Origin of the sequence: Pseudomonas parafulva, from assembly GCF_002021815.1 — a bacterium.
GTDB lineage: Bacteria > Pseudomonadota > Gammaproteobacteria > Pseudomonadales > Pseudomonadaceae > Aquipseudomonas > Aquipseudomonas parafulva_B.
This window is the reverse complement of record NZ_CP019952.1, coordinates 3,882,877-3,937,619: the sequence shown is the minus strand read 5'-3', so window position 1 is coordinate 3,937,619 and position 54,743 is coordinate 3,882,877. Positions and strand designations below refer to the sequence as shown.

Annotated in this window: 56 protein-coding genes, 2 tRNA genes and 1 pseudogene (2 of these 59 only partly in view); 30 read left to right on the top strand and 29 right to left on the bottom strand. The window is 62.2% G+C overall.

Annotation, left to right across the window (positions count from 1 at the left end; genetic code table 11):
• The 3 genes from B2J77_RS17690 to B2J77_RS17680 all read right to left on the bottom strand — a co-directional run.
• Positions 1 to 14 carry the start of a hypothetical protein gene (locus B2J77_RS17690; RefSeq protein WP_078479115.1) on the bottom strand. It extends 337 nt beyond the left edge of the window, so 14 of the gene's 351 nt are visible here — the first part of the coding sequence; it begins with the start codon at positions 12 to 14; the stop codon falls past the left edge of the window.
• 143 nt (positions 15 to 157) lie between these two features.
• The gene (locus tag B2J77_RS17685; protein ID WP_058638613.1) at positions 158 to 2,011 is read right to left on the bottom strand and encodes a DUF4105 domain-containing protein; all 1,854 of its coding nucleotides are present in this window, start codon (positions 2,009 to 2,011) and stop codon (positions 158 to 160) included.
• A gap of 72 nt (positions 2,012 to 2,083) precedes the next feature.
• Positions 2,084 to 2,572, bottom strand: a complete 489-nt coding sequence (locus tag B2J77_RS17680; protein WP_023533283.1) for a DUF3015 domain-containing protein — start codon at positions 2,570 to 2,572, stop codon at positions 2,084 to 2,086.
• Between the two features lie 253 nt (positions 2,573 to 2,825).
• On the opposite strand from B2J77_RS17680, the gene B2J77_RS17675 reads away from it, so the two are divergent.
• The 4 genes from B2J77_RS17675 (at position 2,826) to B2J77_RS17660 (ending at position 7,079) form a co-directional block, all read left to right on the top strand.
• Positions 2,826 to 5,264 (top strand): Lon protease family protein, encoded by a 2,439-nt coding sequence (locus B2J77_RS17675; protein WP_058603100.1) that lies wholly within the window; start codon positions 2,826 to 2,828, stop codon positions 5,262 to 5,264.
• Between the two features lie 156 nt (positions 5,265 to 5,420).
• On the top strand, positions 5,421 to 5,759 hold the full coding sequence (locus tag B2J77_RS17670; RefSeq protein ID WP_027915475.1) for a hypothetical protein: 339 nt from the start codon (positions 5,421 to 5,423) through the stop codon (positions 5,757 to 5,759).
• Positions 5,760 to 5,851: 92 nt separating this feature from the next.
• Entirely contained in the window at positions 5,852 to 6,340 is a 489-nt protein-coding gene (locus B2J77_RS17665) for a TIGR00645 family protein (RefSeq protein WP_003247486.1), read from the top strand.
• A gap of 121 nt (positions 6,341 to 6,461) precedes the next feature.
• Positions 6,462 to 7,079 carry an FKBP-type peptidyl-prolyl cis-trans isomerase gene (locus B2J77_RS17660; protein WP_058603099.1) on the top strand — a complete coding sequence of 206 codons (618 nt, stop codon included), beginning with the start codon at positions 6,462 to 6,464 and terminating at the stop codon, positions 7,077 to 7,079.
• A 46-nt stretch (positions 7,080 to 7,125) separates the two neighbouring features.
• Here the strand turns inward: B2J77_RS17660 and B2J77_RS17655 are convergent, their stop codons facing one another.
• From B2J77_RS17655 to B2J77_RS17645, 3 genes are all read right to left on the bottom strand, one after another.
• A complete protein-coding gene (locus B2J77_RS17655; protein WP_023533238.1) occupies positions 7,126 to 7,371 on the bottom strand; it encodes a hypothetical protein in 246 nt (81 codons plus the stop codon).
• An 83-nt stretch (positions 7,372 to 7,454) separates the two neighbouring features.
• Positions 7,455 to 7,796, bottom strand: a complete 342-nt coding sequence (locus tag B2J77_RS17650; protein ID WP_058603098.1) for a zinc ribbon domain-containing protein YjdM — start codon at positions 7,794 to 7,796, stop codon at positions 7,455 to 7,457.
• Positions 7,797 to 7,922: 126 nt separating this feature from the next.
• A complete protein-coding gene (locus B2J77_RS17645) occupies positions 7,923 to 8,891 on the bottom strand; it encodes a polyprenyl synthetase family protein (RefSeq protein WP_058638612.1) in 969 nt (322 codons plus the stop codon).
• Between the two features lie 244 nt (positions 8,892 to 9,135).
• On the opposite strand from B2J77_RS17645, the gene rplU reads away from it, so the two are divergent.
• The 5 genes from rplU (at position 9,136) to B2J77_RS17620 (ending at position 12,824) form a co-directional block, all read left to right on the top strand.
• Positions 9,136 to 9,450: a 50S ribosomal protein L21 gene (gene rplU, locus B2J77_RS17640; RefSeq protein ID WP_023533254.1), complete on the top strand. Its 315-nt coding sequence runs from the start codon at positions 9,136 to 9,138 to the stop codon at positions 9,448 to 9,450.
• Positions 9,451 to 9,488: 38 nt separating this feature from the next.
• Positions 9,489 to 9,746: a 50S ribosomal protein L27 gene (rpmA, locus tag B2J77_RS17635; protein WP_023533198.1), complete on the top strand. Its 258-nt coding sequence runs from the start codon at positions 9,489 to 9,491 to the stop codon at positions 9,744 to 9,746.
• Between the two features lie 189 nt (positions 9,747 to 9,935).
• Complete coding sequence (cgtA, locus tag B2J77_RS17630) at positions 9,936 to 11,162, top strand: Obg family GTPase CgtA (protein ID WP_058638611.1); 1,227 nt, start codon at positions 9,936 to 9,938, stop codon at positions 11,160 to 11,162.
• A gap of 85 nt (positions 11,163 to 11,247) precedes the next feature.
• On the top strand, positions 11,248 to 12,366 hold the full coding sequence (gene proB, locus B2J77_RS17625) for a glutamate 5-kinase (protein WP_058603097.1): 1,119 nt from the start codon (positions 11,248 to 11,250) through the stop codon (positions 12,364 to 12,366).
• A 2-nt stretch (positions 12,367 to 12,368) separates the two neighbouring features.
• Positions 12,369 to 12,824 carry a CreA family protein gene (locus tag B2J77_RS17620; protein ID WP_371259680.1) on the top strand — a complete coding sequence of 152 codons (456 nt, stop codon included), beginning with the start codon at positions 12,369 to 12,371 and terminating at the stop codon, positions 12,822 to 12,824.
• A gap of 134 nt (positions 12,825 to 12,958) precedes the next feature.
• Here B2J77_RS17620 and mksF read toward each other — a convergent pair whose 3' ends face one another.
• Genes mksF through mksB form a run of 3 tightly spaced genes read right to left on the bottom strand, consistent with a single transcriptional unit; the run spans position 12,959 to position 17,773 of the window.
• Positions 12,959 to 15,790, bottom strand: coding sequence for an Mks condensin complex protein MksF (gene mksF, locus B2J77_RS17615; protein ID WP_058603096.1), 2,832 nt, complete (start codon positions 15,788 to 15,790; stop codon positions 12,959 to 12,961).
• Positions 15,787 to 16,494 (bottom strand): Mks condensin complex protein MksE, encoded by a 708-nt coding sequence (mksE, locus tag B2J77_RS17610; RefSeq protein ID WP_058638610.1) that lies wholly within the window; start codon positions 16,492 to 16,494, stop codon positions 15,787 to 15,789. Before mksE ends, mksF begins: the two co-directional genes overlap by 4 nt.
• Positions 16,484 to 17,773 carry an Mks condensin complex protein MksB gene (gene mksB, locus B2J77_RS17605; protein WP_058638609.1) on the bottom strand — a complete coding sequence of 430 codons (1,290 nt, stop codon included), beginning with the start codon at positions 17,771 to 17,773 and terminating at the stop codon, positions 16,484 to 16,486. The genes mksE and mksB overlap by 11 nt, the downstream gene beginning before the upstream one ends.
• A 222-nt stretch (positions 17,774 to 17,995) precedes the next feature.
• On the opposite strand from mksB, the gene B2J77_RS17600 reads away from it, so the two are divergent.
• The 3 genes from B2J77_RS17600 to B2J77_RS17590 are packed head-to-tail and all read left to right on the top strand — an operon-like array spanning position 17,996 to position 19,865.
• Positions 17,996 to 18,781 carry an energy transducer TonB gene (locus B2J77_RS17600; RefSeq protein WP_078479453.1) on the top strand — a complete coding sequence of 262 codons (786 nt, stop codon included), beginning with the start codon at positions 17,996 to 17,998 and terminating at the stop codon, positions 18,779 to 18,781.
• Positions 18,778 to 19,230 (top strand): ribosomal protein S18-alanine N-acetyltransferase, encoded by a 453-nt coding sequence (gene rimI, locus B2J77_RS17595; protein ID WP_023533216.1) that lies wholly within the window; start codon positions 18,778 to 18,780, stop codon positions 19,228 to 19,230. Before B2J77_RS17600 ends, rimI begins: the two co-directional genes overlap by 4 nt.
• A 41-nt stretch (positions 19,231 to 19,271) precedes the next feature.
• On the top strand, positions 19,272 to 19,865 hold the full coding sequence (locus B2J77_RS17590; RefSeq protein WP_194286087.1) for a D-Ala-D-Ala carboxypeptidase family metallohydrolase: 594 nt from the start codon (positions 19,272 to 19,274) through the stop codon (positions 19,863 to 19,865).
• Between the two features lie 193 nt (positions 19,866 to 20,058).
• Here the strand turns inward: B2J77_RS17590 and B2J77_RS17585 are convergent.
• Positions 20,059 to 20,135, bottom strand: a tRNA-Met gene (locus B2J77_RS17585).
• Between the two features lie 315 nt (positions 20,136 to 20,450).
• On the opposite strand from B2J77_RS17585, the gene B2J77_RS17580 reads away from it, so the two are divergent.
• The 3 genes from B2J77_RS17580 to B2J77_RS17575 all read left to right on the top strand — a co-directional run bounded on the left by B2J77_RS17580 (position 20,451) and on the right by B2J77_RS17575 (position 23,159).
• A complete protein-coding gene (locus tag B2J77_RS17580; protein ID WP_078479114.1) occupies positions 20,451 to 21,665 on the top strand; it encodes an MFS transporter in 1,215 nt (404 codons plus the stop codon).
• Between the two features lie 119 nt (positions 21,666 to 21,784).
• Positions 21,785 to 21,922, top strand: a complete 138-nt coding sequence (locus tag B2J77_RS21545; RefSeq protein ID WP_167338938.1) for a hypothetical protein — start codon at positions 21,785 to 21,787, stop codon at positions 21,920 to 21,922.
• Positions 21,923 to 21,998: 76 nt separating this feature from the next.
• Complete coding sequence (locus B2J77_RS17575; RefSeq protein WP_058603093.1) at positions 21,999 to 23,159, top strand: MFS transporter; 1,161 nt, start codon at positions 21,999 to 22,001, stop codon at positions 23,157 to 23,159.
• 67 nt (positions 23,160 to 23,226) lie between these two features.
• Here B2J77_RS17575 and B2J77_RS17570 read toward each other — a convergent pair whose 3' ends face one another.
• Both B2J77_RS17570 and B2J77_RS17565 read right to left on the bottom strand, forming a co-directional pair.
• Positions 23,227 to 24,180 (bottom strand): FecR domain-containing protein, encoded by a 954-nt coding sequence (locus B2J77_RS17570; RefSeq protein WP_078479113.1) that lies wholly within the window; start codon positions 24,178 to 24,180, stop codon positions 23,227 to 23,229.
• A complete protein-coding gene (locus B2J77_RS17565) occupies positions 24,167 to 24,682 on the bottom strand; it encodes a sigma-70 family RNA polymerase sigma factor (protein WP_027915459.1) in 516 nt (171 codons plus the stop codon). The genes B2J77_RS17570 and B2J77_RS17565 overlap by 14 nt, the downstream gene beginning before the upstream one ends.
• Before the next feature lie 171 nt (positions 24,683 to 24,853).
• On the opposite strand from B2J77_RS17565, the gene B2J77_RS17560 reads away from it, so the two are divergent.
• Genes B2J77_RS17560 through B2J77_RS17550 form a run of 3 tightly spaced genes read left to right on the top strand, consistent with a single transcriptional unit; the run spans position 24,854 to position 29,043 of the window.
• Positions 24,854 to 25,477, top strand: a complete 624-nt coding sequence (locus B2J77_RS17560) for a DNA-3-methyladenine glycosylase family protein (RefSeq protein WP_078479112.1) — start codon at positions 24,854 to 24,856, stop codon at positions 25,475 to 25,477.
• Between the two features lie 36 nt (positions 25,478 to 25,513).
• Positions 25,514 to 26,569 (top strand): bifunctional DNA-binding transcriptional regulator/O6-methylguanine-DNA methyltransferase Ada, encoded by a 1,056-nt coding sequence (gene ada, locus B2J77_RS17555; protein ID WP_078479111.1) that lies wholly within the window; start codon positions 25,514 to 25,516, stop codon positions 26,567 to 26,569.
• A 56-nt stretch (positions 26,570 to 26,625) separates the two neighbouring features.
• Positions 26,626 to 29,043 (top strand): DUF3772 domain-containing protein, encoded by a 2,418-nt coding sequence (locus tag B2J77_RS17550; RefSeq protein WP_078479110.1) that lies wholly within the window; start codon positions 26,626 to 26,628, stop codon positions 29,041 to 29,043.
• A 1-nt stretch (position 29,044) separates the two neighbouring features.
• On the opposite strand, the gene B2J77_RS17545 is transcribed toward B2J77_RS17550, so the two are convergent.
• Positions 29,045 to 29,500: an XRE family transcriptional regulator gene (locus B2J77_RS17545; protein WP_194286086.1), complete on the bottom strand. Its 456-nt coding sequence runs from the start codon at positions 29,498 to 29,500 to the stop codon at positions 29,045 to 29,047.
• Between B2J77_RS17545 and B2J77_RS17540 the strand changes: the two genes are divergently transcribed.
• Positions 29,483 to 30,520 carry an MFS transporter gene (locus B2J77_RS17540; protein ID WP_228385146.1) on the top strand — a complete coding sequence of 346 codons (1,038 nt, stop codon included), beginning with the start codon at positions 29,483 to 29,485 and terminating at the stop codon, positions 30,518 to 30,520. The two genes, B2J77_RS17545 and B2J77_RS17540, sit on opposite strands and share 18 nt — an antisense overlap.
• Positions 30,521 to 30,701: 181 nt before the next feature.
• Here the strand turns inward: B2J77_RS17540 and ychF are convergent, their stop codons facing one another.
• The 8 genes from ychF to B2J77_RS17500 all read right to left on the bottom strand — a co-directional run bounded on the left by ychF (position 30,702) and on the right by B2J77_RS17500 (position 37,500).
• Entirely contained in the window at positions 30,702 to 31,802 is a 1,101-nt protein-coding gene (gene ychF, locus B2J77_RS17535) for a redox-regulated ATPase YchF (protein ID WP_058603088.1), read from the bottom strand.
• A 24-nt stretch (positions 31,803 to 31,826) separates the two neighbouring features.
• Positions 31,827 to 32,411, bottom strand: coding sequence for an aminoacyl-tRNA hydrolase (pth, locus tag B2J77_RS17530; RefSeq protein WP_016501511.1), 585 nt, complete (start codon positions 32,409 to 32,411; stop codon positions 31,827 to 31,829).
• Between the two features lie 79 nt (positions 32,412 to 32,490).
• Positions 32,491 to 33,090, bottom strand: a complete 600-nt coding sequence (locus B2J77_RS17525) for a 50S ribosomal protein L25/general stress protein Ctc (RefSeq protein ID WP_023533244.1) — start codon at positions 33,088 to 33,090, stop codon at positions 32,491 to 32,493.
• A 120-nt stretch (positions 33,091 to 33,210) separates the two neighbouring features.
• Positions 33,211 to 34,152 (bottom strand): ribose-phosphate pyrophosphokinase, encoded by a 942-nt coding sequence (locus tag B2J77_RS17520; protein ID WP_003247410.1) that lies wholly within the window; start codon positions 34,150 to 34,152, stop codon positions 33,211 to 33,213.
• Between the two features lie 48 nt (positions 34,153 to 34,200).
• Positions 34,201 to 34,275: transfer RNA gene (locus B2J77_RS17515), tRNA-Gln, on the bottom strand.
• 19 nt (positions 34,276 to 34,294) lie between these two features.
• The gene (ispE, locus tag B2J77_RS17510) at positions 34,295 to 35,155 is read right to left on the bottom strand and encodes a 4-(cytidine 5'-diphospho)-2-C-methyl-D-erythritol kinase (protein WP_078479109.1); all 861 of its coding nucleotides are present in this window, start codon (positions 35,153 to 35,155) and stop codon (positions 34,295 to 34,297) included.
• A 4-nt stretch (positions 35,156 to 35,159) separates the two neighbouring features.
• On the bottom strand, positions 35,160 to 35,777 hold the full coding sequence (gene lolB / locus B2J77_RS17505) for a lipoprotein insertase outer membrane protein LolB (RefSeq protein WP_078479108.1): 618 nt from the start codon (positions 35,775 to 35,777) through the stop codon (positions 35,160 to 35,162).
• Between the two features lie 4 nt (positions 35,778 to 35,781).
• Positions 35,782 to 37,500, bottom strand: a complete 1,719-nt coding sequence (locus B2J77_RS17500; RefSeq protein ID WP_078479107.1) for a tetratricopeptide repeat protein — start codon at positions 37,498 to 37,500, stop codon at positions 35,782 to 35,784.
• 846 nt (positions 37,501 to 38,346) lie between these two features.
• Between B2J77_RS17500 and B2J77_RS21410 the strand changes: the two genes are divergently transcribed.
• The 6 genes from B2J77_RS21410 (at position 38,347) to murI (ending at position 43,605) form a co-directional block, all read left to right on the top strand.
• Positions 38,347 to 38,538 (top strand): hypothetical protein, encoded by a 192-nt coding sequence (locus B2J77_RS21410; RefSeq protein ID WP_153302517.1) that lies wholly within the window; start codon positions 38,347 to 38,349, stop codon positions 38,536 to 38,538.
• A gap of 341 nt (positions 38,539 to 38,879) precedes the next feature.
• Positions 38,880 to 40,154: a glutamyl-tRNA reductase gene (gene hemA / locus B2J77_RS17485; RefSeq protein ID WP_058639472.1), complete on the top strand. Its 1,275-nt coding sequence runs from the start codon at positions 38,880 to 38,882 to the stop codon at positions 40,152 to 40,154.
• Complete coding sequence (gene prfA / locus B2J77_RS17480) at positions 40,154 to 41,236, top strand: peptide chain release factor 1 (RefSeq protein WP_058605370.1); 1,083 nt, start codon at positions 40,154 to 40,156, stop codon at positions 41,234 to 41,236. Before hemA ends, prfA begins: the two co-directional genes overlap by 1 nt.
• Positions 41,236 to 42,066 carry a peptide chain release factor N(5)-glutamine methyltransferase gene (prmC, locus tag B2J77_RS17475; protein WP_058605369.1) on the top strand — a complete coding sequence of 277 codons (831 nt, stop codon included), beginning with the start codon at positions 41,236 to 41,238 and terminating at the stop codon, positions 42,064 to 42,066. The genes prfA and prmC overlap by 1 nt, the downstream gene beginning before the upstream one ends.
• A complete protein-coding gene (locus B2J77_RS17470) occupies positions 42,060 to 42,815 on the top strand; it encodes a molybdopterin-synthase adenylyltransferase MoeB (protein ID WP_058639470.1) in 756 nt (251 codons plus the stop codon). Before prmC ends, B2J77_RS17470 begins: the two co-directional genes overlap by 7 nt.
• The gene (gene murI / locus B2J77_RS17465; protein ID WP_078479106.1) at positions 42,808 to 43,605 is read left to right on the top strand and encodes a glutamate racemase; all 798 of its coding nucleotides are present in this window, start codon (positions 42,808 to 42,810) and stop codon (positions 43,603 to 43,605) included. The genes B2J77_RS17470 and murI overlap by 8 nt, the downstream gene beginning before the upstream one ends.
• Before the next feature lie 43 nt (positions 43,606 to 43,648).
• Here the strand turns inward: murI and B2J77_RS17460 are convergent, their stop codons facing one another.
• The 5 genes and pseudogenes from B2J77_RS17460 to B2J77_RS17440 form a co-directional block, all read right to left on the bottom strand.
• Complete coding sequence (locus tag B2J77_RS17460; protein ID WP_078479105.1) at positions 43,649 to 44,350, bottom strand: SDR family oxidoreductase; 702 nt, start codon at positions 44,348 to 44,350, stop codon at positions 43,649 to 43,651.
• A gap of 21 nt (positions 44,351 to 44,371) precedes the next feature.
• A complete protein-coding gene (phrB, locus tag B2J77_RS17455; RefSeq protein WP_058639467.1) occupies positions 44,372 to 45,790 on the bottom strand; it encodes a deoxyribodipyrimidine photo-lyase in 1,419 nt (472 codons plus the stop codon).
• A pseudogene (locus tag B2J77_RS17450) lies at positions 45,781 to 46,681 on the bottom strand (MerR family transcriptional regulator). The gene phrB and the pseudogene B2J77_RS17450 overlap by 10 nt, the downstream one beginning before the upstream one ends.
• Positions 46,671 to 47,639, bottom strand: a complete 969-nt coding sequence (locus tag B2J77_RS17445; RefSeq protein WP_058639465.1) for a YbgA family protein — start codon at positions 47,637 to 47,639, stop codon at positions 46,671 to 46,673. Before B2J77_RS17445 ends, B2J77_RS17450 begins: the two are co-directional and overlap by 11 nt.
• A 97-nt stretch (positions 47,640 to 47,736) precedes the next feature.
• Positions 47,737 to 48,723 carry an NAD(P)/FAD-dependent oxidoreductase gene (locus tag B2J77_RS17440; protein ID WP_078479104.1) on the bottom strand — a complete coding sequence of 329 codons (987 nt, stop codon included), beginning with the start codon at positions 48,721 to 48,723 and terminating at the stop codon, positions 47,737 to 47,739.
• A gap of 187 nt (positions 48,724 to 48,910) precedes the next feature.
• On the opposite strand from B2J77_RS17440, the gene B2J77_RS17435 reads away from it, so the two are divergent.
• Positions 48,911 to 49,816 (top strand): TIGR01777 family oxidoreductase, encoded by a 906-nt coding sequence (locus tag B2J77_RS17435; RefSeq protein ID WP_078479103.1) that lies wholly within the window; start codon positions 48,911 to 48,913, stop codon positions 49,814 to 49,816.
• 13 nt (positions 49,817 to 49,829) lie between these two features.
• A complete protein-coding gene (hemH, locus tag B2J77_RS17430) occupies positions 49,830 to 50,846 on the top strand; it encodes a ferrochelatase (RefSeq protein WP_058605726.1) in 1,017 nt (338 codons plus the stop codon).
• A gap of 55 nt (positions 50,847 to 50,901) precedes the next feature.
• Here the strand turns inward: hemH and B2J77_RS17425 are convergent, their stop codons facing one another.
• Together B2J77_RS17425 and upp are read right to left on the bottom strand one after the other, a co-directional pair.
• Positions 50,902 to 52,176, bottom strand: a complete 1,275-nt coding sequence (locus B2J77_RS17425; protein ID WP_058639461.1) for a uracil-xanthine permease family protein — start codon at positions 52,174 to 52,176, stop codon at positions 50,902 to 50,904.
• 2 nt (positions 52,177 to 52,178) lie between these two features.
• Positions 52,179 to 52,817, bottom strand: a complete 639-nt coding sequence (gene upp, locus B2J77_RS17420; protein ID WP_027916614.1) for a uracil phosphoribosyltransferase — start codon at positions 52,815 to 52,817, stop codon at positions 52,179 to 52,181.
• 163 nt (positions 52,818 to 52,980) lie between these two features.
• On the opposite strand from upp, the gene B2J77_RS17415 reads away from it, so the two are divergent.
• The 3 genes from B2J77_RS17415 (at position 52,981) to B2J77_RS17405 (ending at position 54,437) form a co-directional block, all read left to right on the top strand.
• On the top strand, positions 52,981 to 53,538 hold the full coding sequence (locus tag B2J77_RS17415) for a hypoxanthine-guanine phosphoribosyltransferase (protein WP_027916613.1): 558 nt from the start codon (positions 52,981 to 52,983) through the stop codon (positions 53,536 to 53,538).
• Positions 53,539 to 53,602: 64 nt separating this feature from the next.
• Positions 53,603 to 54,073 (top strand): hypothetical protein, encoded by a 471-nt coding sequence (locus tag B2J77_RS17410; protein ID WP_058605728.1) that lies wholly within the window; start codon positions 53,603 to 53,605, stop codon positions 54,071 to 54,073.
• Positions 54,074 to 54,140: 67 nt separating this feature from the next.
• Complete coding sequence (locus B2J77_RS17405; protein ID WP_058639460.1) at positions 54,141 to 54,437, top strand: PA4642 family protein; 297 nt, start codon at positions 54,141 to 54,143, stop codon at positions 54,435 to 54,437.
• Between the two features lie 39 nt (positions 54,438 to 54,476).
• On the opposite strand, the gene mqo is transcribed toward B2J77_RS17405, so the two are convergent.
• Positions 54,477 to 54,743, bottom strand: the 3' end of a protein-coding gene (mqo, locus tag B2J77_RS17400; RefSeq protein WP_058639459.1) for a malate dehydrogenase (quinone). The gene runs 1,242 nt beyond the window's last position; 267 of the gene's 1,509 nt are visible here — the last part of the coding sequence; its start codon lies beyond the right edge, outside the window — the gene reads right to left on this strand; it ends in the stop codon at positions 54,477 to 54,479.

Below are 54,743 nucleotides of genomic sequence, written 5' to 3'. Positions count from 1 at the left end.
CAGAACCGCCCCATAGACCTTGCCCTCATGCCATCGAGGTAAAGTCTAGAAGGCCAGTTGTGGGCGTGCTGTCAAAACCGTGTCAAAGACTGGTCGAGGCGGGCCACTGGCCGCAGTTCCGCTGTAAACATGAACACTTTCGCAACAAACCAGCCCATCAATAGTGATACCACTTCACTTCCAGCATCACCTCGTTCTGCGCTGTGGACAGGTGGCTGAACTGGCGCGAGGCACTCAGGCGCAGCCCCAGGTTCTGGCTGATTTCCCACTGCTGGTTCAGGCTGACGCTTCGGCGCACCTCGCCATTGGTGAAGTAATCGCCCTTGGCCTCCAGCGTCATGTTGCCAAGCCCATTGCGCCACAGCAGCCCGCCATTGAAACCTGCGGCAGGCGCGATGAATTGCGCGAAGTCGTTGTGGTGTTCTACACGGACCGTGCCCAGTGCAAAGCCCAGCAGGTCATCACCCAACTGCCAGGTGCCACCGGCGCCACCATTGACGTGGCTCACCAGCACCTCGTCATCGTGTTTGCCCGGCACTCGCTCAAGGCCGCCGGCCACTTGCCACGACCAAGGCTTGAGCAGTTCGTTGCGCGGTGTCAGCGAACGGATGGTTGCCAGGTCCAGGCGTTGCACTTGCCAGTCATTGCCTTCGTACTGACGCACTTTCAGTTGCAGGATCTCGATCTGCGCCCCCAATGGGAAGCCGTAGGCGTTGTCGTTGAGATCATGGTAGGCCATGCGCAGGCCATACTCGGCATAGGCGCGGTCTTGGCGAGTGCCCACACCCAATTGCCAGGTCCGCGAATCATGGCCGTCCTCGGGCAAGCCCGGGCGCTCGATGGCCAACGGCGGCGGCGGGTTGGTGTTGATCGCGCGTAGCAATTCGAAGCTGCGCTTGGCTTGGCCGGGGTCACGTTCCTGGCCATTGGCTCGGTAGCGCTCAAGGCGGTAGGCGGCGTCTTGTACCAAGGCCTGCCGCTCACGGGGCAGTGCCTTGAATGCGGGGCTTTGCAATTGCGCCGTGTCGGCGCTTACAGCCAGCACCTGGCGTTTCTCGTCATGGTCCAGTGGCTCAGCACGCGCCAGCAGTTCGCGTTCGCGTGATGGCCGGTAGATTTCACTGGCGACCAAGCCCGATTGCTTCACCGCCTTCACGGTGTCGGTCGGTATGGCGGTCAGCGGGAACTGCGAGGTCAGGTCCAGGCCTGGCCGAGCCACCTGCAGCAACTCCAGCAGGCGATAGGAGCAGTTCTCGTCGAAGAAGAAGTAGTCGAACTGAATCTGTTTCAGTTCCCAGACGTGCTCGACCATGCGGCCAGTTTCTTCTGGCGTGAGGTCCAGCTGGTATTCCCACAGGTCGCGGTTTTCCAGGCTGCGGTATTCCGACAGTTTCTCCTGGTAGGGCATCAGCGCGAACAGCCCGGGATAGCCACCGGCCAACCCTTTCCAGGCATACAGAATGCTGTTGTCGCTGCCTTCGATGTACGCGCCGAAGTTGATCGCATAGCTGAGCAGCGTGGTGTCGTCACTGCGGGTAGTGGACTGGTCGATGCGCAGCAGCGTGTGCCCGAACATCGACGAGGGGCTGTTCAGGTAGGCAGCCGGGAAGATCAACGCGGCGCTGTGCGGGTCGATCGACTGGTACCAGGTCTTGAATTCCTGGCACTGGGGTTGCGGCAAATCCTGTAGGCCAAGTTGCTCTTTGAGCCAGCGTGTACGGGCCGGGAATACACATTGGGCGTGCTTGTCGCCCAGGCTTGCCGGGGCATACAGCGCCTGTACAGTCGCTTTCAGCTCTCGGTCCGGATGGTGTGCGCCATCCTGGGCAAGGAAGAAGGCGTCATCATCCACGTAGCTGCGCCAGCCACCGAGCTTGCCGGTTTCGTAATGGCCCAAAGCAATCCAGTAGGGGGTACTGGCCAACTGCTGGAGACGGCTTTGATCCAGCATCGGCGCAGCATGAACAGGGGCGCAGAGCAACAGCGCCAGAGAGGCAAGGCGTTTGAGCATATCGGGCAACTACTTCCAGACGATGCCGAAGAAAGAGAGACCCGCCCCGGAACCGGGGCGGGAAACGCGCGTTTAGGCTTCGGTAGCGTACTTGGCCAGGCGTGGGTCGTTCTTCAGAACGGCCAGGGTGTTGCTGTGCACGGTTTCAGCATTGACGTCGGCGCTGCTGAAGATCTGGTTGAAGTGGTCGTGGGTAACCGATGCGAAGTGCGCACGGTCCTCCGGCGCCACGCCCAGTACCACGGCGTAGGTGGTCAGTGCTTCACCCTGACCCATGGCCATGTCTTCGGAAAGCTCGTTCATCATGCCGTTCATGGCAAACCACGATTTGCCGCCGTAGGTCAGTGCAGACTTGGTGGAGCAGCCGTTGGTGCCGGAGGTCATGCCGAAAGTGGCGTTACCGGAAGTGCCGTTGGTGGTGGAAGCCAGGAAGTGTGCCGGAGTGCCGCGCTGGCCTTCGAACAGCATGTTGCCCCAGCCGCAGTTCGGGCCGCCTGGCGCGTCGGCCATGGCGTTGAGCGAAGCGACGGTGAACAGAGTACCCAGAAGAATCCGTTTCATAGCATTTATTCTCTATTTGACTTAAACCAAGGGTCAGGTTTCTGGCAACTCGGGTGCCAGGTCGGGAAAGCATTTCACCCACCCGCGCAAGTTGGAGTTTAGGCATGTTCCAAAGGTTGCGTTACTGATTGCGAAAAATTTGCTTGTACAAGACACCGTCGCACCTGCGACATAAATCCCCAGGAGCCTTGCAACCCGCGCGCAGGCAGCGCCAGAATGCTGCGTATCTGCCCCGCCGAAGTAAGGAAACCCAATGCCCGATCCTGTCGCTGCGCGCCTGCGTCTTGCGCCTGAAGCCCTCACCCGGCGTTTCTCTCCCGAGCAGTTTGCTTTCACCAACACGGACGATCTGGAGCCGTTCCGCGGCGTACTGGGCCAGGAGCGTGCTGTCGAGGCCCTGCAATTCGGCGTGGCCATGCCGCGCCCCGGCTATAACGTATACGTCATGGGCGAGCCCGGTACCGGCCGCTTCTCGTTCGTCAAACGCTACCTCAAGGCCGAGGGCAAGCGTCAGCAGACCCCATCCGATTGGCTGTACGTCAATCACTTCGACGACACCCGCGAGCCGCGAGCCCTGGAATTGCCATCGGGCAGTGCCGGGGACTTCATCGCCGACATGAACGGGTTGATCGACAACTTGCTGGCGACGTTCCCGGCCGTGTTCGAGCACCCCTCGTATCAGCAGAAAAAAGGCGCCATCGACCGCGCCTTCAACCAGCGCTACGACCGCGCCCTGGATGTGATCGAGCGCGCTTCGCTGGAAAAGGACGTGGCCCTGTACCGCGATGCCAGCAACGTGGCCTTCACGCCGATGGCAGACGGCAAGGCTCTGGATGAGGCTGAGTTTGCCCAGTTGCCTGAGCACGTGCGCGAACAGTTTCACGAAGACATCGCCCTGCTCGAGGAGCGTTTGAACGAAGAGCTGGCCAGCCTCCCGCAATGGAAGCGTGAATCGAACAACCAGTTGCGTCAGCTCAACGAAGAAACCATCACCTTGGCGCTTGAGCCTTTGCTGGCACCGTTGTCGGAAAAGTACGCCGAAAACGCTGCCGTATGTGCCTACCTGCAATCGGTGCAACTGAACCTGTTGCGCACGGTGGTCGAGCAACTGGTCGAAGACAGCAAGACTGACGCCGTGGCGCGCAAGATGCTCGAAGAGCAGTACGCACCCAGCCTGGTCGTGGGCCATCATCATGACGGCGGGGCGCCGGTGGTGTTCGAGCCGCATCCGACCTACGACAACCTGTTCGGTCGCATCGAGTACAGCACCGACCAGGGCGCGCTCTACACCTCCTACCGGCAGTTGCGTCCAGGGGCCTTGCACCGGGCCAACGGTGGCTTCCTGATCCTGGAAGCCGAGAAGATGCTGGGCGAGCCCTTTGTCTGGGATGCGCTCAAACGCGCGTTGCAATCGCGCAAGCTCAAGATGGAGTCACCCCTGGGCGAACTGGGCCGGGTGGCAACCGTCAGCCTCACCCCGCAGGTAATTGCGCTCAACGTGAAGCTGGTGATCATCGGCTCGCGTCAGCTGTATTACGCGCTGCAGGACCACGACCCGGACTTCCAGGAGATGTTCAGGGTGCTGGTGGACTTCGACGAAGACATGCCCATGGTCGACGAGAATCTGGAGCAGTTCGCCCAACTGCTGCGCACCCGTACCAACGAGGAGGGCATGGCGCCCTTGACCAGCGACGCGGTAGCCCGACTGGCCACCTACAGCGCTCGACTGGCTGAAAACCAGGCACGGCTCTCGGCCCGGATCGGCGATCTGTTCCAGCTGGTCAGCGAGGCCGACTTCATCCGTCAGCTGGCCAACGACGAAATGACCGATGCTGGCCATATCGAACGTGCACTCAAGGCCAAGGCGACGCGCACCGGGCGGGTCTCGCAGCGGGTGCTGGACGATATGCTGGCCGGCATCATTCTGATCGATACCCAGGGCGCGGCCATCGGCAAATGCAATGGCCTGACCGTGCTGGAGGTGGGCGACTCGGCATTCGGCATGCCCGCGCGTATCTCGGCCACCGTGTACCCGGGCGGCAGCGGTATCGTCGACATCGAGCGCGAGGTCAACCTGGGCCAGCCCATCCACTCCAAGGGGGTAATGATCCTGACCGGCTACCTGGGCAGTCGCTATGCCCAGGAATTCCCGCTGGCGATCTCGGCCAGCATCGCTCTGGAGCAATCCTACGGTTACGTGGACGGCGACAGCGCCTCGCTGGGTGAGGCCTGCACGTTGATCTCGGCCCTCTCGCGCACCCCGCTCAAGCAGTGCTTTGCGATCACCGGTTCCATCAACCAGTTCGGAGAAGTGCAGGCGGTCGGTGGTGTGAACGAGAAGATCGAAGGTTTCTTCAGGCTCTGCGAAGCCCGTGGTCTGACCGGTGAGCAGGGGGTGATCATTCCACGTGCCAACGTGGCCACGCTCATGCTCGACGAACGGGTGCTGCAGGCGGTTGAGAGCGGCACTTTCCACGTGTATGCGGTCAGCCAGGCAGATGAGGCACTGAGCCTGCTGGTAGGTGAGGAGGCGGGTGTGCCTGACGAGAAAGGACAGTTTACCGAAGGCAGCGTCAATGCGCGCGTGGTCGAACGGCTGCGCGAGATTGCCGAGATGATCAGCGAGGAAGATATCGAAAAGGCGGAGAAGGAACGTCTTGAAGAGGTAATTGCGCAAGCTAAACCTGCTTGAGTCAATAAACCGGCGCTGGCGGCCAATGGCTACCGTTCGGCGCCGGTTTTCCATCTTTTGCTGGCGCTCTTCTATGCTGAACCAAGGACGCTATCAGTGTTCAGGATGAAGACAGCCCATTCGCAGGGCTGAACAGAGCTTTCAGAGGACGCGGCCATGCGCAACCTCAGCCTTACACGTCAGTGCCTGGGCCTTGTGACCCGCATCGAATGCAGCATTCGGCCCCTGGCTGGCGATACCGGTATGTGGACATTGTTGTTCGCCGCCGGCATGGCCGGTGAGCAACCCTCGGCAGTAAAGGCCCAGGGGCCGTTTCATGGGCCGCAAGTGGCCGAGTCCGTGCTCAATGCCATTGTCGACAGCCTGACTCTGCACGGGTATCAGCTCAACGAAGACCCGCCCATCTGGTGCCTGCACCTGCAGGCGCAGTTGCGGCGCATGAACGGCGAGCGCACCAAAAACCTCGGCGATTACCAGTTCCATCCTGAGACCTGAACAAGCCGGGGCAGTCATCCAGCTTTTGCTGCATGAGGCGGCTGGCTATACTCGCGGTCGTTTTTCCAGCCACCTACGAGTCCCCATCCTCCATGGAACGTATTCTCGAAAATGCGATGTATGCCTCCCGCTGGCTGCTCGCCCCCATCTACTTCGGCCTGTCCCTGGGCCTATTGGCCCTTGCGCTGAAATTTTTCCAGGAAGTGGTCCATGTTCTGCCCAACGTCTTCGCCTTGAGCGAAGCCGACCTGATCCTGGTGATCCTGTCGCTGATCGACATGTCGCTGGTCGGCGGCCTGTTGGTCATGGTGATGATTTCCGGCTATGAGAACTTCGTCTCGCAGCTGGATATCGACGAGAGCAAGGAAAAGCTCAACTGGCTCGGCAAGATGGACTCCTCCTCGCTGAAGATGAAGGTGGCTGCGTCGATCGTGGCCATTTCGTCCATCCACTTGTTGCGGGTGTTCATGGATGCACAGAACATCTCCACCGATTACCTGATGTGGTACGTCATCATCCACATGACCTTCGTCGTCTCGGCGTTCTGCATGGGTTACCTGGACAAGCTCACCAAGCACTAACCACAACTTCAGCTGCACGCGGTGGTCTGTCGCGTGCAGCGAGGTGCCTCTCGATATGCTAGGCTGCTCGCCCTTTTCATCAAGGGCGTGGCTGCGCTGCGCCCTGCAGTGGAGCATGACAATGTCCGAGATCAACCTGTCTACCGACGAAACCCGCGTCAGCTACGGCATCGGCCGTCAGCTGGGTGGCCAGCTGCGTGACAACCCGCCGCCAGGTGTGAGCCTGGACGCGATCGTGGCCGGCCTGACCGACGCTTTCAACGGTGCAGACAGCCGCGTCAGCGAGGCCGAACTGTCGGCCAGCTTCCAAGTTATCCGTGAAGTGATGCAGGCCCAGGCGGCCGCCAAGGCCGAGGCTGCAGCGGCAGCCGGCAAGCAGTTCCTGGCCGACAACGCCAAGCGCGACGGTATCGTCACCCTGGATTCGGGCCTGCAGTACGAAGCGCTGAGCACAGGTGAAGGCGCCAAGCCATCGCGCGAAGACCAGGTGCGTGTGCACTACCACGGCACCCTGATCGACGGCACCGTGTTCGACAGCTCCTATGATCGTGGTCAGCCAGCCGAATTCCCGGTCGGTGGTGTGATCGCAGGCTGGACCGAAGCCCTGCAATTGATGAGCGCCGGCAGCAAGTGGCGCCTGTATGTGCCAAGCGAACTGGCCTACGGTGCCCAGGGCGTCGGCAGCATCCCGCCGCACAGCGTGCTGGTGTTCGACGTCGAACTGCTCGACGTTCTGTAATACCGCTGGGGCCGCGTTGCGGCCCTTTCCCGGCTCGCTAGAACTGTCAGTTCCAGTCTGTTCCCACCGGGCGCAATGCCCGTGCATAGCAGAACAGAAACAAGTTGCGCACCAGCTCCTTCAGCACCCCCGGCTCATTCGAATTCAGCCCGCGCAGGTCCAGATCGCCCTGGTCGCGCAGTTCGTCCAGCGCCTCTGCTTCGAGCACCGCGCACACTTCACCGGTCTCCCGATGGAGAATGCGCAGATACGGATGAGGGCGGTCCAGCCAGGCATCGATCAGATAAGTCATGACTACTCTCCTTGGATAACTTTCCAATGAGAATAATTCTTATTATCAAAATAGCAAGAACCAATTGGCGGATCTGGGTAAAATCAGACCTTGCGCACGAATTCCGATTTCAGTTTCATCGCGCCAATGCCGTCGATCTTGCAGTCGATATCGTGGTCACCGTCGCACAGGCGGATGTTCTTGACCTTGGTGCCGACCTTGACCACCAGGGACGAGCCCTTGACCTTCAAGTCCTTGATCACGGTCACGGTGTCGCCGTCTTGTAGCACGTTGCCGACTGAATCTTTTTTCACCACATCGTCATTGGCCGGTTCGGCTTCGCCGTTGGCCGACCATTCGTGGGCACATTCAGGGCAGATCAGCTGCGTGCCATCCTCGTAGGTGTATTCGGAGTTGCATTTGGGGCAGGGTGGCAACGTACTCACTTCGGTTCCTCGAACAGACAGGCGGAAAAGCCGCCATTGTAGAAGGTCTGGTTTCAGAAGTGATTATGTCCGGACAAAAGTCCGTAGCGGTTCGGGGACGAACCGCGTGTGGGGAAGGGCGTGCCGTCAGTGGGTGCGTGCGACCGCGAACTGGCTGAGCTCGACCAACGCATCCCGGTATTCGCTGGCAGGGAGTACTTCCAGGCACTCGATAGCGCGCTTGACGTAATCCTGCGCCAGGGCTGCGGTGTACTTGAGTGCACCCGATGCCTCTACGGCGGCACGGATCTGCTCCAGGTCTTCGAGGCCGCCTTTCTGAATGGCCTGACGCACCAGCGCTGCCTGCTCGGCAGTGCCCTCGCGCATGGTGTAGATCAAAGGCAGGGTGGGCTTGCCCTCGGCCAGGTCGTCGCCCACGTTCTTGCCCAGTGCTTCGGCATCGCCTTCATAGTCAAGCAGGTCGTCGACCAGCTGGAAGGCCACGCCCAGGTGGTCACCGAACATGCGCAAGGCCTCGCGCTGGGCATCGGAGGCCTGGGCCAGCGCCGCAGCACTGTGGGTAGAGGCTTCGAACAGCATGGCAGTCTTGCCGCGGATGACGTCCATGTAGACCTCCTCGGTGGTGCTGGCATCGCGTACCCGCGACAGCTGCAGCACTTCGCCTTCGGCGATGACCCGGGTAGCCCTGGACAGAATCTGCATGACCGGCATCGACCCCAGTTCGACCATCATCTCGAACGAACGGGAATAGAGGAAATCACCGACCAGCACGCTTGGGGCATTGCCCCACAGGGCGTTGGCCGTGGAGCGGCCGCGGCGCATGCCCGACATGTCGACCACGTCATCGTGCAGCAGGGTAGCGGTGTGCAGGAACTCGATGGTGGCCGCCAGCAGCCGCAGGTCGTCGCCCCGGTGGCCCAGAGCCTTGCCGCACAGCAACACCAGCAATGGACGCAGGCGCTTGCCGCCGGCCGACGTGATATAGTCGCCGATCTTCGATACCAGCGGCACGCGCGAGGTCAGCTGCTTCTTGATGATCTCGTCGACGGCGCTGAAATCGTCAGCCACCGCACGGTAGAAGGTTTGGGGTTGCATCGGCTGCTCCAGTGAGGTTGCGCGGCATGCTAGGTTGCGGGTCCCGGTGTGTCAAGGCACGGTGCCGGTCGGTCGGGCGCTGCACTTGCAAGCAAAACCTGTGTTGCGTACAATCGCGCACCCTAACTTCCTGGGCAGCACCTGCCTTACGCAATTGCGCCGGGCCGTTCCAGCCCTGTGCAGCCATGCCAGCCAATACTCATCATATAAAGCGCTGGGTGAGCAGGATTATCGGAGAAATACCATGTCTTACGCAGTAATCGTTACCGGCGGCAAGCAGTACAAAGTCGCTGAAGGTGAATTCCTCAAGGTCGAGAAACTGGAAGTCGCCACTGGCGAGTCCGTGACTTTCGATCGCGTTCTGCTGGTCGCCAACGGTGAAGAAGTCACCATCGGTGCTCCAGTTGTTGCTGGCGCTAAAGTAGTGGCCGAAGTCGTTTCGCAAGGCCGCCACGACAAGGTTCGCATCATCAAGTTCCGTCGTCGTAAGCACCACATGAAGCGCATGGGCCACCGCCAGTGGTTCACCGAGATCAAAATCACCGGCATCCAGGCTTAATCCCCTAGATCCCCTGAATTTATTTGGAGAATTGAACCATGGCTCACAAGAAGGCTGGTGGTAGTACTCGTAACGGTCGCGACTCAGAATCGAAACGCCTTGGCGTGAAGATGTATGGCGGCCAGGTTATCAAGCCAGGCAACATCATCGTCCGCCAGCGCGGCACCGAATTCCACCCAGGCTACGGCGTGGGCATCGGTAAAGATCACACCCTGTTCGCCAAGATCGAAGGCGTGATCAAGTTCGAAAAGAAAGGCGAGTTCAACCGCCGTTACGTGAGCATCGTCGCAGCCTAATCGCGACGTCGCTCCAAAAGCCCCGTCATGCGACGGGGCTTTTTCGTTTGTGGTGAGCCTCTTGCAAAGCTGTTTGTATGGGTTGCCGGCGTGGGTTTCTACGGTCGTACGGGGCCGCCGCGCTCATTTTTGCAAGAGCCTCATGTTTATCAGTGTTCAACTCGTCGGAAGGCGAGAGGCGGTTTTTGAATGAAGTTTGTTGACGAAGTATCCATTCGGGTCAAGGCCGGTGACGGCGGTAACGGTTGCATGAGCTTCCGCCGCGAGAAGTTCATCGAGAACGGTGGCCCCAACGGCGGCGATGGCGGTGACGGTGGCTCGGTGTTCATGGTGGCAGACGAGAACCTCAACACCCTGGTCGACTATCGCTACACCCGTCACCACGAAGCCCAGCGCGGCGCCAATGGCGGCAGCACCGACTGCACGGGCAAGAAGGGCGAAGACCTGTTCCTGCGTGTGCCAGTGGGCACTACGGTGATCGATGCCTCCACGCAGGAAGTGATCGGTGACCTGGTCAAGCCGGGGCAGAAGCTGATGGTCGCCCAGGGCGGCTGGCACGGCCTGGGCAATACCCGTTTCAAATCCAGTACCAACCGTGCACCGCGCCAGACCACCCCTGGCAAGCCGGGTGAGCAGCGCGACTTGAAGATGGAAATGAAAGTGCTGGCCGATGTGGGCCTGCTGGGCCTGCCGAATGCGGGCAAGAGCACTTTTATCCGCTCGGTATCGGCCGCCAAGCCGAAAGTGGCCGACTACCCGTTCACTACTCTGGTGCCGAACCTGGGCGTGGTCAGTGTCGACCGCTGGAAAAGCTTCGTCATCGCCGACATTCCTGGGCTGATCGAAGGTGCCTCCGACGGTGCTGGCCTGGGTATCCGCTTCCTCAAGCACCTGGCGCGTACCCGTGTTCTGCTGCACCTGGTGGACATGGCGCCGCTGGACGAGAGCAGCCCGGCCGATGCCGCCGAAGTCATCGTCAACGAGCTGACCCGCTTCAGCCCGTCACTGGCTGAGCGTGAGCGCTGGTTGGTGCTGAACAAGGCCGACATGGTCATGGATGACGAGCGCGACGAGCGGGTCAAGGAAGTGGTCGAGCGCCTGCAGTGGGAGGGCCCTGTGTACGTGATCTCGGCCATCTCCAAGCAAGGTACCGAAAAGCTCAGCCACGACCTAATGCGCTACCTCGAAGACCGTGCCGACCGCCTGGCCAACGACCCGGCCTATGCCGAGGAACTGGCCGACCTCGACCAGCGCATCGAGGACGAGGCGCGGGCCCAGTTGCAGGCCCTGGACGATGCTCGCACCTTGCGCCGTACCGGTGTCAAGAGCGTGCACGACATCGGCGATGACGATGGCTGGGATGATGACTTCGAGGACGACGAAGACGGCCCGGAAATCATTTACGTGCGCGACTGATCGGTTGCAGTACACTAAACGCCGCTCGCTTGAGCGGCGTTTTTGTATCCACGGTATCTACAGATTCGACATAGGTTGGAAGACGATGCGAAGCAAGGTGACGGGCGCCAGGCGCTGGGTCGTGAAGATTGGCAGTGCGCTGCTGACCGCCGATGGCAAAGGCCTCGATCGCGGCGCCATGGCCGTGTGGGTCGAGCAGATGGTCGCGCTGCGTGAAGCGGGCGTGGAGTTGGTGCTGGTCTCCTCGGGCGCCGTGGCCGCCGGCATGAGCCAGCTGGGCTGGACGTCACGCCCCAGTGCGATGAACGAGCTGCAGGCAGCAGCGTCCATCGGTCAGATGCGCCTGGTGCAGGCCTGGGAGTCGAGTTTTGGCGAGCATGGCAAGCATACCGCGCAGATCCTGTTGACCCATGACGACCTGTCCGACCGCAAGCGCTACCTCAATGCGCGCAGCACCTTGCGCACCCTCGTCGAACTGGGCGTGGTGCCGGTGATCAATGAAAACGACACCGTGGTGACCGACGAAATTCGCTTCGGTGACAACGATACCCTGGCGGCATTGGTGGCTAACCTCGTGGAAGCCGACCTGCTGGTGATCCTGACCGACCGTGATGGCATGTTCGATGCCGACCCGCGCAACAACCCCGACGCGCAACTGATCTTCGAGGCCCGTGCCGATGATCCGGCGCTGGACGCCGTGGCCGGCAGCACCGGTGGTGCACTGGGGCGCGGCGGTATGCAGACCAAGCTGCGCGCTGCGCGCTTGGCGGCACGCTCCGGTGCCCACACCATCATCATTGGCGGGCGCATCGAGCGCGTGCTTGATCGTCTCAAGGCCGGTGAGCGGTTGGGCACCTTGCTGTCGCCTGAGCGTGGCATGCTGGCAGCCCGCAAGCAGTGGCTGGCGGGCCATTTGCAGACCCGCGGCACGCTGGTATTGGACGAGGGTGCGGTACAGGCACTGCGCCAGGCCAACAAGAGTTTGCTGCCAGTGGGCGTCAAGGCCATCCAGGGCAGCTTCAGACGTGGCGAGATGGTGGTGTGCGTGGGCCCTGATGGGTTGGAAGTGGCCAGGGGCCTGGCCAACTACAGTGCCCTGGAGGCGCAGAAGATCATCGGGCAATCCTCCGACGTCATCGAGTCTATCCTGGGTTATAGCGCCGAGCCTGAGCTGGTGCATCGTGACAATCTGGTGCTGGTATGAACATGCTGAAGAAACTGTTTGTCGTGGCAGCCCTTGGGTTGCCGATGCTGGCTGGCGCCGAGGAAATCGGCCAGGTGTCCACTGTCTTCAAGTTTCTAGGGCCGAACGACCGCATCGTCGTGGAAGCCTTCGACGACCCCAAGGTCGAAGGTGTGACGTGCTACCTGTCGCGAGCCAAGACGGGGGGTGTGAAGGGTGGACTGGGGTTGGCCGAGGACCGCGCCGAGGCCTCGATCGCCTGCCGTCAGGTAGGACCGATCAGCTTCAAGGGCGAGCTCAAGGATGGCGATGAGGTATTCAAGGAGCGCACATCGCTGGTATTCAAGACCATGCAGGTGGTGCGCTTCCTGGACAAGAAGCGCAATACGCTGGTGTATCTGGTGTACAGCGATCGCATCGTCGAAGGCAGCCCGCAGAATGCCGTGACGGCGATTCCGATTCTGCCGTGGGCTCAGTGACGGGCAGGTCTGGGTCGATTTGAGTTGGATGCGTTGTGAGTGTTGAGGTGGGGGTGATGGGAGGCGTGTCAGTCCCAGAACCTCAGCTTCGCAACATCCATTGTCGGGGCCGCGCAGCGGCCCCACGATCTCCGTCAGATAACCACTTCACCCTGATCTTCGCGCACCACCACCTTCACCTCCTCCAGCGGGCTGATGAACTTCCAGTCCGATTCGTCGATGTAGATGCCGTTGGGGCCGCTGCCGCCTTCCAGGTCAATGGCCACGTGTGCCGAAACCTGCGGCTTGACGCTCGCCAGGATCGGCACGAAGCCCAGCTGCAGGCTGGTCTCCAGCAATGCCGCCTGGTTGCGTTCGTCGATGTCCGCCGCTTCGTCCAGGTAGTACGGCAGGCGCACACGCCCAGCCAAGTCGCGGTCCATCAGGTGCAGCAACAGGTACATGTTGGTCAGCGCCTTGATGGTCATGGTCGTGCCGTTGGACGCCGCGCCGTCGATGTCGGCGTGGATGATCGGCTGGCCGTTGACCTTGGTGATCTCGAACGCCAGCTCGAACAGGTCCTTCAACCCCAGCTGGTTATGGTTCGCGGCGACCAGGCGCGCCAGGTATTCCTTGGCCTGCTCGTTCCGGTTGTCCTGGTCAGCGTTCTGGGTGAGGTCGAACACCGACAGGGTTTCGCCTTCTTCATATTGGCCAGCACTGTGGATGATCTGGTCGATGTGCTTGAGCGCCTCCTTGTTCGGTGCCAGCACTACACGGAAGCTTTCCAGGTTCGACACCTGGCGTCGGTTGATCTCGCGGTTGAACAGGGCAAGCTGGTGCTCGAGGCTGTCGTAGTCGCTGCGGATGTTGCGCAGGGTACGGGCAATGTCCGTCACGGCAGCGCGACGCGCCTTGGCCAGGGTCAATGCCTCGTCGGTACGGTGGGCATAGGCGTTGACCAGCAACTGCAGGCGGCGCTCCATGTCGTCTTCGCTGTCGAACTTGGCCACGCCTTTGAGGCGCACCTGCGCGTACAACGCTTCGATCTGGTTATCCACCCGCTGCAGGCTCTGCCAGCTGTCCTGGTAGTCGTTGAGCAGTGGCAGCAGGTTGTCCATGGAGTCGTCGATGGCTTCCATGAACGGGGTGCCGAGGGGCAGGTCGGCCGGTAGCAACTGACGGCGGCGCAATGCATCGTCCAGGGTGCGTTGCTTGGACTCCAGGTCACCCAACTGGCGCGCCACCAGTTGCAGCTTGGCCGACAGCTGCTGTACCCGCTCGGTAAACGCATCGCTGGAGCGCTTGAGTTCATCCTGAGCGGCCTCCATTTGTGCGAGCTGTTCGAGCTTGGCAGGCTCTTCGGCGGCCAGGGTCTGGCTGCGGCGGTAGTCTTCCAGGGCTTTCTGGGCGTCGAGTACCTGCTGGTACAGCGCTTCGGTCTGCGCCTTGGAAGCCGAGCGGTCGGCGCTCACTGCCTGCTGGGTCTTGAGCTGGCGCAGCTCCTTGTCCAGGCGCTCCTTCTGATCACGCAGCGCGGCGCGGTCAGCCAGCGCCTGCAAGGCCGGTGGGTCGATGTGGGACAGGTCGATGGACAGGCCAGGCACCTCGAAACGCTCACCCTTGAAGCGGTCGAGCACCGCTTCAAGGGATTTCACCCACAGGTCGCTGTCGTCCAGCTCGATGCCACGCTCACCCAATGGCAGGCTGAACAGGGCACCGTTGAACAGGCGCATCAGGCGGTCGACATCCTGCTGCGAGAACTCTTCGCGCAAACGGGCATAACTGTTGTTGTCGGCGTGATCGAGCTGCTGCTTGACCTGCCTGAGGCGTTTTTCCAGGTCGCCAACGCGCTGGTCGAGGTCTTCGGCACTGAACTGACGGGACTGGGCCAGGGCGCCGGCGAGCTCGTCATGGGCATCCTTGGCCGCCAGCAACTGCTGCTCCAGCACCTTGACGTCATCGACCAAGGCAAAACGATGGCGCAACACCGACAGCTCGCCTAGCCAGCGCTGGATGCCGGTGATTTCACGCTCAAGGCGCATCAGCTCCTGGGTGCCGCCGCGCTGATCGTTTTGCAAGCGGTCCTGTTCACCCCGGTAATGCTCGGCCTGGATGACCAGCTCTTCCTTGCGCGCCATGGCGTAGTCCTGCCAGGTACCCAGCAGGTTGTCGAGCACCGGCGAAATACGGTGCAGCTTGCCGCGCAGGATGTCGCGTTGGGCAACGCCGCCGGCCAGTGCCTCGACCAGTGGGCCGGCGGCGACCAGGGCGTTGTAGTCCTGTTCCATGCGTCGCACATCGCGGAAGGCTTCTTCGCAGGCGGCAATGTAGTCGACACTGCCAGAACGCAGGCTGTGCTCGAAGGCATCGAGGAACAGCTGCTTGAGCTTGGCCGCCGTGATTTCGCGCATGTGCAGCAGGTTGATGAACAACGCGCGGAAGGTCTTGAGGCTCTGCTCGCTGGTCGAGCGCAGCGGGATCAGGGTCAGGTCCAGGGGCACCGAGGTATGACCGCCGACCAACAGGCGGCGCAGTTCGTCCGGCTTGAGCTCGTAGGCTTTGATGCCCTTGCTTTCAAGGTTGGTGAACAGCTCTTTCTGGCGCAGGCACGTGTCGTTCTTCTGATAGTGCGCCAGGTCCAGCTCGCCCTGGTAGGCAAAGAACTGGTGCCCGAAGCCGCCACCCGGCCCACGGCCGACGACCCCGATCACGTGCGGCCCGTGGGGCAGGCTCAGTTCGCAGAGGATGTACGAGGTGTCACTGGCGAAGTAGAAGCGGCGCGACTGCTCCAGGCTGTACTTGCCAAAGCTCATGTCCGACATGCGGGCCAGGATCGGGAACTGCAGGGCGTTGATCGATGCCGACTTGCCCAGGTTGTTGGCGCCGTACACCGACAGCGGGTGCTCCAGCGGGAACAAACCCAGGCTGTAGCCTGCCGTGTTGAGCAATGCGAAGCGGCGGATGCCGTAGCGTTCCTGGCTCATGCGTCGATCTCCTGTTGCTCTTGGCGAATGGCACGAGCCAGGGCCTGTTCTTCGTCTTCCTCAGCCTCGAACGACGTCAGGTCGAGCGGATCGTCCGTGTGTTCGAGCATTGGCTCGGCGTGGTCTTCGGCCAGCACTGGGGTGGGCAAGGGCAGGGCGCTGTGCAGCGTCGCCGCCAAGTCCCGGTCCTGCTGCACGGCCAGGCAAACGTCCAGGAACCGGTGCATCGGCGGCAGGAAACGGTAGATGCCACCTTCTTCATGGGCGAAGCCAAGCTGGGTCATGCGGCGCAGGATCTTTTCTTCCAAGTCCTCGACCGTCTGCACCTCGGCCTGCAGGAACAGGTCACGGTATTTGTCGAGCAACGAAGGCAGTTCGTCGCGACCAACGCTGCCGCCGTCGAGCACCGCGATCGGGTCACGGCCTTGATCGGCCAGGTGCTCGACCAGAATGAAGGTGAACAGCGACAGGCGCTGCGCCGTCTTGTTGACCTGCGCCGCCGTCATGTCCGGCACGAAGTAGTAGAAACCGCGGGTGTCGCACACCAGCTCGAAGCCCAGGGCCTTGAACAGGCTGCGGTACTGGTCCTGGAAGTTGGACAACTGCGCGTACAGCTCCGGGTCGCGGCGGCTGATGTGGAAACCTTTGAACAGCTCGCGGAAGATCGGTGCGAGCTGGGACAGTTCGGAAAGATCAAGATGCATGGGCTGGGCTCGCGTGGGGTTCTGGGGACGCACTGGCGGCGTCTTCGCGGCTGGAAGTCAGGGCGTACGAACGCAGGCTGACGCGGTGTTCCTGGGTGTCGTAGTCACGCCGCTCGAGGCGCTCGCGGTTGAAGCGTTTTTCCCGTGACAGGCGTGAGAACCAGTACAGCAGTTCGTCGGTGGCGCCTTCGGGCTCCTGCTCCAGCAGCCACACCATCAGGTCTGGCAGAGGCAGTGCCTGTTCACAGCGTTCGGTCATTTCCTTGACCGTGCGCGGTGCGCGAGGCTTGGCGTCGGACGTGCTCTTGTGCGCCTTGGGGAAACGCGCTGGCTTGGGCTCGAAGCGTGCCAAGGCATAGACATAGGCTTCGACCTGGCTGGCGCTGCCCAGGAAGGTGCTTTGCGGGCGGGTAAACAACGGCATGGCCGCCTGGGGCAGCGCGTCCAGGCCCTTGCGGCGCACCACCGACAGTGCCAGGGCTGCACCACGGGTAACCGCGTTATGGCGCCGTGCTTCCTCGCGCAGCGGCAGCAGCAGCTCACGGGCATGACGCAGGGTAAGCTGGGCGCTGGTCTGCATCTCCAGAATGCGCGCATGGGTGCGCAGCAGCATGTCGTCGTCGACCAGGTGGCCAAGGCGCGCCTGTTCACCGAGTAGCTTCAGCAGCACGGTCTCGACCTTGCGCACACCTTGCTCGAAGGCGCCGTCGGCGTTGACCAGCTGGATCATCGGCTCGACGTATTCGTCCCAGGTGGCCAGCACCTCGGCATAGCGCTGGCGCAGCGGTATCTGGCGACTGCTGGTCTTGGCCCGCTCGGCGACGGCCACCAGGGCCTGCTCATCGTTGTCGAGCTTCTTCAGCACATCCCGCACGCGCATGTCCAGCAACCGCAGTTGCCGCGCCAGGTCGTCGCTGTCGCGGTTGTCGAAGGCATCCTGGATGTGCCCGGCCAGGCGCTCCAGGTGACGCAGGTAGGCCTCGATCTCCAGGCACAGGCCGAGGCGATGTTCACGGCGCAGGTAGGCGAGAAAATCGTGGATCTGGGCATTGAGCTCGAAGCGGTTCGGGCTCTTGGCAACGGGTACCAGGATGTCCAGGCGGATCCACACATCGAGCAGTTGGGTAATGTCCTGCGGGGTGCTCTCGATCTGCTGGCGGGCCACATGCTGGCGCAGCTCCACCAGGCTGAGGGTGCCCTGGTCGAAACGCTCGCACAGCGGCTCGATCAGGGCCCAGTGTTCGGCTAGGGCACGCAGGACGCGCTTGGGTTCGATCATCGGCTTGGACTCGTGGCCAAGAAAAAGGGGGCGATTGTACTGCATCCGACGGGTTGGTTCTTATCCGCTTGGTCTGTCGTGCGACAGGCTGATCGAACCGCGCGCCTCCTATGGCTTGCCCAGGCAGGCAGGGGATGCGTAAAAAACCGCCGAGCTGATGCGGCACTGGCGAGTCATCGGCGTTAGAATGCGCACCTGTCCCAACCCCCTCGGATGACCGCCTTGCTTACCGAACAACGTCGTCGCGCCTACCTGTCCGCCATGCAAGTGGTGCACTGGCTGCCGCGCGCCGAGCTGCCGTTCGCCGCGCCGTCGCGGCCCGAGCTGCTGCTGCCGTTAGCGCCGCCCGAGGACATCGATTTCGAGCCGCCGCCACGCCAGATAGCCGACAAATCACCTGTTGCCCCCCAGGCACGGGTCGTCGAGCGGCCGAAGATCGAGGTCCCGCGCCCTGGCGTTTCCGCCAAGGCCGCGGCCAAGCCTGTGGAGGCGCCCGAGCAGGCTGCGACCCCTCGCCCAGTGCCGGTACCGCCTCCGCGCTTTGCCTTGCAATTGCTGCGCGCTGGCGATTGCCTATTGCTGGTCGAGCTGGCCACCGGCCAGCCTTTCCAGAGCCGTGACCCGTCCTACCTGCTGCTCAAGGACATGCTGCGCGCCGCTGGCCTACCCGATGCCCCGCAGATCGTGGGTGAGCCAGTGCGCTGGCCGCTGCTGATGCGCGGCAACATGGACCAGGGCCCGGACGCAGCCCGCGATTTTGTACAGGGTTTTGTCCAGGCGCGTCTGGAAGAAGCGCCCTGCACCTGCCTGTGGCTGGTGGGTACGCCGGCGCTGCGCTTTGCTGCCGGCGCCGACGACCAGGCTTATTACCAAACCCTCAAGCTCGACGGCCTGGGCGAGGCGTGGGCCTTGCCGGGCCTGGAACTGTTGATGGACGAGCCGCAGCGTAAAGCGGACGTCTGGAAAGCCATGCGCCAGCTGATGGCGCGCTGGAAACCCGTTGAATGAGTGACTCGATCAGCTTTCGCCCCATGACCGAGGCGGATCTGGATGCCGTGCTGAAAATCGAATATGCCGCGTTCAGCCACCCCTGGACCCGCGGCATCTTTCTGGATGCCCTGAAATCCTATGAAGTCTGGCTGATGTTCGATGGGCAGCAACAGGTTGGCCACGGCGTGATCAACGTGATCATCGACGAAGCTCACCTGCTCAACATCACCGTCAAGCCGGAAAACCAGGGGCGCGGCCTGGGCTTGCGGCTGCTCGAACACCTGATGTCGCGCGCCTACCAGCTCAACGGTCGCGAGTGTTTCCTGGAGGTGAGGGCCAGCAACCCGGCTTATCGCCTGTACGAGCGTTTCGGCTTCAATGAAATCGGCCGCCGGCGCGACTATTATCCAGCTGCGGGTGGTCGCGAGGATGCGCTGGTGATGGCCTGCACGTTGTTCCCGGACTGAGCCAGCGGCAGGGCCGCTGCCGAGACGTGCAGGGGTGTGCCATGTCGAAGAAACGGAGTGTGGTTGCCGCGCTGTTGCTGGCGGTAAATTCGGCGTCCAGCGGGGCCCTGGCCGATGAACGCGACCTGAGGATGTTCGCCCAGTGGGCGGGTGAGCACCCGACACGGCCTTTTCGGGACATGCTCGTGCAGGCGCGCGTCTACGGCGTGGTGCCCATTGATCAGCTGCTGCGCTCGGCCTCGGACTGGAAATTGTGCCGGGCTTCACCGTTTGTCGTGCCGCCCAAGCAACACTGGCCGGCTGTGCGCGCTACGCTGTCATTGCTCCGAACGCTGGGTGAGCAAGGAGCCTTGCCCGATTTCGAAGTGGTCTCCGCCTACCGTGATCCAGGCCTCAATCGCTGTGCCGGCGGGGCGATCGGCAGTGCGCATACCCAGGCATTCGCCGTGGATGTCCTGCTGGCGCCCTGGGCCGACCCCAACCCGCTGTGCCGTTTCTGGCAGCAGCACGGTCAGGCGTGGGGCATGGGCCTTGGCCGCTACCCGAGCGGTCGCATTCACCTGGACACGGCCGGCTACCGCACCTGGGGCGGTGACGGCAGTGCGGCGTCATCCTTTTGCAGCAAGCCCAGGTGAGTCAGCAATCCCGCTGTGGCTTAACGTGGCCTTTCGCGCGCCCATGTCGCTCGCGCACTGGGCGTGGTTAGCCTGGTAGCTGTCTTTTTGGCGATGAGCGGTGTGAGGTGATTGCGCAGGCTCGCGAAGACCACCTGACTTTCTGGCGGGCAAAGAAAAAGGGCTTACCTTGCGGTAAGCCCTTCGTCTTGTTTGGTGGCTACACAGGGACTTGAACCCCGGACCCCAGCATTATGAATGCTATGCTCTAACCAACTGAGCTATGTAGCCGATGGCGCGCATTATTCTCTTGAACGGCCCCCCTGTCAACACGCTTTATAAAAAAATTTGCACGCTTTCAAAAACTTAGCGAGCGATCGCGGTGCGCGCAGCGTTATCCATCCCCTGAAAACCCCAAATCGTATGGTTGATCGGCTTCAATTTCGGTATTTACCGGCTCGAGCCCCGGACGCTCTCGGCCCAGTCGGAGCATCCACAGAGCTTTGGAAGAAAGGGCTGGCCAGACCTGATGTAGAAAAAAAGGTAGCTATGTATCTATTTGTATCCCGATAATCGGAGCCCAGCTTTCCGACGGAGATCCAGGCCATGGCCATCCCCAGCGCCGCCCCGGCGTCCACCCAAGCGCAGGCGAGCACCGCTACGCCGTTGGTAATGCGCATCATCGGCTTCTGCGCCTTGGCGCACCTGATCAATGACCTGATCCAGTCAGTGCTGCCGGCCATCTACCCAATGCTCAAGGCCAATTACGACTTGAGCTTCGCCCAGATCGGCATGATCACCCTGACGTTTCAGATCACCGCCTCGCTGCTGCAACCCTGGGTGGGCTTTTTCACCGACCGCCGGCCTACGCCCAACCTGCTGCCCATGGGCACGGTGTGCACGCTGATCGGTATCGTGATGCTGGCGTTCGTCGGCAGCTTCCCGATGATTCTGCTCGCCTCGGCCCTGGTGGGCATCGGCTCTTCGACATTCCATCCCGAAACCTCGCGTATTGCGCGATTGGCGTCCGGAGGCCGCTTTGGCCTGGCGCAATCGACCTTCCAGGTAGGCGGTAACACAGGTTCTGCCCTGGGCCCGTTGCTGGCTGCGGCCATCGTCATCCCGTTCGGGCAAACCCATGTCGCCTGGTTTGGCGTGGCTGCACTGTTCTTTCTCGCCGTGACCCTGATGCTGCGCCGCTGGTACATCGAGCACCTGAGCCAAGCCAAGGCGCGCAAGGTGGTACAGGCTACCCACGGCATCTCCCGCGGGCGCGTGGTTGCCGCGCTGGTGGTGCTGGGGCTGCTGGTGTTTTCCAAGTACTTCTACATGGCAAGCTTCACCAGCTACTTCACCTTCTACCTGATCGAGAAGTTCGGCGTATCGGTCGCCAGTTCGCAGTTGCACCTGTTCCTGTTCCTGGGCGCGGTCGCGGCGGGCACCTTCTTTGGCGGGCCCATCGGCGATCGCATCGGGCGCAAGGCGGTGATCTGGTTCTCGATTCTGGGCGTGGCACCGTTCACCCTGGCACTGCCTTACGCGGACCTGTTCTGGACAACGGTACTGAGCGTGGTGATCGGCTTCATCCTGGCCTCGGCATTCTCCGCCATCGTGGTGTATGCCCAGGAACTGGTGCCCGGTAGCGTAGGCATGATCGCGGGCATCTTCTTTGGCCTGATGTTCGGCTTTGGCGGCATTGGCGCGGCATTGCTGGGCTATGTGGCTGACCTGCGCGGTATCGAATACGTGTACGGGCTTTGCTCGTTCCTGCCCCTGTTCGGGGTGCTGGCGGTATTGCTGCCGAGCACGGGCAAGCGCTGATGCTCAAAAAGGGGCAGGGATGCCCCCTTGACGCCACAGGCACTGAGGCAATTGACGGTATCGCCTGCTCTGGCCTAGAGTGCCGCCTCTTGCTCACTTTCTGCGTAGTAGCCAAAGCAATGCGCCGTTTCCTGTCCTTGCCCTGTCGCCGTCAGCCTGCCCCGGATGGGCTGCGCCGTGCCTGGCCGAGCGACACCGTGCTCAAGCGCCGTCGCAGCGTCCTGTTTGCCTTCACCTTCTCGCCACACCTGAACTGATCAGCGTTCGAACAGCGTCCGCCGTGGTGGTGGGTGCCTTTGTCTGCACGTCTTATCGGTTTGCTGGGAGTGGTTCATGAACATGCGTTTGCTGGCGGGCTTACTGTTCGCCGTTTCGGTCGTGGGGTTCAGCCTGGGCGCGACCCTGCCCCTGGTGTCGTTGCGCCTGCACGAGGCTGGCGCAGGCACCCTTGAAATCGGGATGATTTCCGCCATTCCGGCGGCTGGCATGATGCTGTCGGCCTTTCTGGTTGATGCCTGCTGCCGGTATTTCAAGCGACGCACACTCTACTTGCTGTGTTTCAGCCTGTGCACACTGAGCATCGGCCTGCTGGAACCTGCATTTGCCTCGTTGTGGTGGCTGGCGATCTTGCGCCTGGCGCTGGGCCTTGGCATGGGCATCGCGATCATTCTCGGTGAGTCGTGGGTCAACGAACTGTGCCAGGAGCACAACCGGGGGAAGATCATGGCCCTCTACGCCACCAGCTTTACCGGTTTCCAAGTGCTTGGGCCGGCGATGCTGGCGATGCTTGGTGCCCACAGCCCCTGGATTACCGGCGTGGTCACGGCCTGCTATGGCCTGGCGTTGGCGTGCATCGTGGTGACGGTGCCCAATGACCGGGTGCTGCACGCTGAAGACGACAAGAGCTTCGGCCTGGCCGGCTTCTTTCGCGTGGCCCCGGCGCTGTGCGTGGCTGTGCTGTTTTTCTCGTTTTTCGATGCCGTGGTGCTCTCGCTCTTGCCGGTGTACGCCAGCAGCCACGGTTTTGCCGTGGGTGTGGCGGCGCTGATGGTGACCGTGGTGTTCGCAGGGGACATGCTGTTCCAGCTGCCGCTGGGCTGGCTTGCCGACCGCGTCGAGCGCACCGGCCTGCACCTGGCGTGCGGGGTAGTGGCCATGGCCATTGGCATCGGGTTGCCCTGGTTGCTGAACATGACGTGGCTGTTGTGGCCCTTGCTAGTAGTACTGGGTGCTGTCGCGGGCGGCATCTATACCCTGGCACTGGTGTTGATAGGCCAGCGTTTCAAAGGGCAGGACCTGGTCACCGCCAATGCCAGCGTCGGTTTGTTGTGGGGCGTCGGCAGCCTGGTGGGGCCGCTGATCAGTGGTGCGGCCATGGACGTGGCGCCCCACGGGCTGCCCATGGCGCTGGCATTGATGGCCGGGCTTTTCGTGTGCTTTGCACGGCAGTCTTATCGGCGTGAGCAGCCGTCCTGCACCCCCTCTGAAAGCTAGCGGATTTGCCTGCAGGAACGGCATTGCAGCTCGCTCCGGTGGTTACCAACTGAGCCGTGTCAGTGAGCTAAGCGGCGTCGATGTTGACCCAATACCGGGTGTGGTAAGCGATACGCACTGGCAGGCTGCGGGCCAGTAGCTGCAGGATCTGATTGGTGTCGGCCAGCTGGTAGGTCCCGGAAACCATCAGTTTCGCCACCGCTGGGGCGCAGCGCAGCAGACCGGGCCGGTATCGGTTCAGCTCAGCGACGAAATCTGCCAGCGGCATTTGCCGAACGCTGAGCACACCCTGCGTCCAGCCCCAAGGGTCACTGGGCGGGGTGACGGCTTGATGGCTTCCATTGGCCTGCACGCGCAAGGTCTCGCCGGAATGCACCCGCACTGGCGTAGCACCGGTCATCACCGTGACTTCGCCCCGGCGCACCGCCACCAGCAAGCCGTGATCGCTCTGGCGCACCAGCAGTTGCCCGTCGAGGGTGCGCAGGGTGGCTACTCGGGTATCGATGAAGAACGGGCGTTTGTCGTCAGAATTGCTGTCCAGGCTGACTTCACCGCGCAGAAGCGCCAGGCGGCGTTGGCTCGCCGTGAAGCGCAGGTCGATAGCACTGGCGGTGTTCAGTTGGATGCGGCTGCCATCACTGCCTTGCAATTGTCGGCGCTCGCCGGTGGCAGTGGCACTGTCGGCCAGCAGCTCCGGCAGGCCCAGCGGCTCGCGCGCCATCCAGCCAAGGCCGCTGCCGACCACCAACAAGGCCCCCAGCTTGAGCTGGTCGCGCCGGCTGATGCCCTGGCGCTCGCTGCCTTGCAGGGTACGACGGCTGAGGTCCTTGGGTAGCCCGGCGAGCTCATCGCCCAGGTTGCTGACGCGCTGCCAGGCCAACCCATTGTGAGGGTGCAACGACAACCATTGCTGGAACTGCGCCTGGGCATCCGGCCCTGGGCTGCCGAAGCGTAGCCTCACCAACCAGTCGATGGCCTGGTCGACCCGGGCCTGGGCGGGTGCTTGGTCAGGCGTCGGCATAACGCAACCGGTAGCAAGTCTTCAGCGCCTTGGCCAGGTCGCGCTCCACGGTCGCTTTCGAAACGCCCAGGAGCAAGCTGATCTGGATGATGCTCAGCCCGTCCAGTTGCGCATGCAGAAAGGCTTGGCGAGCACGCGGCTTGAGCTGGTGCAGGGCACGATCGAGGCGCTCCAGGCTATCGAGAATGACCAGCCTGTGTTCTTCGCTCGGGATATCGGTTTCGGGTAGGTGCGCCAGGCTGTCCTGGTAGGCCCGCTCCAGCGCACGGCGACGAAACTGATCGATCATCAGGCCGCGGGCGATGCTGCTGAGGTAGGCGCGAGGCTCTTTCAACGGCGAGGTCTGCCGGGCGCGCAACAGGCGCACGAAGGTGTCCTGGGCCAGGTCGGCCGCATGTTCGCTGCAACCGACGCGACTGCGTAGCCAGCCGCGCAACCACGCATGGTGGGATTGGTAGAGCAGGGCGACCTCGGTCGGTTTGAGCGTGTCGGGAAGCTGCATCGTCGCCACGGTCGGTTCCTGTCGGATGTGATTGTGAATGGTTCTCAATTCTATGCGGGTAAGGCCATGGCGGGCAATGCTGCCTCAGGAATTACTTGCGCAAGATCCGGCAGTCGGCCGATGAGTGGCTGGGTTAAGCTGGCATCTCCACTGATCGATGGAGCCGCTTCAATGTTGATCGACGCCGAACCTTTCGCTTACCGGCAAGCGGCCGAATACCTGGGTGGCCTGGATGCGGACTGGGCGCGGCACATTGCCGCCGTCGGCCCCTGCCGCCACCGTACTACCCCGGGGCGTGAACCCTTCGAAGCACTGGTGAGGTCGGTCGCTTACCAACAACTGCACGCCCGTGCAGGCGACGCCATCCTCGGGCGGCTGCTGGCGCTATTTGGGCAAGAGGCTTTCCCCACCCCCACGCAACTGCTGACAGCGGACCCCGCCGCCTTGCGCAGCTGCGGCTTCTCGGCCAGCAAACTGGCCACGCTGCTGGACATTGCCCAAGGCCGCCTGGACGGTGTGGTGCCAACCCGCGAGCAGGCCCTGGACATGCCCGACGACGAATTGATCGAGCGTCTGGTGACGCTGCGCGGGGTAGGGCGATGGACAGTGGAGATGCTGTTGATCTACAGCCTGGAGCGTCTGGATGTGTTGCCGGTCGATGACTTTGGCGTACGGGAGGGCTATCGGCGGCTCAAGGGCTTGGAAAAAGCACCGACGCCTGCACAGATGCGCGCGCTGGGCGCCGCCTGGCGACCTTATCGCACCGTCGCCGCCTGGTACTTGTGGCGGGCCTGAGCGCTTGCCGAACTGCACTTAGTCTAGAAGATGAACATGACAACCTACACCACTCCCGAGCAGCGCTGGCAGGCCGTTGCGGCACGTGTTGCCGAGGCGGCGGACCATTTCGTCTATGCCGTGCGCACCACCGGCATCTACTGCTATCCAGGCTGCAAGGCCAGGCTCCCCCTGCGCAGCAACCTGGAGTTCTTCGAGTCCCCGGCATTGGCCGAGGCAGCGGGCTACCGCGCCTGCAAGCGCTGCATGGGCCGGCCTGCCATTTCGGCGCGTACGCGGCGCCTGGTCAGCGATGCCTGTCGCCTGATCGAGGCGTGCGAGCTACCGCCCAGCCTGGAGCAGTTGGGCGAGCGCCTGGCCGTCAGCCCGTTCCACCTGCATCGGCTGTTCAAGGCGCAAACCGGCCTTACACCCAAAGCCTACGCCGAGGCCTTCCGCGCCCAGCGCCTGAGGAGCAGCCTGGGGCATGGGCAGGGCTCGGTCACCGATGCCATTTTCGAGGCGGGCTACAACTCCAGCAGCCGCTTCTATGCCGGGGCTGAGCAGCGGCTGGGCATGCCACCCCGGCAGTTTCGCGCAGGTGGTGCCGGGGTGACCATTCGCTTCGCCGTGGGCCAGTGCTCACTAGGTGCCATCCTGGTTACCCAGAGCGAAAAGGGCATCTGCGCGATTTTGCTCGGCGATGATCCTGAGGCGCTGGTGCACGCCCTGGAAGACCAGTTCTGCAACGCCGAGCTGATCGGTGCCGATGGCGCGTACGAACAGGTCGTGGCGCAGGTCATCGGGTTCGTCGAGGCGCCGGCGCTCGGCCTGGACCTGCCGCTGGATGTGCAGGGCACCGTCTTTCAGGAGCGCGTGTGGCAAGCGCTGCGTGAAGTACCCCCTGGCTGCCGGGTCAGCTACAGCGACATCGCCGAGCGCATAGGCGCCCCCAAGGCGGTGCGGGCAGTGGCCAAGGCCTGCGCGGCTAACCGTATTGCCGTGGCCATTCCATGCCACCGGGTGGTGCGCCGGGACGGCGACATCAGCGGCTACCGCTGGGGGATCGAGCGCAAACGGCAATTGCTGGCGCGCGAAACAGCCCTCTCCTGATGGCCCGAAGCGGCGTAGAATCGCTCGCCAGATCGAATTGCAAAGAGGAATGTTCGATGAGGCGTGTCAGCCTTTCCCGCTTTAGTCACAGCGTGATGCTGTTGCTGGCGCTGATTGTGACAGTGTCCAACCCAGCCTGGTCGGCACCTGCCCCTGCGACGACGGCGCAGGCTGCCGCTGACGCACCGGCACTGGACGAAACCGCGAGCGTCGACCAGCTTAGCGACCGACTGGACCAGATTCGCCAGGGCGTCACCAGTGATGCCAACGACGACCTGCTGGCGCAACTGCGCATGGCGGCCGTGCAGGTCCAGCGCCAGGCCGATGCTTTGAGCACCCAGCGTGCAGCCGATGCGCAGAAGGTGGACGATCAGTTGAAGGTCATCGGCCCCGCTCAGCCGGACGAGCCTGCGACCTTGACCCAGCAGCGCAAGGCGCTGGAGGCCGAGAAGAAAACCCTGGCGACCCAGCAGGATCAGGCCACCAAGCTGACCCAGTCGGCGCGGGACCTGTCCACGCAGATCGTCAACCTGCGCCGCAGCCTGTTCAACTCGCAGATATCCAGCCGGGCAGCGTCGCCGTTGAGCCCTGCGTTCTGGCAGAGCATGATCCGCCCTACCCAGGACGATGTGGCACGGCTGCATGACCTGCGCGGCGAGATCACCGACGCGCTCGACAGTGCCCTGAGCGCTGAACACCGCTGGCTGTTCTTCACCAGCCTGATCGCTTCGATCCTGGTATGGACCTTGGTGCGGGGTTTGCTGGAGCGGCTGCTGGCAAGGTCCATGGTGCGCTGGTTACCGGAGGGACGCTTGCGTCGCAGTGCCTTGGCCGTGGGTGTAAGCCTGGCAACCCTGGGCACCATTGCCGGCTCGGTATCGTTGTTGCGCTGGGGCGTTGAAAGCAGTGCGCAACTGGGTTCGGACCTGGCCAGCCTGACCGATCATATTCTTGCCCTGGTGGTGTTCAGCGCCTTCATTACCGGACTTGGCCGGGCACTGTTGATGTTGCAGCGTCCCTCCTGGCGTTTGCCGGCGATTGCCGACGAAGTGGCCGAGGCCCTGGGCTGGTTCCCCAAGGTGCTGGCACTGGCCTTGATGGTGATGATGACCCTGGAGCGGATCAACAGTGTGATCGGCGTCAGCCTGGCCCTGACCGTGGCGGTCAATGGCCTTACTGCACTGGTGGTGGCGTTGATTTTCGCCGGCGCCCTGATGACCTACCGCCGTGCTCGGCGTCGGCATGGCATTGACCGGGCGACGGGCCTGGCCGGCTTGATCCCGTTCGTGATGGTGGTGTGGCTAGCCGCGATCCTGCTATCGCTGATCACCGGGTACCTCACCCTGGCCTATTTCCTCACAGCCAAGCTGCTATGGGTAAGCCTGGTCGTCACGTGCGCCTACTTGCTCACAACGTTCCTGAGTGATCTGTGCGAAATGCTGCTCTCGCCTCGCCAACCGGGTGGCTTGGCGCTGGCCTCGACGCTGGGCCTGGCACCACGGCACCAGGCGCAGGCGAGCACGGTGCTCGCCGGCATTGGTCGCACCGTCGTGGTGATCCTGGCCCTGCTGCTGACCTTGATGCCGTCGGGCACCAGCCCCAGCGAACTGTTGCTGAGCCTGGGTGACTGGGATGGCACGGGCGGCAAGCTACTTGGCAACCTGAACATCGTGCCCCAGGACATCGTGCTGGCGCTTGGCATACTGGTAGGCGGGATGCTGGCCATTCGTGTGGTCAAGCGCTGGTTGAGTGAGCGCCTGCTGCCGGAAACCGACATGGACGCCGGCATGCGCGCCTCGCTGGTCACCCTGGTGGGTTACCTGGGCTTCCTGTTCCTGGCCATGCTGGTGATGTCGACCCTGCACATCAACCTCACTAGCCTGACCTGGGTGGTGAGTGCCTTGTCGGTCGGTATCGGCTTCGGCCTGCAGCAGATCGTGCAGAACTTCATCTCCGGCCTGATCCTGCTTACCGAACGCCCGGTCAAGGTGGGTGACTGGGTGAGCCTGGCGGGTGTCGAGGGGGATATCCGTCGCATCAACGTGCGCGCCACCGAGATCCAGATGTCGGACCGCTCCACCGTGATCGTCCCTAACTCGCAGTTCATCTCCCAGAACGTGCGCAACGTGACCATGGGCAATGCCCTTGGCGTGGTCGGTATTACCCTGACCTTGCCCCTGGACACCGACGCCAACCGGGTCCGTGAGCTGCTGCTGACCGCCTTCCAGGAGCACGAGGCCATCCTCGAAGCACCGGCACCATCGGTGTCGTTCAAGGACCTGACCAATGCCGGTATGGTGATTGGCGTCAGTGGTTATGTGGCAGGGCCGCGGTTGGTGGGCGGTGCCCGCAGTGACCTGCTGTTCACCATACTGGGGCGCCTGCGCGACGAAGGTATCGCCCTCTCTGCGCCGCAGAGCATGGTGCTGTTGCAGGACGGGCAACGCCCGGCCGAAACTGAAAACGACGCGTGAATCATGGGCTGCCTGGCAGCCCATCTTGGCGTGCGTATACCACCAGCCGAAGGTGCCGGTCTTCATCGACGGTCAGCGAGGTATGCTCGAACAGCTGGGCCTGCCCATCGATGACCAGTTGGCGTACGCCGCTGCAGGATGCATGCACGTCGTGGGTGCGCCAGCCGGCCTTGAAGGCCGGCGAGACATGCTCCAGTTCGTCCACCAATGCGTGGATATCGGCTTCCTGCGTGGCCCGGGCGAAGTCGCGACGAACGCTTGCCAGCATAATCGGGGCCTGGCTGTCCCAGTCGTGCAAGCGCCCATGCATCGTCGGGTCGGTGAACAGCAGCCAGAGCAGGTTGCGGCGCTCAGGCGGGTGCGCGGCGAAGCCGAAGAGTGCGTCGGCTAGCCCATTGAACCCCAGTACATCCCAGCGCAGGTTGAGGACGAAGGCCGCGTGCGGCAGGTCGTGCATCAAACGCCTCACCAGCGGCGCCTGGCGCCCAGTGCTGCTTTTCTGATCGGTGCACGGGCTGTACAGGGGCTGGCCACCGCGCTGCTGTTCCCTCAGGTCTATGCTTCGATTCGGGTCAACTTCGACGCCCAGGACAGCCGCCGCGCCTTCGGCTTGCTAGGGATGACGCTGGGGCTGGCTGCCCTCGCAGGCCAGGTGCTGGGCGGCTGGATGGTACATGCTGACCTGTTCGGATCAGGCTGGCGCAGCATCTTTTTGATCAATGTACCCATTGGGTTGCTGGCTTTCGTGGCGGCGCGCTACATCCCCGAGACCCGCGCGCCCCAGCGCCCGGACCTGGACTGGGCAGGCGTGGCGCTGGTCAGCGTCGGCCTGGCATTGCTGCTCGTGCCGCTGATCGAAGGACCGGGGCAGGGGTGGCCTGCCTGGAGTTTCTTCGCGCTCGGCCTGGCATTGGGCTTGCTCGCGCTGTTCAAACGCCAGCAGCAACGGCGACGAGCGACCGGCAGGTTGCCCTTGGTGGACATGCAACTGTTGACGCAGCGCCGCTTTGCACTGGGTACGCTGCTGGTGCTGGTGGTCTATTCCACATCCAGTTCCTTTTTTCTGTGCTTCGCCCTGCTGATGCAGAGCGGGCTGGGTCTGGATCCCTTCATGGCGGGCAGTATCTTCGCACCCTGCAGTGTGGGTTTCGTACTGGCATCCCTTGCTGCCCCGCGGCTGGTTGCGGGCTGGGGAATACGAGCGATCATGGTAGGGGCCTTGCTGTACGCGCTGTCGATCGGGTTGCTGATTGCCCAGGTCCAGGCGGCAGGCGCACAGCTGGTGCCAGTTTGGCTGATCCCGGTACTGATCGTGGTAGGTGCGGGGCAGTGCAGCAGGTCGGTGCGGCGCTGGGGGTGGCCGTGGTGGGGATTTTCTTCGCGGCGGCGCTGCCAGGGGAAGGCTTGGTCGTTCAAGCCGGCCAGTATGTGCATGCGTTTGTGGCCGGCATGCTCTACAACCTGGGTGCCGCGGTGATGGTGATCGTCTTGCTGGTGATGCTGGCAGGCGAGCAGCGGTCTGGGGGAGGTGAGTAAGCCGCACGCACTGGCGCCGTGCTCCCGCTTTTTGCGGGCTTGAATAAAAACAGGAGCGTTCGGCAGACCCTCAATTGGGCTGCTGAACGCTCCTGCTTATTTACGCTGCGGTTAAGCGTCGATCAAACGTTGAAGCGGAAGTGCATCACGTCGCCATCTTTGACGATGTAATCCTTGCCTTCCAAGCGCCACTTGCCGGCTTCCTTGGCGCCGCTCTCACCCTTGTACTGGATGAAATCGTCATAGGCCACGACTTCGGCGCGGATGAAGCCTTTCTCGAAGTCGGTGTGGATCACCCCGGCCGCTTGCGGGGCAGTGGCACCTACGCGCACGGTCCATGCACGTACTTCCTGCACGCCGGCGGTGAAGTAGGTCTGCAGGTTCAGCAACTCGTAACCGGCACGGATCACACGATTCAGGCCAGGTTCTTCCAGGCCCAGGGCCTCGAGGAACATGTCCTTTTCTTCACCGTCGTCCAGCTCGGCGATTTCCGCTTCGATCTTGTTGCACACCGGTACGACCACCGCGCCTTCTTCCTCGGCGATGGCGTTCACCACGTCCAGGTGCGGGTTGTTCTCGAAACCGTCCTCGGCAACGTTGGCGATGTACATCACCGGCTTGCTGGTCAGCAGGTGGAAGCTACGGATCAGGGCCTTTTCATCGGCGCTCATGTTCTTCATCAGGCTGCGCGCTGGCTTGCCTTCGGTGAAATGCGGGATCAGCTGTTCCAGAATGGCCTTCTGCGCCAGGGCGTCCTTGTCGCCACCCTTGGCGTTGCGGGCCACTTTCTGCAACTGCTTTTCGCAGCTGTCGAGGTCGGCAAAGATCAGTTCGAGGTCGATGATCTCGATGTCGCGCTTGGGATCGACGCTGTTGGAAACGTGAATCACGTTCTCGTCTTCGAAGCAGCGCACCACGTGGGCGATGGCGTCGGTCTCGCGGATGTTGGCGAGGAACTTGTTGCCCAGGCCTTCGCCTTTCGAAGCACCGGCCACCAGGCCTGCAATGTCGACGAATTCCATGGTGGTGGGCAGGATGCGGTTGGGCTTGACGATTTCAGCCAGCGCATTGAGGCGCGCATCGGGCATGGGCACGATACCGCTGTTCGGCTCGATGGTGCAGAAAGGGAAGTTCTCTGCCGCGATGCCAGACTTGGTCAGGGCGTTGAACAGGGTGGACTTGCCGACGTTGGGCAGGCCGACGATGCCGCAATTGAAACCCATGGGTATTCCCCTCTCTAAAGGAAATCAGGCCTTCTGGCTGTGCAGCTCGCGCATCGCCTTGGCGAAGTCGCCAGCGAGCACGTCCGGCAGCACACCGAGGGCAAAGTCGATGCTGGCGTCGAGCTTCTCCTGCTCGGCGCGCGGTGCGCGGCCCAGGACGAAGTTGGAGACCAGCTTGGCGTCGCCTGGATGGCCAATACCGAGCCGCAGGCGATGGAAGTCGTTCTGGTTGCCGAGCTGCGCGATGATGTCGCGCAGGCCGTTGTGCCCGCCATGGCCGCCGCCGCGCTTGAGCTTGGCAACGCCGGGAGGCAGGTCGAGTTCGTCGTGCGCCACCAGGATGGCCTCCGGTTTAATCCGGAAGAAATTGGCCAACGCCGCCACGGACTGGCCGCTACGGTTCATGTAGGTGGTGGGGATCAGCAGGCGAACATCGTTGCCCTGATGGCTGAATTTAGCCGTCAGGCCGAAATATTTCTTATCAGCGGTCAGCGAGATGCGCTGGGCGCTGGCAATGCGTTCAACGAAAAGAGCCCCTGCGTTATGCCGGGTCTGTTCGTATTCGGGGCCGGGGTTACCCAGGCCGACGATCAACTGGATGGCGGTCACGTCAGGGGCTCTTCCTTGGAGTTGGTGGGTTACAGGACGCGCGGCACTGTAACCCGATCAACGCCGGCGTGCGAGTGGATTACTCGGCAGCGCCTTCTTCCTCAGCTTCAGCGGACACGCGTGGTGCGTGAACGTTGGCAACTGCTTTGTCATCACCGTGGGCCAGAGCGACGAACTCTACGCCTTTCGGAGCTTTCAGGTCCGACAGGTGGATGATGGTGCCGATTTCAGCATTGGCCAGGTCGACCTCGATGAACTCAGGCAGGTCTTTGGCTTCGCAGGAAACTTCCAGCTCCGACTCAACGTGCGAAACTTCGCCGCCTTTCTTGACCGGGCCTTCTTCGTTGATGAAGTGAACCGGTACCTTGGCGGTCAGTTTCTGACCAGCAACGACGCGGATGAAGTCGGCGTGCATGATGAACTGTTTGGCCGGGTGGCGCTGCATGGCCTTGATGATGACGTTCTGCTTGACGCCGTCAACGTTCAGTTCGATGACGTGGCTGAAGGCAGCTTCGTTTTCGAACAGCTTGGTGATTTCCTTGGCCACGATGGTCAGGGATTGGGCTTCTTTATCACCACCGTAGACTACGGCTGGGATGCTGGCGGAGTGACGCAGGCGGCGGCTCGCACCTTTCCCCAGGTCAGTACGCGCTTGGGCGTTCAGAGTGAAATCAGTCATTTTGTTTCTCCAAAATAGCCCCCCGAGGGCGTTTGCGACCAGCGCCAACGGGGATGGCAAAAAAGCCCCGCCCCAGCAGATGTGCTGGGGCGGGGCGCTTTTCGTCAGCGAGCGTTCCGCTTAGCGGAACATCGCGCTGATCGATTCTTCGTTGCTGATGCGGCGAACCGCTTCGGCGACAACCGGTGCGATATCCAGCTGGCGGATACGGTCACAGGCTTGAGCAGCGGCGGACAGTGGAACGGTGTTGGTCACCACCAGCTCGTCCAGGACCGACTTCTCGATGTTCTCGATCGCGCGGCCCGACAGGACAGGGTGCGTGCAATAGGCGTAAACCTTGGCAGCGCCGTGCTCTTTCAGGGCTTTGGCCGCATGGCACAGGGTGCCGGCGGTGTCGACCATGTCGTCTACCAGGATGCAGGTGCGCCCTTCGACGTCGCCGATGATGTGCATCACTTCGGAGTGATTGGCCTTTTCACGGCGTTTGTCGATGATACCCAGGTCGACACCCAGGGACTTGGCGACAGCACGTGCGCGCACGACACCACCGATGTCCGGGGAGACAATCATCAGGTTCTCGAAACGCTGGTCTTCGATATCGTCGACCAGTACGGGCGAACCGTAGATGTTGTCGACCGGGATATCGAAGAAACCCTGGATCTGGTCAGCGTGCAGGTCGACGGTGAGTACACGGTCGATACCCACGACAGTGAGCATGTCAGCGACGACTTTGGCGCTGATGGCTACACGTGCCGAACGCGGACGGCGGTCCTGGCGGGCGTATCCGAAGTAAGGAATCACGGCGGTGATTCGGGAAGCTGAGGAGCGGCGGAAGGCGTCGGCCATCACTACCAGTTCCATCAGGTTATCGTTGGTCGGTGCACAGGTCGGCTGAATAATGAAGACGTCTTTACCGCGGACATTTTCATTGATCTCAGTGCTGATCTCGCCGTCGGAGAATTTACCGACAGAGACGTCACCGAGAGGGATATGCAGCTGACGTACGACACGCCGAGCCAGATCGGGGTTAGCGTTCCCCGTAAAGACCATCATCTTGGACACGCGCAGTACCTGAAGGCTGAGGGTATACCTGGATGAGTATAAGGAAAATGGCAGGGGCGGCTGGATTCGAACCAACGCATGGCAGGATCAAAACCTGCTGCCTTACCGCTTGGCGACGCCCCTGTATCTGTTGCTGCGAGCGCTAGGCACTCGACTTCTTGACCAGACTTTGCAGCTTGCGATGCAACATCGAAATATTGCTTCCTTTCGCCACAAACCCTGTTTGGGTCGCTGAAAGAAGGGCCAGAACTTTATCAGCTTCGGCTTTGCTTGGGAAGGCCCCAAACACACAACTTCCAGTTCCGGTTAGTCGAGCCTCTGTGAATTTCCCCAGTGCGTTCAGCGCGTTGCGAACTTCCGGGTAATTCTGCTCTACCACCGGTTGGCAGTCATTTCGACTGTTTCCCTTGGGAACGGGGCGCATCTTAAGGGGGAGAGAATCACGTGTCAACTGCGGATGTGAAAAAATTTCTGCTGTGCTTACAGACACTTGCGGAACCAGCACCACATACCAGGGTTGTTCCGGATCGACCGGCGTGAGCTGTTCGCCCACACCCTGGGCAAAGGCGGCATGACCGCGCACGAATACCGGTACATCGGCACCCAGGCCGAGGCCCAGGGCAGCCAGGCGATCTTCGTTCCAATCCAATTGCCACAGGTGCGCAAGGCCAAGCAGGGTAGTGGCGGCATCCGAGCTGCCGCCGCCGATGCCACCGCCCATCGGCAGCACCTTGTCAAGCCAGATGTCCGCGCCTAGGGGCGTACCCGATTGGACCTGCAGCTGGCGAGCGGCACGCACGATCAGGTTGCTGTCATGGGGCACGGTATCGAGGTCGCTGTGCAGGCGGATCATGCCGTCCTCACGCACAGCGAAGCTCAGCTCGTCGCCGTGGTCGAGAAACTGGAAGACCGTTTCAAGCTCGTGGTAGCCATCGGCACGGCGGCCAACGATGTGCAGCCACAGGTTCAGCTTGGCCGGCGCGGGCAGGGTAAGCGCTTGCATCGACTCAGTGCCCCAGCTGGCGGGGCTGCCAGTCCTTGACCACCAGGGTCACGTCCAGGTCCTTGCCGTGCAGCTTGAGGCGTTCGGGCAGCCAGTAACCTTTATGCTCGGCATAGCTCAGGTACTCGACCTGCCAGCCGTCCTGTTCAAGGCTGGCCAGGCGGCTGTCGCCGTCGAGGGTCAGCTTGCTCTTGGTGTCCGGCGCTGGCAGGCCGCGCACCCACCAGACCAGGTGGGAAACAGGCAGCTTCCAGCCCAGTTGCTCTTCCAGCAGCGCTTCGGGGCTGGTGGCTTCGTAGCGGCCCTGGTTGGCCACTTCCAGCACCACGGCGTCAGGCCGGCCGGTCAGGCGTGCGGCCCCACGGCCCAGCGGCCCGGCCAGGCGAATGTCGAAGTAGTCCTGGCGCTGCAGCCAGAACAGGGTGCCACTGCCCGAGTCGCGTGGGGCACGGATGCCCACCTTGCCGTTGATCTGCCAGCCGTCGAGGCTGCTCAACTGCTGTTTGTGGGAACGCCACTGCTGTGGGTCGCCGTGGCCCTGCAAGGCTTCGCGGCTGCCAATGCCGGCACAGCCGGCCAGGAGGGCGATGAGGGTGAAGGTTACGAAATGGCGCAATAGCATGGTCTTAAAGGGTCTCGGATCCGGTCAGGCGTAGGAGGGTCTTGCGCAGCACTGGGCTGTCGGCCTGGGCTTCGAAGCCCTTGGCCCACACTTGGCGGGCTTCGCGCCGCTTGCCGTTGGCCCACAGCACCTCGCCCAGGTGGGCGGCGACTTCATGGTCGGGGAAGCTGGCGAAGGCCTGGCGCAGGTAACCCTCTGCTTTGTCGAGGTTGCCCAGGCGATAGTTCACCCAGCCCAGGCTGTCGAGCACTGCGGGATCGTCCGGGGTCAGCTGATGCGCCTTGTCGATCAGGGCCTGGGCTTCGGCGTAACGATTGGTGCGGTCGGCCAGGGTATAGCCAAGGGCATTCAAGGCCATGGCGTTTTCCGGCTCGCGGGCAATGATGGCGCGCAGGTCCTTTTCCATCTGGGGCAGGTCATCGCGCTTTTCGGCGAGCATGGCACGGGTGTAGAGCAGGTTGAGGTCGTCCGGGTAGCGCTGGATGGCTTGTTGCAGCACCTGGTTGGCCTGGGCGTCCTTGTTATTGTTGCTGTAGCTTTCCGATTCGATCAGGAACAGCTGGATCGCGTAGTCGGGCTGGGCTTCGCGGGCTTCGGCCAGCAGGCGAGAGGCTTCGGTGCCGCGGCCGTTGGCGATCAAGATGTCGGCCTGGCGCAGTTGCGCGGCCAGGTAGTCGGGCCCTGGCCCTACCAGGGCGTACTGGCGCAGGGCACCTGCCGGGTCGTGGCGTTCTTCGTGGATGCGGCCAAGGTTCAGGTGCGCGGCATCGGTGTTGCTGTCGCGTTCGACCAACTCCTGCAGGTAGCCTTCGGCTTCATCCCACTCCTTGTTTTCAAGGCACACCAGCGCCAGGGAATAGCGCAGCTCGTCGTCCTCGGGATACTGCTGGACCAGGCTGACGAATTCGCCTTTGGCGTCGGCGATGCGGTCCTGTTCTACCAGGGTCCGGGCATAGGTCAGGCGCAGGCGCTTGTCGTCGGGGTTTTCGCGAATCGCCTTGCGCAGCAGGGGGAGGGCTTCTGGACCACGGTCCAGGGCTTGCAGCAAGCGAGCGCGCAGCAGGATCGGTGCAATTTCGCCGTTTTGTGGCGCGTGCGATTCGAGCAGTTCGAGCGCCTCTTCGGCCTTGCCGTCCTGGTTCAGCAGCAGGGCCTTGCCGAAGATCAACTGACCGTTGTCAGGGTACTTGACCAACAGGCGTTCGAAGCTCTGCAGCAGACCATCACGTGTGCTCTGGTCGGTTTCGGCAGCCGACAGGGCCAGAAAATCGAAATGGGTATCGCCCTGGCCTTGCAGGACCTTTTCCATATAGGCCATGGCATCGTCATAGCGGCCTGCGCGCGCCAGCTGGATGGCGGCGGCGCGTTGCGCATCGAGGTTCTGCGGGTCGTTGCGGGCCCAGATGAGGGCGTTGTCCAGCGCAGGTTCATCGGCGCCCAGGTATTCGGCGATACGGTAGGCGCGTTCGGAGACGCCAGGATCCTGGGTTCGCGCGGCCTCATCGGTGTAGTTGGCCAGGGCGATGTCGAAGCGATTGCGTTGCCCGGCAAGCTCGGCTACCAACAGGTTATAGAGCGTATCCTGCTTGAACGAGCCGTACACCATGGGCTTCTCGGCTTCGGGTTTACCGACGTCAGCAGCAGGCTCGGCCTTGTGCGCGGGCAGGCTCTGGCAGCCCTGGAGCAGGGCGAAGGCAAGCAGCAATGCGTAGGGTTTGTTCATAGAGGGCTTATAAGGAGACTCACCGGCGGTTGGGGCATGATGACACAAGCGCGGTGGCAAACCCACCGGGCCAAGGTATGAAGCGGATCCTTCGTTTATGAAGACCGCGACATTAGGATGTGGTTCGGCTTGCAGCGCGGGAGGTGGCCTGGTCCGCGGGTCAGGGACTTGTGCGTAGCCATCGCGCAAGCGCTTGCTGCTGCCAAGCCCGCAGCATACCTGTCCTCATCCCATGCCCGTCCCCGTTCCCATGCTTTTGCTCTTGCTTCTAAGTGCGCGGTAGCTCAGGCGTCGCAGATCGCGACTTCAGGAGGCCGAGCGCAGGGCTTGCGGAGGGAGGTGACAGGCATGGATGCCTGTCAAGCGCTGGGCCCCAGGATGGGGCCTGCAGCGCGGTCCTCCCGGGAGCAAGCCCGGAGCGAGGGAACCCCGGAGCGTAGCGTAGGGGCCGGATGATAGGAGCAGGCGGTTTTTGCTTACTTTTTGACAAGACAAAAAGTGAGCCGCCGTAAGGGCGGAAAGGTGACTGTGCGCCACCCGCGCCAATGAATACCAACTTGCTGTATGTGCCAACGCTTTGAAGTTTGAAGTTTGAAGTTTGAAGTTTTATTGTTGAGTGTGAGTGTTGAAAGAGTGTATGGTCCATTTGCGATGGCGACGCTTAATCACCTTTTCGCCTTTACGGCGAGTCACTTTTTGTCAAACGCGACAAAAAGTAACCAAAAAACGCTGCGCTCCATTCATACGGCCCCTACGCTGCGCTTCGGGGTTCCCTCACTCCGGTCTTGCTCCCGGGAGGACCGCGCTGTAGGCCCCATCCTGGGGCCCAGCGCTTGACAGGCATCCATGCCTGTCACCTCCCTTCGCAAGACCTGCGTTCGGCCTTCTGAAGTCGCGAAGATCAAGATCAAGATCAAGATCAAGATCAAGATCAAGATCAAGATCAAGATCAAGATCAAGATCAAGATCAAGATCAAGATCAAGATCAAGATCAAGATCAAAATCAAGATCAAGATCAAGATCAAGATCAAAAGCTAGATTGAACGCTTTGGAGTTGGGTGAATCAGTATCGAACTCAGTAGCCATGAGAGGCTGTTTTGGGGATGCGTGTGTGATATTTGACTCGATAGCGAACTTGGAGGTGACAAAGTTGTAACTCGGTGTAAGTAAGGCATGCGCATTATCGCCTTGAGCGCTCCATCATGAGTCGGGTAATAGCCAAATGACTGCACCCTTGAATGCCAGCGCCTGAAGTCCACAGCGTATCCTCAAGAACACCTTCGCGCCGCCACACTATCACCTCGATAGCGAACGGTGGTTGTCCTCTAACCTGCGAAAGAGGACAATTATCGGCTTCCTGTCACAACCAGCGATCTTGCATGGCCTTTCTTGCACTTGGTATCAACCATAAGACTGCCTCGGTAGACGTACGCGAGCGCGTGGCGTTTACCCCGGAGCAGCTGGTGGATGCCCTGCAGCAGCTCTGCCGCCTCACCACCAGTCGCGAGGCAGCGATCCTGTCCACCTGCAACCGCAGCGAGCTCTACATCGAGCAGGACCAGCTGTCGGCCGATGCCGTGCTCCAATGGCTGGCCGACTATCACCGCCTCAGCCTCGACGAATTGCGTGCCAGCGCCTACGTGCACGAAGAGCACGATGCCGTCCGGCACATGATGCGCGTTGCCTCCGGCCTCGACTCTCTGGTGCTCGGCGAACCGCAGATCCTCGGCCAGATGAAGTCCGCCTATGCCGTTGCCCGCGAAGCCGGCACCGTGGGGCCGCTGCTCGGGCGCCTGTTCCAGGCCACGTTCAGCGCCGCCAAGCAGGTCCGTACCGACACCGCCATCGGCGAAAACCCCGTGTCGGTCGCCTTCGCGGCGGTCAGTCTGGCCAAGCAGATCTTCAGCGACCTGGCCCGCAGCCAGGCCCTGCTGATCGGCGCCGGTGAAACCATCACCCTGGTCGCCCGCCACCTGCACGAGCAGGGCGTGCGCCGCATCGTGGTGGCCAACCGTACACTCGAGCGCGCCAGCACCCTGGCCGAGCAGTTTGGTGCACACGCCGTGCTGCTCGCCGATATCCCCCAAGAGCTCGCCAACAGCGATATCGTCATCAGTTCCACCGCCAGCCAATTGCCGATTCTAGGCAAGGGCGCCGTCGAAAGCGCCCTCAAGCAGCGCCGGCACAAACCCATCTTCATGGTCGATATCGCTGTCCCGCGCGACATCGAGACCGAAGTGGGCGAGCTCGACGATGTGTACCTCTATACCGTCGACGACCTGCATGACGTGGTTGCCGAAAACCTCAAGAGCCGCCAAGGCGCCGCCCAGGCCGCCGAAGAACTGGTGGCGGTGGGGGCCGAGGATTTCATGGCACGCCTGCGTGAGCTGGCTGCTGTCGATGTGCTGCGGGCCTACCGCCAGCAAAGCGAACGGCTGCGTGATGAAGAACTGCAAAAGGCCCAGCGCTTGCTGGCCAACGGTGGCAACCCTGAAGACGTATTGGCCCAATTGGCGCGCGGCCTGACCAACAAGCTCCTGCATGCGCCCAGCGTGCAGCTCAAAAAGCTCTCGGCCGAGGGCCGCCTCGATGCGCTGGCCATGGCCCAGGAACTCTTTGCCCTCCAAGAGGGCTCCACGGACAAATCCCTGTAATGAAAGCGTCGCTGCTCAATAAACTGGACATTCTCCAGGACCGCTTCGAAGAACTCACCGCTTTGCTTGGTGATGCCGAGGTCATTTCCGACCAGACACGTTTTCGCGCCTATTCCCGCGAGTACGCCGAAGTCGAACCGGTGCACACGGCCTATCAGCAATGGCGCAAAGTCCAGGACGATCTTGAAAGCGCCCAGGCGCTGCTCAAGGACAGCGACCCGGACATGCGTGATATGGCCGTGGAGGAGGTGCGCGAGGCCAAGGACCGGTTGGTGGCGTTGGAGGCTCAGCTGCAGCGCATGTTGCTGCCCAAGGACCCCAACGACGGGCGCAACGTGTTTCTCGAGATTCGCGCCGGTACCGGTGGCGACGAGGCGGCGATCTTTTCGGGCGATCTGTTTCGCATGTATTCGCGCTACGCGGAAAAGCGCGGCTGGCGGCTGGAAATCCTCTCCGAGAATGAAGGCGAGCACGGCGGGTACAAGGAAATCATCGCCCGCGTCGAGGGCGAGAACGTGTACGGCAAGCTCAAGTTCGAGTCCGGCGCGCACCGTGTACAGCGCGTGCCCGAAACCGAATCCCAGGGCCGCATTCACACCTCGGCCTGCACCGTGGCGGTCTTGCCGGAGCCGGATGAGCAAGCGGCCATCGAGATCAACCCAGCCGACTTGCGCGTGGACACCTACCGCGCGTCCGGCGCAGGCGGTCAGCATGTGAACAAGACCGACTCGGCCATCCGCATCACGCACTTGCCCACGGGCATTGTCGTCGAATGCCAGGAAGAGCGTTCCCAGCACAAGAACCGTGCGCGCGCCTTGTCCTGGCTATCGGCGAAGTTGAACGACATGCAGACCAGTGCCGCTCAGAACGCCATCGCCAGTGAGCGCAAGCTGCTGGTGGGCTCCGGGGATCGCTCCGAGCGCATTCGCACCTACAATTACCCACAGGGTCGGGTCACGGATCATCGCATCAACCTGACCTTGTACTCGCTGGACGACGTGCTGGCCGGTGGAGTCGATGCGGTGATCGAGCCTTTGCTGGCCGAATACCAGGCCGACCAACTGGCTGCTCTGGGGGACTGATGACCATCATCGCCAGCCTGCTGCGCAACGCGCAGTTACCCGATTCGCCTACCGAGCGCCTGGATGCCGAGTTGCTGCTGGCGGCGGCGCTTGGCAAATCGCGCAGTTATTTGCACACCTGGCCAGAACGCATCGTCAGCAGCGACGCTGCCCAGACTTACGACGGCTATCTGCAGCGGCGCAGGGACGGAGAGCCCGTGGCCTATATCCTCGGCCAGCAGGGCTTCTGGAAGATCGACCTGGAAGTGGCCCCGCATACGCTCATCCCGCGCCCGGACACCGAACTGCTGGTCGAGACGGCGCTGGAGCTGCTGCCTGCGCTGCCGGCCAAGGTGCTCGACCTGGGTACCGGCACCGGTGCAATTGCCCTGGCGCTGGCCAGCGAGCGACCGGCGTGGCAGGTAACGGCGGTCGATCGCGTGCCCGAGGCCGCCGCGTTGGCCGAGCGCAACCGCCAGCGGCTTGGCCTGGCCAACGCCCGCATCCAGGTCAGCCACTGGTTCGACGGCCTTTCCAGCGAACGCTTCGACCTGATCGTCAGTAACCCGCCCTATATCGCGGCTTCAGACCCGCACCTGATCGACGGTGACGTACGCTTCGAGCCCAGCAGCGCGCTGGTAGCCGGGGTCGACGGTCTGGATGACCTGCGGGTCATCGCCGCGCAGGCGCCGAGCCACCTCACCCCAGGCGGCTGGCTTCTGCTCGAGCATGGTTATGACCAGGCTGATGCCGTACAGGTGCTGCTGCGGGAAAACGGCTTTGTCGAGGTGAGCAGCCGCACCGACCTAGGCGGCCATCCGCGCATCACCTTGGGGCACCTGCCATGCTGAGCGACCAGGAGCTGCTGCGCTACAGTCGGCAGGTATTGCTGTCCCAGATCGACGTCGACGGCCAGCTGCGCCTTAAGCACAGCAAGGCCCTGATCGTCGGACTCGGCGGCCTGGGCTCGCCCGTGGCGCTGTACCTGGCGGCTGCTGGCGTTGGCGAGTTGCACCTGGCAGATTTCGATACGGTCGACCTGACGAACCTGCAGCGCCAGGTCATCCATGACAGTACCAGCGTGGGCATGAGCAAGGTCGACTCGGCCTTGCAGCGTCTGCAGGCAATAAACCCGGAAATCGACCTGGTTGCCCACCGGCAGGCGCTGGATGAGGACTCGCTGGCCGCTGCCGTAGCGGCCGTGGACCTGGTCCTCGACTGCTCGGATAACTTCGGGACGCGCGAGGCGGTCAATGCGGCCTGCGTGGCGGCTGCCAAGCCCCTGGTCAGTGGCGCCGCGATCCGCCTGGAAGGCCAGCTCTCGGTTTTCGACCCGCGCCGCGACTACAGCCCCTGCTATCACTGCCTGTATGGTCACGGCAGCGAGGCTGAGCTGACCTGCAGCGAGGCGGGCGTGATCGGCCCCCTGGTAGGTCTGGTGGGCAGCTTGCAGGCGCTGGAGGCCATGAAGCTGCTGGCCGGCTTCGGCGAACCCTTGGTAGGGCGACTGTTGCTGATCGACGCTTTGGACACGCGTATCCGTGAATTGCGGGTCAAACGCGACCCTGGCTGCGCGGTGTGTGGCAAGCGCGATGGCTAAGCGCGAGGGGCCAGTCGCGGTGATGGACTCCGGGGTGGGGGGGCTGTCAGTGCTTGCCGAGATTCGTCAGCGCTTGCCCAACGAAACGCTTCACTACCTCGCCGATTGTGGCCATGTACCGTACGGGGAAAAATCGCCGGACTACATTCGCGAACGCTGTCGCCACATCGCCGCCTTCTTTTATCAGCAAGGTGCCAAGGCCATGGTACTGGCCTGCAACACGGCCACCGTGGCTGCGGTGGCCGACCTGCGTGCGCACTATCCTGACTGGCTGATCGTGGGCATGGAACCGGCGGTCAAGCCTGCCGCAGCGGCTACCCGTTCAGGGATAGTCGGCGTGCTGGCCACGACCGGGACCTTGCAGAGCGCCAAGTTCGCCGCCTTGCTCGATCGCTTTGCCAGTAACGTGCGGGTAGTCACCCAGCCTTGCCCTGGGCTTGTCGAACTGATCGAAACGGGGGACCTGACCAGCCCGGTGTTACGCACTTTGCTGGGCAGTTACGTTGAACCGCTTCTGGCGGCAGGCTGCGATACCTTGATACTGGGCTGCACGCATTATCCGTTCTTGAAACCCTTGCTGGCTGAAACGGTGCCCCCACACGTGGCCGTCATCGATACGGGCGCTGCCGTGGCCCGTCAACTCGAACGCCTGCTCGCAGGGGCTGATCTGCTTGCACGCGGCCCAGCTCGGTCGACCCGCTTCTGGACCAGCGCCGAACCACGTGCGTTGATGGATATCCTTCCGGTGCTGTGGCACCCATCTCAGGACGTAGAACGTTTCACGTCCTGAGCAGTGCCCTGCATGACTGGCGTTTCTACCCTCGCAGTACCACCTAGTGCTGCGGCAGCGGCCAGAGGTTCGACGGGTTCAGCGTCTCGAGCACCAGCTCAGGTTCACGTGCACGCAAGCGCGTCAGAAGCTCTAGCGCGGCGGTGTCGGCAGTCCAATCCTCAGGCACGGCGCTGGCGGCCGTCACGGGGTTTTTCAGGGACTGCGGTGCTACCACCGTCAACGCTATGCCATTGGCAAGCAACGACGGGCGCTGCTCCCTCACCCACTGCACGGCATTGTTCCAGCCGGCAGGAAACTGCGTCGGCGCGTAAAGCTGCGCGGCGGAGTACCGGCTGAAAACAGCCATTATCTGGGGCATATCGCCCTTGGCCAGCAGGGGCGTGGCGTACTCCAGGCAGTGCTGTGCCGCCTGAAGGTTGGTGATGATCAGCTGCTCGAACAACTCGCTGTCCGAGGTGCCTGGAAGGAGGTAATCACAGGTGGCGGCATTCAGGATCAAGCCATCCAACGACCCCCAGGCATGGTCGATCATGCGGCCTGCCTCGTCAGCATCGGGTTGCTGTTGTAACTGGCCAGGAAGCCGCAGCAAACGATCGCCATGATGCATGCACAAGCGATCGAGCTCCTCGCTTGCACCTGCACTGGCAGCGACCCGATGCCCCTTTGTCAAAAGATCGCGGACCATTGCCAGGCCCAGCCCATTCGTTGCGCCTGTAACCCAAAAACTGCGTGAGCCACTCACGGCATTGCCCTCTATACACGACTAGCGGGGCAACTCCTTGAAAGCCTGGAGCGCCCGCTGTCGACTACTGTGAAGATCGACGATAGGACTGGGATAGAGGTTAGCATCAATCAAGCCGCGACATTTTCCAGGGTCGTGGATATTTTTATCGTCGATGTCCTGCAATTCAGGCAGCCACTCGCGAATGAAGCGGCCCTTTGGATCGAAGCGTTGTGACTGCGACACTGGGTTGAAGATCCGGAAGTAGGGGACCGAGTCGGTACCGGTGGATGCGCTCCACTGCCAGCCACCGTTGTTGGCTGCCAGATCCCCGTCGATCAGATGGCGCATGAAGTGACGTTCCCCCAGCCGCCAGTCGATCAACAGATTCTTGCTCAGGAACATGGCAGTCAGCATGCGCAGCCGGTTGTGCATCCAGCCGGTGGTCAGCATCTGGCGCATGGCCGCATCAATGATCGGGAAGCCGGTTCGGCCCTGCTGCCAGGCTTCGAACTCCTTGGGTGCCTTACGCCAGGGCAACGCCTCGGTGTGCGCACGGAAGGCACGATGCCGGGACACCTGGGGATAGCCCGTCAGGATGTGCTTGTAGAATTCGCGCCAGAGCAATTCGTTGACCCAGGTCTGGACGCCGCTGCTGCCGCTGTCGAACTCGCCCCGGTTATGGGCCAGCGCGGCATGCAGGCATTGGCGGGGTGAGATGACCCCCGCTGCAAGATAGGCTGACAATTGGCTGGTGCCCTCGCGAGCAGGAAGATCACGCAGCGTCTCGTAGTCGTCGATGATTTCATCGGTGAACCGGGCAAGCCTTGCCTGAGCCTCCTTCTCGCCAGCGGGCCAGCGTTTGCGCAGCGCGTCTGCCGGCTTTTCGAAGGGTTCGACATGTTGCGCAATCGGGTCGCTCTTGATCGATGTCGGGGCCTGGCGTTTAACCGGTGCGGCCATTGAGGGCAGGCTGCGGTGCAAGTGTTCAAGGCAATTTTTCTTGAATTGGCCGAACACCTGGAAGTAGCCGCCACTACGGGTCAGCACCGTCCCCGGACGGAACAGGAGTTGGTCGAGATGGGTGTGAACCTCAACCTTTGAAGCTTTGAGCAATTTGCATGTGGCTGCGTCGCGGCGGGCCTCGTTGATGCCGTATTCCTCGTTCCAGTGAACGCTCTGGACATTGTGCTTTCGGCAGACATCGAGCACAGCCTCAGGCGCATCATCCCAGGTGTCTATCTTGCGTATGAGCAGTGGGATGTTGAGCGCGTCAAGCGACTGCCGCACTTCGCGCAGGTTGCGTAGCCAGAAATCCACTTTACAGGCCGCATCGTCATGGGCCTGCCATTGGCCAGGGCTGATAAGCCACAGGGCCAGGGTTGGGCCACGTTCACTGGCGGCGCTAAGGGCCGTGTTGTCGGTAACGCGCAAGTCACTGCGAAGCCAAGTCAAGTGCATGAAATCGGAATCTCTCCAGGCTGGCAGTCACAGGCCTTGCAGTAGTCGCAAGGCCGCTTGAGGGGTATCGAAGGTGTGCAGGTGAGGCAGGTCGAGCGAGCCCAGTTGGGTCTGGTGCAGCGCGAGCAAGGCACCCCCGGCAAGGGTGGGCAATTGCAGGTTCTGAAGCGTGCGCTGCAACGCGCGGGTATCGATGCGCGGGCCGAGGTTCAAGAGCACTGCGCGTGGCTTCAAGGCCGCGGCTGCACTCTGCAACTGCGCACCGGCCACGGCCTGCTCGAGGATTTCCACCGCAAAGCCATTGCTGGTGAACAGCCATGCGCACAGCCACAGGCCAGGGTCGAAGCCCCGGTCACTGTCTTCGGCAAGCAGAACCGGTGGGCCCTGTAGCAACTGATTGTCGTGGTACACCCGCGCGCCCAGTTTGCTGCGCAACCAGGTGTGGAAGAACACCTGCTCAAGCCGTGCGTTGAAGTAGTTGCGCCAGCGCAGTTCCAGCAGGTCCAGTAAAGGCAGCAGCAACTGCTCGCACAACGTGACGGCGGGGTAGAGCGCCATGGCCTGGTTCAGCTGATGATCGAGCGCCCGTTGCGACAGGTTGGCGATGGCTTCGAGCATCTGGAACTGACGGGTTTGCCAGTCCCCAGTCGGTGGTGTGCTGAGTGGCTTGTCCAGCAACTCTCCCACCTGGCTGACCGATGCGCCTCGCTGCAACCAGGCCAGAATCGCTTCCACCCTCTCGATCTGTTCGACCGGGTACAGTCGATGCCCTTTGGGCGTGCGCTGTGGCTTGAGCAAACCGTAGCGCCGCTCCCATGCGCGCAGGGTGACCGGGTTGACGCCCGTGCGTCGGGCCAGCTCACCAATTGGTAAAAGAATCTCAGACCGCATTACGTAGCCCCAGGCGTTCAGGATGAGGCTGCAAGTAGGCTTGTTGCAGCAGGTAGGGGTCGGGGTGGTTGCGCAGATGATGCTTGAGCAGGGTCAGCGGCACGATCAAAGGCACGATCCCTTGCTGATACTGGCCGATCAACGTTTGCAGCTCGGCTTTATCGGCAGGGGTCAGGGCATTTTTGAAATAGCCGCTCAGGTGCTGCAGCACATTACTGTGTGTGCCACGGCTGGCGCGGCGGCGCAAGGCCTGCATCAGCTCGGAGAAATAACGGGGGGCAATAACGTCAGGGTCGTCGTCTTTGCTCATGGTGCCGAGCATGCGTCCCAAGGTGCGATACGCCTGCGGGTTGTTCGCCATCAGCAGGTACTTGTAGCGGGCGTGGAAAGCCAGCAATGCGTGGCGACTCACGCCTTCTTCAAGTAGATGCTGCCAATCGGCGTACGCGTACACGCGGCTGATGAAGTTTTCGCGCAGCACAGGGTCGTGCAGGCGGCCTTCCTCTTCGACCGGCAGGTCTGGCCTTAGCTCGCAAAAAGCCTGCGCATAGGCGCCACGACCGCCGTTGATGGCTGGGTGACCGTTGTCCTGGTAGACCTTCACACGCTCAAGTCCGCAAGAGGGCGACTTCTGCATGAAGATGTATCCGCAAATATCATCGAGTTCGGCGGCCATTTGCTTGCCGTATTCACGCAAGGGGCTCGTATAGTCCAGCCCAGGATTGCGCGTGCCTACGACTTCAGGATGTTCAGGGTCGCCCACCAGACGGATGGGATCACGGGGTACCCCCAAACCAATCGCCATTTCTGGACACACCGTCGTCCATTCGAAATGTTCTTCCAGCTGGGTGCGGCATAGGTCCGAGGACTTGTGGCCACCGTTGTAACGCACGTTGTGCCCGGTCAGGCAGGCACTGATAGCGATGCGCGGCTTGTTGTGAACAGCGGGGTCGTGCATAGCTGCCTCCATAAACCTGTACAAATCACAAATTATGTACAGGAATATTCCAGCACATAGCGGGCCCGATGCGAACCCTTAGTGTGTAGATAGCCGATCAGTCCAAGTGTTCAAGTAAACGGCGCGCTGCCTCTTGGCCACTTAACCATGCACCCTCCACCCGCCCGGACAGGCACCAGTCCCCGCAGGCATATAGCCCTTGGTCGGCGTCGGCCAAGGCGCCAAATTCGTGATGACTGCCAGGGCGTGCATACAACCAGCGGTGGGCCAGGGCGAACGTGGGCTCAGGCACGACGCAACCGACCAGTTCGGCGAACTCGCCGCGCAGGTGCTCGACAACTTCCTCCTTGGACAAGTCGATGTGTTGTCGGCTCCAACTGGAAGTGGCGTGCAACACCCACGTGTCCAAGGTCTCGTCGCGCCCTGGCTTGCTGCGGTTGCGGGCCAGCCAGTCAAGCGGGCTTTCCTGGACGAAGCAGCCTTGCATGGGCGTATCCAAAGGGGCCTGAAAGCCTAGCGCCACCGCCCACGTCGGCTCCATCTGCACCCCGGCGGCCACGGCTGCGAGCTTTGGCGTGGCCGCCAGCAGGGGCGTTGCCTGTGGCGCTGGCACGGCAACCACCACCCGGCTGAACGGACCGTGGCTGCACCCGTCGGTGTCCTGCAGGTGCCAGTAGTCCTTGCCGCGAAAGACTTCGGTGATACGGCAGGCGAAGTTCACGGTCATGTCCTTGAGCAGGCCGCGGGTGATGGCGCTCATGCGTGGTACGCCCACCCAGCGCGTCTGTTCGTCGGGGGAGGGGGTGAGCGCCCCGTCACGGTAGTGGTACAGCTGCGGTTTCCACTGCGCCGCCCAGCCGGCGGCTACCCAGTGCTGCAGTTCTTCGACGAAACGGCGGTCGCGGGCGGTGAAATATTGCGCCCCCAGGTCCAGGGCGCCGGCTTCGCTGCGTTTGCTGGCCATGCGCCCGCCGCTGCCGTGGCCCTTGTCGAAAAGGTGCACGATCTGCCCGGCGCTCTGCAGTGCCTGGGCGGCTGAGAGGCCGGCAATGCCTGCCCCGATGATGGCAATAGGTATGGTCATGATGGCCTCTTCAAACCTTGCTATGCGCAGACTACGCTGTCAGGCAAACCTGTACAATCATTCGAATGTGTATAAGTATATTCCGCAAGTAATGATTGGTTGGCCTATGTTTATGGGAGAGCACGGGCGCTAGAAAGTGCCTTGATGTTAAAAATAGACCACTGCCTTATTCCATGAGGACACTGCCATGCACATCCTGCTGACAGGCGGCACCGGGTTGATTGGCCGGCACTTGTGCCGTCACTGGCTTGCTCAAGGGCATCGGCTCACCGTGTGGAGTCGACGTCCAGAGGCAGTGGCGATACTTTGCGGCGAAGGCGTCAGGGGCATTACCGAGCTTGATGAGCTGGAGGCGGTCGACCACCTCGATGCGGTGGTCAACCTGGCCGGTGCGCCTATTGCCGATCGACCCTGGACGGCGTCTCGGCGCAACCTGCTCTGGTCAAGCCGCATCGCCCTTACGGAGCAATTGCTGGCATGGCTGGGCAGGCGTGAGCAGCGTCCTGGGGTGCTGATCTCAGGTTCGGCCGTGGGATGGTATGGTGACGGCGGCGAACGCGAGTTGACCGAAGACCTGCCTCCCGTGGTCGAAGATTTCGCCAGCCAGCTGTGTATTGCCTGGGAAGAAACGGCGTGTCGTGCGCAAGCGCAGGGCATTCGGGTGGTGCTGGTACGTACAGGGTTGGTGCTGGCCAGCGACGGCGGCTTCCTGTCCCGGCTCCGTTTGCCCTTCAAGTTGGGACTAGGAGGGCCGGTAGGCAACGGTCGGCAGTGGATGCCTTGGATCCATATAGACGATCAGGTCGCCCTGATTGATTTTCTCTTGCAGCGCACCGACGCCAGCGGCCCTTACAATGCCTGTGCACCTGAACCTGTGCGTAATCGTGAATTTGCCAAGCAGCTGGGCAGGGCGCTGCACCGGCCTGCCGTGATACCCCTGCCTGGGTTGCTGCTAAAAGCCGGCCTGGGCGAGATGTCTAACCTGCTGCTCGGTGGCCAGCGTGCCTACCCCGCGCGGTTGCTGGCGGCCGGGTTCACGTTCCGCTTCAACGATCTGCAATCGGCGCTGGGCAATTTGTCCAGTCGCCTCTGACATAGGATGCTGCATGACCGATCACGCTTTGCTGCTGGTCAACCTGGGTTCACCGGCCTCCACGTCGGTAGCCGATGTTCGCCGCTACCTCAATCAGTTTCTCATGGACCCCTATGTGGTCGATTTGCCCTGGCCCATCCGGCGCCTGCTGGTGTCGTTGATCTTGATCAAGCGCCCTGAGCAGTCAGCCCACGCCTATGCCTCGATCTGGTGGGACGAGGGCTCGCCGCTGGTGGTGCTTACCCGTCGCCTACAAGCGGCCATGGTCGACCACTGGCCCCATGGGCCGGTTGAAATTGCCATGCGCTACGGTCAGCCAGCCTTGCCCCAGGTACTGGAGCGGCTCGCGGCGCAGGGCATACGCAAGGTCACCTTGGCCCCCCTGTACCCGCAATTTGCCGACAGCACGGTGACCACCGTCGTCGAACTCGCCCGGCAGACCATCACCGAGCAGCAACTGCCGCTGCAGATGCGCGTGCTGCAACCGTTCTACGATGATCCGGATTACATCGACGCATTGGTCGCCAGTGCCCGACCCTACCTGGAGCAGGACTATGATCACCTGCTGCTCAGCTTCCATGGCCTGCCCGAACGCCATTTGAAGAAGCTCTTCCCCAGCGGTACGAAACATGACCTGCGTGCAGCCGAATGCTGCGAAGGCGCCAGCGCCGAGGTGCGTGCCGTGTGTTACCGCGGGCAGTGCCTGGCCACGGCCAGGGCGTTCGCGACGAGGCTGGGCATACCGGCGGGCAAATGGTCGGTGTCGTTCCAGTCGCGGCTGGGGCGGGACAAGTGGATCGAACCCTATACGGAGACGCGGCTGGACGAGCTTGCCCAGGCCGGGGTGAAGAAGTTGCTGGTGATGTGTCCGGCCTTCGTGGCCGACTGCATCGAGACGCTCGAGGAAATCGGCATGCGCGGCAGCGAGCAATTCGTCGAGGCCGGTGGTCAGGAGCTGGTGCTGGTGCCTTGCATGAACGAACACCCCGAATGGGTGAAGGTGTTGGCCAAGCTCTGCGAAAACGCGTAATGGCCCGCCTGGTCTGACCCCGTCGAGGACTGGGTCAAGCCAGGCGGCTCAGGCGTCAAGCCAACGGGTCATCCTGTTGCTTGTGTTTCCAGGCATCGTTGCCTGGCAGGATCAGGTTGAGCGCGATCGCCACGATGGCGCACAGCGCGATGCCCTTGAGGCCCCAATCGTCAGGGCCGTCACCGCTGCCGACCAGCACCCCGCCGATACCGAACACCAGGGTCACCGACACGATCACCAGGTTCCGCGCTTCGGCGAGGTCGACCTTGTGGCGGATCATGGTGTTGAGCCCCACGGCTGCGATCGAGCCGAACAGCAGGCAGAGGATGCCGCCCATCACTGGCACCGGAATGCTCTGCAGCAGGGCGCCGAACTTGCCGATGAAGGCCAGGGTGATGGCGAACACCGCAGCCCAGGTCATGATCTTCGGGTTGTAGTTCTTGGTCAGCATGACCGCGCCGGTCACCTCGGCGTAGGTGGTGTTGGGCGGTCCACCGAACAGGCCGGCTGCCGTGGTGGCGATGCCGTCACCCAGCAGCGTGCGGTGCAGGCCAGGCGTTTTCAGGTAGTCCCGTCCCGTCACGCTGCCTACCGCGATGACCCCGCCGATATGCTCGATCGCCGGCGCCAAGGCCACGGGCACGATGAACAGGATGGCCTGCCAGTTGAAGGCAGGGGCGGTGAAGTTGGGCAATTCCAGCCAAGGGGCGGCTGCAATTTTTGCCGTGTCGACCACCCCGAAAGCGAACGACAGGGCAAAACCCACCAGCACGCCGGCGATGATCGGCACCAGGCGGAAGATGCCTTTGCCGAACACGGCCACGATCAGCGTCGTCAGCAGGGCCGGCATGGAAATGAGCATGGCGGTGCTGTAGGGCAGCAGCACGCTCCCATCGCCAGCCTTGCCCATCGCCATGTTGGCCGCGATCGGTGCCATGGCCAAGCCGATGGAGATGATCACCGGGCCGATCACCACCGGGGGCAGCATGCGGTCGATGAAGCCTGTGCCCTTGATCTTCACCATCAGGCCCATGAAGGTGTAGACGAACCCGGCGGCCATGACGCCGCCCATGGTTTCTGCCAGGCCGAACTGACCCTTGGCGAGAATGATCGGGGTGATGAAGGCGAAGCTCGATGCCAGGAAAACCGGCACCTGACGCCCGGTGACCAGTTGAAACAGCAAGGTGCCAAGGCCGGCCGTGAACAGCGCGACGTTAGGGTCCAGGCCGGTAATCAGGGGCATCAGCACCAGCGCGCCAAATGCCACGAAGAGCATCTGCGCGCCTGAAACGACCTGACGCCAGAGCGGGTCGTTGTAGCCGTCCTGCATGGTCAGGCGTCCTTTTGCTTGGTGCCGAAGATCTTGTCGCCGGCATCACCCAGGCCTGGAACGATGTAGCCATGTTCGTTCAGGCGCTGGTCGATCGAGGCCGTGTAGATCTGTACATCCGGGTGGGCCTTGTGCACCACGTCGATGCCCTCTGGGGCAGCTACCAGGACCATGGCGCGGATTTCCCGGCAACCGGCCTTTTTCAGCAGGTCGATGGTGGCGACCATCGAGGCGCCGGTGGCCAGCATCGGGTCGATGATCAGGGCCAGGCGTTGATTGATGTCCGGCGCGAGCTTTTCCAGGTAGGTGTGGGCCTCAAGCGTCTCTTCGTTGCGGGCCACGCCCACCGCGCTGACCTTGGCACCCGGCACCAGGCTGAGCACGCCGTCTAGCATGCCGATGCCTGCGCGCAGGATCGGCACGACGGTGATCTTCTTGCCGGCGATCTTTTCCACGGCCACCTTGCCGCACCAGCCGTCGATTTCATAGGTTTCCAGCGGCAGGTCCTGGGTGGCCTCATACGTCAACAGGGCGCCGACTTCCTGGGCGAGTTCGCGAAAATTCTTGGTGCTGATATCAGCACGGCGCATCAGGCCGAGCTTGTGGCGGATCAGCGGATGGCGGATCTCACGAGTGGGCATAGGGGGGGCTCCGAAAGGCGGGCAAAAAAACCGCGCTAGATTAATCTATTCAGCCTGTGCTGTCGTCTGATCATTTTGCACGTTAGTCCATAAACGCTTGATCTGTGACGAGCGGATGCGTACCTTTGCCCGCTTTTCCAAAATGCACCTCCTGGAGAGCGCCATGTCCGCCGATCTCGAGCATATCCGTCAAGTCATGCGTGAAGCAGACTGCCTGTACACCGAAGCCGAAGTCGAAGCGGCCATCGCCAAGGTCGGCGAGCAGATCTGCCAAGAACTGCACGACAAGAACCCCGTGGTGTTCTGCGTGATGAACGGCGGCCTGATCTTCGCCGGCAAGCTGTTGACCCACCTGCAGTTCCCGCTGGAAGCCTCGTACCTGCACGCCACCCGTTACCGCAACCAGACCAGCGGCGGCGAGCTGTTCTGGAAGGCCAAGCCGGAAGTCTCGTTCATCGACCGCGATGTGCTGATCGTCGATGACATTCTCGACGAGGGCCACACCCTCAGCGCCATCATCGATTTCTGCAAGCACGCCGGCGCCCGCGCCGTGCACACGGCCGTGTTGATCGACAAGGACCACGACCGCAAGGCCAGCCCGGACCTCAAGGCCAACTACGTGGGCTTGCCGTGCATCGATCGCTACATCTTCGGCTACGGCATGGACTACAAGGGCTACTGGCGCAACGCCAACGGCATCTTCGCCGTCAAGGGGCTCTGAGCGCAGCCTACCTGCCGCTCAGGTGCAGCATGCTAGAGTGCTCCTTCAAGCCAAGGAGCCTCACATGCGTGCGTTCATCCCGTTCCTGCTGGCAGTCAGCTTGCCCCTGGCTGCCGCGCCGATGCACAGCCAATTCCTGCCGCCCGATGACCAATCCCTGCGTCAGGCAGCGCCCACCGCTCAGCAACTGCTTCAAGTCACCGACTACACCGTGGTAGTCGGCGCCCAGCGCCAGTCGGACCAGCAACCCATTCCGATCACCTCATCCTTGCAGGTGCGCCTCAAAGGCAAGCCCTTGAGCAAGGCGGCCACCATGACCCAGGTGCTGCTGACCTTCGACGGCGAAGCGGCCAAGAGCCTGAAAAAGCCGGTCTACGACGAAAAGACTCGCACGCTGAACTTGAATTATCCGCTCAGTGATTACCGGGTCATCATGGACCTGCTGCGCAACGAGACCCTGTATGTGCAGTTTCTCACCTATGCCAACGGGCACATCTGGGCGGACCTGCACACTGGCACCGTACGTACGCGTTGAGGCTCGCGCGCGGCGGAAGGTACACTGCCGCCCTTTGAACATCGTGATGGTCCAGTTGGAGTCGGCAATGCGTAAAGACAAGAAACAGGTAATCGGTGACGAAATCAGTGACGACTACATCAAGGCGTTTCTCCAGTTCGAGCCCGCCGATGGGGTCACGTCGCCCTCGCTGCACAAACTGGTAAAGGCGTACCGCGGCTTGCGCGTAGATGACTTCCGGCGTTTCGTCGGCTTCTTCGTCGAAGCAGGCTTCGACCTCGATGGCAAGGACGAGCATGGCAAGACGTTCGCCGAGCAGATTGCCGATCAGCGCAATGGCGACGAGTACATCGAAATCATCGAAAACGCCCGCTCAGGGGCATAAAAAAACGCCCCGAGGGGCGTTTTTCACTGGCCGGGCGGTTCATGCGTAATGCTTGGCTGCCGGGCTGCTTTGCACCAGGTCCAGTGCCGCATCGTTATCGGCGCTGATTTTCTTGTAAAGCGCAGCGTCGGTGGCCAGGGTCTTCTCGCGTGCCGGGAAGATCTCCTTGAGCTTGGCTGCCCAGGCACCTTTCGCCTGCTCCGGGAAGCAGCGCTCGATCAGCTCCAGCATGATCGAGACCGTCACCGAAGCACCGGGCGATGCGCCCAGCAGCGCCGCCAGGCTGCCGTCCTGGGCAGACACCAA

Coding starts and splice junctions, on each gene's coding strand:
- mksB (WP_058638609.1), bottom strand. CDS start 17,773: ATGATCGAACCCAAGCGCGTCCTGCGTGCCCTAGCCGAACACTGGGCC.
- B2J77_RS17590 (WP_194286087.1), top strand. CDS start 19,272: ATGTCGAAGAAACGGAGTGTGGTTGCCGCGCTGTTGCTGGCGGTAAAT.
- B2J77_RS17425 (WP_058639461.1), bottom strand. CDS start 52,176: ATGCAGGACGGCTACAACGACCCGCTCTGGCGTCAGGTCGTTTCAGGC.
- hemH (WP_058605726.1), top strand. CDS start 49,830: ATGACCGATCACGCTTTGCTGCTGGTCAACCTGGGTTCACCGGCCTCC.
- phrB (WP_058639467.1), bottom strand. CDS start 45,790: ATGCACTTGACTTGGCTTCGCAGTGACTTGCGCGTTACCGACAACACG.
- B2J77_RS17680 (WP_023533283.1), bottom strand. CDS start 2,572: ATGAAACGGATTCTTCTGGGTACTCTGTTCACCGTCGCTTCGCTCAAC.
- B2J77_RS21545 (WP_167338938.1), top strand. CDS start 21,785: ATGCGCCGTTTCCTGTCCTTGCCCTGTCGCCGTCAGCCTGCCCCGGAT.
- B2J77_RS17410 (WP_058605728.1), top strand. CDS start 53,603: ATGCGTGCGTTCATCCCGTTCCTGCTGGCAGTCAGCTTGCCCCTGGCT.
- B2J77_RS21410 (WP_153302517.1), top strand. CDS start 38,347: ATGCCTGTCACCTCCCTTCGCAAGACCTGCGTTCGGCCTTCTGAAGTC.
- rpmA (WP_023533198.1), top strand. CDS start 9,489: ATGGCTCACAAGAAGGCTGGTGGTAGTACTCGTAACGGTCGCGACTCA.
- B2J77_RS17685 (WP_058638613.1), bottom strand. CDS start 2,011: ATGCTCAAACGCCTTGCCTCTCTGGCGCTGTTGCTCTGCGCCCCTGTT.
- rplU (WP_023533254.1), top strand. CDS start 9,136: ATGTCTTACGCAGTAATCGTTACCGGCGGCAAGCAGTACAAAGTCGCT.
- B2J77_RS17675 (WP_058603100.1), top strand. CDS start 2,826: ATGCCCGATCCTGTCGCTGCGCGCCTGCGTCTTGCGCCTGAAGCCCTC.
- prmC (WP_058605369.1), top strand. CDS start 41,236: ATGACCATCATCGCCAGCCTGCTGCGCAACGCGCAGTTACCCGATTCG.
- B2J77_RS17545 (WP_194286086.1), bottom strand. CDS start 29,500: ATGCACGACCTGCCGCACGCGGCCTTCGTCCTCAACCTGCGCTGGGAT.
- B2J77_RS17570 (WP_078479113.1), bottom strand. CDS start 24,180: ATGCCGACGCCTGACCAAGCACCCGCCCAGGCCCGGGTCGACCAGGCC.
- B2J77_RS17620 (WP_371259680.1), top strand. CDS start 12,369: ATGCTGAAGAAACTGTTTGTCGTGGCAGCCCTTGGGTTGCCGATGCTG.
- B2J77_RS17435 (WP_078479103.1), top strand. CDS start 48,911: ATGCACATCCTGCTGACAGGCGGCACCGGGTTGATTGGCCGGCACTTG.
- lolB (WP_078479108.1), bottom strand. CDS start 35,777: ATGCTATTGCGCCATTTCGTAACCTTCACCCTCATCGCCCTCCTGGCC.
- mksF (WP_058603096.1), bottom strand. CDS start 15,790: ATGAGCCAGGAACGCTACGGCATCCGCCGCTTCGCATTGCTCAACACG.
- B2J77_RS17580 (WP_078479114.1), top strand. CDS start 20,451: ATGGCCATCCCCAGCGCCGCCCCGGCGTCCACCCAAGCGCAGGCGAGC.
- proB (WP_058603097.1), top strand. CDS start 11,248: ATGCGAAGCAAGGTGACGGGCGCCAGGCGCTGGGTCGTGAAGATTGGC.
- B2J77_RS17565 (WP_027915459.1), bottom strand. CDS start 24,682: ATGCAGCTTCCCGACACGCTCAAACCGACCGAGGTCGCCCTGCTCTAC.
- ispE (WP_078479109.1), bottom strand. CDS start 35,155: ATGCAAGCGCTTACCCTGCCCGCGCCGGCCAAGCTGAACCTGTGGCTG.
- B2J77_RS17440 (WP_078479104.1), bottom strand. CDS start 48,723: ATGACCATACCTATTGCCATCATCGGGGCAGGCATTGCCGGCCTCTCA.
- mksE (WP_058638610.1), bottom strand. CDS start 16,494: ATGCATCTTGATCTTTCCGAACTGTCCCAGCTCGCACCGATCTTCCGC.
- ada (WP_078479111.1), top strand. CDS start 25,514: ATGACAACCTACACCACTCCCGAGCAGCGCTGGCAGGCCGTTGCGGCA.
- B2J77_RS17665 (WP_003247486.1), top strand. CDS start 5,852: ATGGAACGTATTCTCGAAAATGCGATGTATGCCTCCCGCTGGCTGCTC.
- B2J77_RS17500 (WP_078479107.1), bottom strand. CDS start 37,500: ATGAACAAACCCTACGCATTGCTGCTTGCCTTCGCCCTGCTCCAGGGC.
- B2J77_RS17655 (WP_023533238.1), bottom strand. CDS start 7,371: ATGACTTATCTGATCGATGCCTGGCTGGACCGCCCTCATCCGTATCTG.
- cgtA (WP_058638611.1), top strand. CDS start 9,936: ATGAAGTTTGTTGACGAAGTATCCATTCGGGTCAAGGCCGGTGACGGC.
- B2J77_RS17550 (WP_078479110.1), top strand. CDS start 26,626: ATGAGGCGTGTCAGCCTTTCCCGCTTTAGTCACAGCGTGATGCTGTTG.
- ychF (WP_058603088.1), bottom strand. CDS start 31,802: ATGGGTTTCAATTGCGGCATCGTCGGCCTGCCCAACGTCGGCAAGTCC.
- hemA (WP_058639472.1), top strand. CDS start 38,880: ATGGCCTTTCTTGCACTTGGTATCAACCATAAGACTGCCTCGGTAGAC.
- B2J77_RS17525 (WP_023533244.1), bottom strand. CDS start 33,090: ATGACTGATTTCACTCTGAACGCCCAAGCGCGTACTGACCTGGGGAAA.
- B2J77_RS17660 (WP_058603099.1), top strand. CDS start 6,462: ATGTCCGAGATCAACCTGTCTACCGACGAAACCCGCGTCAGCTACGGC.
- B2J77_RS17470 (WP_058639470.1), top strand. CDS start 42,060: ATGCTGAGCGACCAGGAGCTGCTGCGCTACAGTCGGCAGGTATTGCTG.
- B2J77_RS17575 (WP_058603093.1), top strand. CDS start 21,999: ATGAACATGCGTTTGCTGGCGGGCTTACTGTTCGCCGTTTCGGTCGTG.
- prfA (WP_058605370.1), top strand. CDS start 40,154: ATGAAAGCGTCGCTGCTCAATAAACTGGACATTCTCCAGGACCGCTTC.
- B2J77_RS17670 (WP_027915475.1), top strand. CDS start 5,421: ATGCGCAACCTCAGCCTTACACGTCAGTGCCTGGGCCTTGTGACCCGC.
- rimI (WP_023533216.1), top strand. CDS start 18,778: ATGAGTGACTCGATCAGCTTTCGCCCCATGACCGAGGCGGATCTGGAT.
- B2J77_RS17445 (WP_058639465.1), bottom strand. CDS start 47,639: ATGCACGACCCCGCTGTTCACAACAAGCCGCGCATCGCTATCAGTGCC.
- B2J77_RS17560 (WP_078479112.1), top strand. CDS start 24,854: ATGTTGATCGACGCCGAACCTTTCGCTTACCGGCAAGCGGCCGAATAC.
- B2J77_RS17415 (WP_027916613.1), top strand. CDS start 52,981: ATGTCCGCCGATCTCGAGCATATCCGTCAAGTCATGCGTGAAGCAGAC.
- B2J77_RS17645 (WP_058638612.1), bottom strand. CDS start 8,891: ATGCAACCCCAAACCTTCTACCGTGCGGTGGCTGACGATTTCAGCGCC.
- upp (WP_027916614.1), bottom strand. CDS start 52,817: ATGCCCACTCGTGAGATCCGCCATCCGCTGATCCGCCACAAGCTCGGC.
- B2J77_RS17405 (WP_058639460.1), top strand. CDS start 54,141: ATGCGTAAAGACAAGAAACAGGTAATCGGTGACGAAATCAGTGACGAC.
- murI (WP_078479106.1), top strand. CDS start 42,808: ATGGCTAAGCGCGAGGGGCCAGTCGCGGTGATGGACTCCGGGGTGGGG.